52 protein-coding genes and 2 pseudogenes (2 of these 54 cut by a window edge) are annotated in these 57,671 nt (G+C 59.8%); 25 read left to right on the top strand and 29 right to left on the bottom strand.

Translation table 11 applies throughout. The features are described from left to right. From BSK43_RS12935 to BSK43_RS12870, 14 genes and pseudogenes are all read right to left on the bottom strand, one after another. Nucleotides 1-5,502, bottom strand: partial view of a lysozyme inhibitor LprI family protein gene (locus BSK43_RS12935; protein WP_077470587.1) — the 5' portion only. 153 nt of this gene lie to the left of the window's left edge; only the first 5,502 of its 5,655 coding nucleotides appear in the window; the start codon lies at nt 5,500-5,502; the stop codon falls past the left edge of the window. A gap of 356 nt (nt 5,503-5,858) precedes the next feature. After that, entirely contained in the window at nt 5,859-6,182 is a 324-nt protein-coding gene (locus BSK43_RS12930; protein ID WP_136686896.1) for a hypothetical protein, read from the bottom strand. A gap of 236 nt (nt 6,183-6,418) precedes the next feature. Further along, the gene (locus tag BSK43_RS12925; protein WP_077470586.1) at nt 6,419-7,420 is read right to left on the bottom strand and encodes a Gfo/Idh/MocA family oxidoreductase; all 1,002 of its coding nucleotides are present in this window, start codon (nt 7,418-7,420) and stop codon (nt 6,419-6,421) included. A gap of 2 nt (nt 7,421-7,422) precedes the next feature. Further along, a pseudogene (gene uxuA / locus BSK43_RS12920) lies at nt 7,423-8,600 on the bottom strand (mannonate dehydratase). A 4-nt stretch (nt 8,601-8,604) separates the two neighbouring features. Further along, nucleotides 8,605-10,068 carry a mannitol dehydrogenase family protein gene (locus BSK43_RS12915; RefSeq protein ID WP_077470584.1) on the bottom strand — a complete coding sequence of 488 codons (1,464 nt, stop codon included), beginning with the start codon at nt 10,066-10,068 and terminating at the stop codon, nt 8,605-8,607. A 41-nt stretch (nt 10,069-10,109) separates the two neighbouring features. Further along, entirely contained in the window at nt 10,110-11,177 is a 1,068-nt protein-coding gene (gene ugpC, locus BSK43_RS12910; RefSeq protein ID WP_077470583.1) for a sn-glycerol-3-phosphate ABC transporter ATP-binding protein UgpC, read from the bottom strand. A 4-nt stretch (nt 11,178-11,181) separates the two neighbouring features. Next, nucleotides 11,182-12,375, bottom strand: a complete 1,194-nt coding sequence (locus tag BSK43_RS12905; RefSeq protein ID WP_246662559.1) for an AGE family epimerase/isomerase — start codon at nt 12,373-12,375, stop codon at nt 11,182-11,184. A gap of 37 nt (nt 12,376-12,412) precedes the next feature. Further along, on the bottom strand, nt 12,413-13,306 hold the full coding sequence (locus BSK43_RS12900; RefSeq protein WP_077470581.1) for a carbohydrate ABC transporter permease: 894 nt from the start codon (nt 13,304-13,306) through the stop codon (nt 12,413-12,415). Further along, nucleotides 13,303-14,190: a sugar ABC transporter permease gene (locus BSK43_RS12895; protein WP_077470580.1), complete on the bottom strand. Its 888-nt coding sequence runs from the start codon at nt 14,188-14,190 to the stop codon at nt 13,303-13,305. The genes BSK43_RS12900 and BSK43_RS12895 overlap by 4 nt, the downstream gene beginning before the upstream one ends. 117 nt (nt 14,191-14,307) lie before the next feature. Then, nucleotides 14,308-15,612 (bottom strand): extracellular solute-binding protein, encoded by a 1,305-nt coding sequence (locus tag BSK43_RS12890; RefSeq protein WP_077470579.1) that lies wholly within the window; start codon nt 15,610-15,612, stop codon nt 14,308-14,310. Nucleotides 15,613-15,700: 88 nt separating this feature from the next. After that, on the bottom strand, nt 15,701-16,963 hold the full coding sequence (locus BSK43_RS12885; RefSeq protein WP_136686894.1) for a neutral/alkaline non-lysosomal ceramidase N-terminal domain-containing protein: 1,263 nt from the start codon (nt 16,961-16,963) through the stop codon (nt 15,701-15,703). Further along, complete coding sequence (locus BSK43_RS12880; protein WP_077470577.1) at nt 16,960-18,102, bottom strand: amidohydrolase family protein; 1,143 nt, start codon at nt 18,100-18,102, stop codon at nt 16,960-16,962. Before BSK43_RS12880 ends, BSK43_RS12885 begins: the two co-directional genes overlap by 4 nt. Next, the gene (locus BSK43_RS12875) at nt 18,102-18,881 is read right to left on the bottom strand and encodes a sugar isomerase domain-containing protein (protein WP_077470576.1); all 780 of its coding nucleotides are present in this window, start codon (nt 18,879-18,881) and stop codon (nt 18,102-18,104) included. The genes BSK43_RS12880 and BSK43_RS12875 overlap by 1 nt, the downstream gene beginning before the upstream one ends. Next, the gene (locus BSK43_RS12870; RefSeq protein ID WP_136686892.1) at nt 18,874-19,662 is read right to left on the bottom strand and encodes a 6-phosphogluconolactonase; all 789 of its coding nucleotides are present in this window, start codon (nt 19,660-19,662) and stop codon (nt 18,874-18,876) included. The genes BSK43_RS12875 and BSK43_RS12870 overlap by 8 nt, the downstream gene beginning before the upstream one ends. Before the next feature lie 211 nt (nt 19,663-19,873). On the opposite strand from BSK43_RS12870, the gene BSK43_RS12865 reads away from it, so the two are divergent. Beyond that, nucleotides 19,874-20,869, top strand: coding sequence for a LacI family DNA-binding transcriptional regulator (locus BSK43_RS12865; RefSeq protein WP_077470575.1), 996 nt, complete (start codon nt 19,874-19,876; stop codon nt 20,867-20,869). A gap of 89 nt (nt 20,870-20,958) precedes the next feature. Here the strand turns inward: BSK43_RS12865 and BSK43_RS12860 are convergent, their stop codons facing one another. Next, nucleotides 20,959-21,804: a lysozyme inhibitor LprI family protein gene (locus BSK43_RS12860; protein ID WP_169055390.1), complete on the bottom strand. Its 846-nt coding sequence runs from the start codon at nt 21,802-21,804 to the stop codon at nt 20,959-20,961. Nucleotides 21,805-22,058: 254 nt separating this feature from the next. Next, on the bottom strand, nt 22,059-23,117 hold the full coding sequence (locus BSK43_RS12855) for a LacI family DNA-binding transcriptional regulator (RefSeq protein ID WP_068389693.1): 1,059 nt from the start codon (nt 23,115-23,117) through the stop codon (nt 22,059-22,061). Between the two features lie 230 nt (nt 23,118-23,347). Here BSK43_RS12855 and BSK43_RS12850 point away from each other — a divergent pair, with 230 nt between their 5' ends. From BSK43_RS12850 to BSK43_RS12825, 6 genes are all read left to right on the top strand, one after another. Continuing rightward, a complete protein-coding gene (locus tag BSK43_RS12850; protein ID WP_077470573.1) occupies nt 23,348-24,337 on the top strand; it encodes an autoinducer 2 ABC transporter substrate-binding protein in 990 nt (329 codons plus the stop codon). Between the two features lie 90 nt (nt 24,338-24,427). Next, on the top strand, nt 24,428-25,942 hold the full coding sequence (locus tag BSK43_RS12845; protein ID WP_136686890.1) for a sugar ABC transporter ATP-binding protein: 1,515 nt from the start codon (nt 24,428-24,430) through the stop codon (nt 25,940-25,942). Continuing rightward, entirely contained in the window at nt 25,935-26,933 is a 999-nt protein-coding gene (locus BSK43_RS12840; RefSeq protein WP_077470572.1) for an ABC transporter permease, read from the top strand. Before BSK43_RS12845 ends, BSK43_RS12840 begins: the two co-directional genes overlap by 8 nt. After that, on the top strand, nt 26,933-27,928 hold the full coding sequence (locus BSK43_RS12835; protein ID WP_077470571.1) for an ABC transporter permease: 996 nt from the start codon (nt 26,933-26,935) through the stop codon (nt 27,926-27,928). The genes BSK43_RS12840 and BSK43_RS12835 overlap by 1 nt, the downstream gene beginning before the upstream one ends. Nucleotides 27,929-27,933: 5 nt before the next feature. Beyond that, complete coding sequence (locus tag BSK43_RS12830; protein ID WP_077470570.1) at nt 27,934-28,782, top strand: sugar phosphate isomerase/epimerase; 849 nt, start codon at nt 27,934-27,936, stop codon at nt 28,780-28,782. A gap of 365 nt (nt 28,783-29,147) precedes the next feature. Beyond that, on the top strand, nt 29,148-29,528 hold the full coding sequence (locus BSK43_RS12825) for a pore-forming ESAT-6 family protein (protein ID WP_077470569.1): 381 nt from the start codon (nt 29,148-29,150) through the stop codon (nt 29,526-29,528). Between the two features lie 51 nt (nt 29,529-29,579). On the opposite strand, the gene BSK43_RS35665 is transcribed toward BSK43_RS12825, so the two are convergent. Then, a complete protein-coding gene (locus tag BSK43_RS35665; protein WP_246662558.1) occupies nt 29,580-29,762 on the bottom strand; it encodes a hypothetical protein in 183 nt (60 codons plus the stop codon). On the opposite strand from BSK43_RS35665, the gene BSK43_RS35660 reads away from it, so the two are divergent. Further along, nucleotides 29,761-30,024, top strand: coding sequence for a hypothetical protein (locus BSK43_RS35660; RefSeq protein WP_246662557.1), 264 nt, complete (start codon nt 29,761-29,763; stop codon nt 30,022-30,024). The genes BSK43_RS35665 and BSK43_RS35660 overlap by 2 nt on opposite strands. A 51-nt stretch (nt 30,025-30,075) precedes the next feature. On the opposite strand, the gene BSK43_RS12815 is transcribed toward BSK43_RS35660, so the two are convergent. Next, a complete protein-coding gene (locus BSK43_RS12815) occupies nt 30,076-30,942 on the bottom strand; it encodes a helix-turn-helix domain-containing protein (RefSeq protein WP_077470567.1) in 867 nt (288 codons plus the stop codon). Between the two features lie 100 nt (nt 30,943-31,042). Here BSK43_RS12815 and BSK43_RS12810 point away from each other — a divergent pair, with 100 nt between their 5' ends. The 10 genes from BSK43_RS12810 (at nt 31,043) to ftsZ (ending at nt 41,972) form a co-directional block, all read left to right on the top strand. After that, complete coding sequence (locus BSK43_RS12810; RefSeq protein WP_077470566.1) at nt 31,043-32,359, top strand: alpha-glucosidase/alpha-galactosidase; 1,317 nt, start codon at nt 31,043-31,045, stop codon at nt 32,357-32,359. A 201-nt stretch (nt 32,360-32,560) separates the two neighbouring features. Continuing rightward, nucleotides 32,561-33,355, top strand: a complete 795-nt coding sequence (locus tag BSK43_RS12805) for a DeoR/GlpR family DNA-binding transcription regulator (RefSeq protein ID WP_068389317.1) — start codon at nt 32,561-32,563, stop codon at nt 33,353-33,355. Next, entirely contained in the window at nt 33,352-34,311 is a 960-nt protein-coding gene (locus BSK43_RS12800; RefSeq protein WP_077470565.1) for a BadF/BadG/BcrA/BcrD ATPase family protein, read from the top strand. Before BSK43_RS12805 ends, BSK43_RS12800 begins: the two co-directional genes overlap by 4 nt. 31 nt (nt 34,312-34,342) lie before the next feature. Then, nucleotides 34,343-35,599, top strand: coding sequence for a sugar ABC transporter substrate-binding protein (locus BSK43_RS12795; protein ID WP_077470564.1), 1,257 nt, complete (start codon nt 34,343-34,345; stop codon nt 35,597-35,599). Continuing rightward, complete coding sequence (locus BSK43_RS12790; protein WP_077470563.1) at nt 35,596-36,513, top strand: sugar ABC transporter permease; 918 nt, start codon at nt 35,596-35,598, stop codon at nt 36,511-36,513. Before BSK43_RS12795 ends, BSK43_RS12790 begins: the two co-directional genes overlap by 4 nt. Then, nucleotides 36,513-37,370, top strand: a complete 858-nt coding sequence (locus BSK43_RS12785; protein WP_068389306.1) for a carbohydrate ABC transporter permease — start codon at nt 36,513-36,515, stop codon at nt 37,368-37,370. The genes BSK43_RS12790 and BSK43_RS12785 overlap by 1 nt, the downstream gene beginning before the upstream one ends. An 11-nt stretch (nt 37,371-37,381) precedes the next feature. Further along, the gene (locus tag BSK43_RS12780; RefSeq protein ID WP_077470562.1) at nt 37,382-38,335 is read left to right on the top strand and encodes an SIS domain-containing protein; all 954 of its coding nucleotides are present in this window, start codon (nt 37,382-37,384) and stop codon (nt 38,333-38,335) included. After that, complete coding sequence (locus BSK43_RS12775; protein ID WP_077470561.1) at nt 38,332-39,630, top strand: D-tagatose-bisphosphate aldolase, class II, non-catalytic subunit; 1,299 nt, start codon at nt 38,332-38,334, stop codon at nt 39,628-39,630. Before BSK43_RS12780 ends, BSK43_RS12775 begins: the two co-directional genes overlap by 4 nt. A 67-nt stretch (nt 39,631-39,697) precedes the next feature. Further along, the gene (ugpC, locus tag BSK43_RS12770; RefSeq protein ID WP_077470560.1) at nt 39,698-40,768 is read left to right on the top strand and encodes a sn-glycerol-3-phosphate ABC transporter ATP-binding protein UgpC; all 1,071 of its coding nucleotides are present in this window, start codon (nt 39,698-39,700) and stop codon (nt 40,766-40,768) included. A gap of 196 nt (nt 40,769-40,964) precedes the next feature. Then, nucleotides 40,965-41,972: a cell division protein FtsZ gene (gene ftsZ / locus BSK43_RS12765; protein WP_077470559.1), complete on the top strand. Its 1,008-nt coding sequence runs from the start codon at nt 40,965-40,967 to the stop codon at nt 41,970-41,972. Nucleotides 41,973-42,027: 55 nt separating this feature from the next. On the opposite strand, the gene BSK43_RS12760 is transcribed toward ftsZ, so the two are convergent. Then, nucleotides 42,028-42,966 (bottom strand): AraC family transcriptional regulator, encoded by a 939-nt coding sequence (locus tag BSK43_RS12760; protein ID WP_077470558.1) that lies wholly within the window; start codon nt 42,964-42,966, stop codon nt 42,028-42,030. A gap of 137 nt (nt 42,967-43,103) precedes the next feature. Between BSK43_RS12760 and BSK43_RS12755 the strand changes: the two genes are divergently transcribed. Together BSK43_RS12755 and BSK43_RS12750 are read left to right on the top strand one after the other, a co-directional pair. Then, a complete protein-coding gene (locus tag BSK43_RS12755; RefSeq protein ID WP_077470557.1) occupies nt 43,104-43,883 on the top strand; it encodes an SDR family oxidoreductase in 780 nt (259 codons plus the stop codon). Nucleotides 43,884-43,903: 20 nt separating this feature from the next. Then, entirely contained in the window at nt 43,904-44,815 is a 912-nt protein-coding gene (locus BSK43_RS12750; protein WP_077470556.1) for an SDR family NAD(P)-dependent oxidoreductase, read from the top strand. A 590-nt stretch (nt 44,816-45,405) separates the two neighbouring features. On the opposite strand, the gene BSK43_RS12745 is transcribed toward BSK43_RS12750, so the two are convergent. The 6 genes from BSK43_RS12745 to BSK43_RS12720 all read right to left on the bottom strand — a co-directional run bounded on the left by BSK43_RS12745 (nt 45,406) and on the right by BSK43_RS12720 (nt 51,292). Next, nucleotides 45,406-46,110 (bottom strand): hypothetical protein, encoded by a 705-nt coding sequence (locus tag BSK43_RS12745; protein WP_077470554.1) that lies wholly within the window; start codon nt 46,108-46,110, stop codon nt 45,406-45,408. A gap of 139 nt (nt 46,111-46,249) precedes the next feature. After that, nucleotides 46,250-47,281: a LacI family DNA-binding transcriptional regulator gene (locus tag BSK43_RS12740; RefSeq protein WP_077470553.1), complete on the bottom strand. Its 1,032-nt coding sequence runs from the start codon at nt 47,279-47,281 to the stop codon at nt 46,250-46,252. Further along, complete coding sequence (locus tag BSK43_RS12735; protein ID WP_077470552.1) at nt 47,278-48,114, bottom strand: ABC transporter permease subunit; 837 nt, start codon at nt 48,112-48,114, stop codon at nt 47,278-47,280. The genes BSK43_RS12740 and BSK43_RS12735 overlap by 4 nt, the downstream gene beginning before the upstream one ends. After that, entirely contained in the window at nt 48,111-48,935 is an 825-nt protein-coding gene (locus tag BSK43_RS12730) for a sugar ABC transporter permease (RefSeq protein WP_077470551.1), read from the bottom strand. The genes BSK43_RS12735 and BSK43_RS12730 overlap by 4 nt, the downstream gene beginning before the upstream one ends. Before the next feature lie 66 nt (nt 48,936-49,001). Further along, a complete protein-coding gene (locus BSK43_RS12725) occupies nt 49,002-50,135 on the bottom strand; it encodes an extracellular solute-binding protein (protein WP_077470550.1) in 1,134 nt (377 codons plus the stop codon). Between the two features lie 17 nt (nt 50,136-50,152). Next, nucleotides 50,153-51,292 (bottom strand): ABC transporter ATP-binding protein, encoded by a 1,140-nt coding sequence (locus tag BSK43_RS12720; RefSeq protein WP_246662556.1) that lies wholly within the window; start codon nt 51,290-51,292, stop codon nt 50,153-50,155. A gap of 342 nt (nt 51,293-51,634) precedes the next feature. Between BSK43_RS12720 and BSK43_RS12715 the strand changes: the two genes are divergently transcribed. Then, nucleotides 51,635-52,564 (top strand): MYG1 family protein, encoded by a 930-nt coding sequence (locus tag BSK43_RS12715; RefSeq protein WP_077470684.1) that lies wholly within the window; start codon nt 51,635-51,637, stop codon nt 52,562-52,564. Between the two features lie 90 nt (nt 52,565-52,654). Here the strand turns inward: BSK43_RS12715 and BSK43_RS12710 are convergent, their stop codons facing one another. Beyond that, a complete protein-coding gene (locus tag BSK43_RS12710) occupies nt 52,655-53,548 on the bottom strand; it encodes a glyoxalase (RefSeq protein WP_136686888.1) in 894 nt (297 codons plus the stop codon). Between the two features lie 130 nt (nt 53,549-53,678). Between BSK43_RS12710 and BSK43_RS12705 the strand changes: the two genes are divergently transcribed. Beyond that, nucleotides 53,679-54,158 carry a lysozyme inhibitor LprI family protein gene (locus BSK43_RS12705; protein ID WP_077470548.1) on the top strand — a complete coding sequence of 160 codons (480 nt, stop codon included), beginning with the start codon at nt 53,679-53,681 and terminating at the stop codon, nt 54,156-54,158. A gap of 248 nt (nt 54,159-54,406) precedes the next feature. Here BSK43_RS12705 and BSK43_RS35395 read toward each other — a convergent pair. Further along, a pseudogene (locus BSK43_RS35395) lies at nt 54,407-54,703 on the bottom strand (BA14K family protein); the annotation flags it as partial. 167 nt (nt 54,704-54,870) lie between these two features. Next, nucleotides 54,871-55,455, bottom strand: coding sequence for a YigZ family protein (locus BSK43_RS12695; protein WP_136686886.1), 585 nt, complete (start codon nt 55,453-55,455; stop codon nt 54,871-54,873). A gap of 124 nt (nt 55,456-55,579) precedes the next feature. On the opposite strand from BSK43_RS12695, the gene BSK43_RS12690 reads away from it, so the two are divergent. The 3 genes from BSK43_RS12690 (at nt 55,580) to BSK43_RS35650 (ending at nt 57,448) form a co-directional block, all read left to right on the top strand. Further along, the gene (locus BSK43_RS12690; protein WP_077470683.1) at nt 55,580-56,083 is read left to right on the top strand and encodes a hypothetical protein; all 504 of its coding nucleotides are present in this window, start codon (nt 55,580-55,582) and stop codon (nt 56,081-56,083) included. A gap of 301 nt (nt 56,084-56,384) precedes the next feature. After that, nucleotides 56,385-56,930, top strand: coding sequence for a hypothetical protein (locus BSK43_RS35655; protein WP_246662555.1), 546 nt, complete (start codon nt 56,385-56,387; stop codon nt 56,928-56,930). Then, a complete protein-coding gene (locus tag BSK43_RS35650) occupies nt 56,885-57,448 on the top strand; it encodes a CorA family divalent cation transporter (RefSeq protein WP_246662554.1) in 564 nt (187 codons plus the stop codon). The genes BSK43_RS35655 and BSK43_RS35650 overlap by 46 nt, the downstream gene beginning before the upstream one ends. 31 nt (nt 57,449-57,479) lie before the next feature. On the opposite strand, the gene BSK43_RS12680 is transcribed toward BSK43_RS35650, so the two are convergent. Then, nucleotides 57,480-57,671: the final stretch of a LysR substrate-binding domain-containing protein gene (locus BSK43_RS12680; protein ID WP_077470546.1), read on the bottom strand. It continues 720 nt past the right edge of the window; only the last 192 of its 912 coding nucleotides appear in the window; the start codon falls outside the window, past its right edge; its stop codon occupies nt 57,480-57,482.

Raw genomic sequence — 57,671 nt, 5'->3', positions numbered from 1 at the left:
ATAGCCGGCATCAAGCTTCTTGAGCTGGTTGACGCCCTCACCAAGCAATTGGCCCTTGGCATCCAGCAGGCGGCCAATGGCAAGATCCGGATCGGAGCGCAAGCCGGCGCCGATATTGCCGCTGTTCTTGACTTCGAAGCCGAACAGGGCCGTCGTGCCTGGTGCAAGCACCACAGGTGCACCGATGCCATCGCTGACTGGAACGACAGGCGTTGCCATCAGATCCAGGTTGCCCGACAAAGGCCCCTCATGGGTGGAATAGAGCGTCAGCACTGCCTCGCCCGACGCAACATAGCGGTGGAATTCGGCTCCAGTCGGGAATAGCTGCAGGTCTCGGTGGCCATTCTGTTCCAGGCTGACGATGACAGGCGCGTCGCTGCTGACATCCAGCACCATCGGTTGGGCCGGATCGAGGCGGAAGGCCATGGCCTCACCCTCAAGCGTTACGCTTTGCGGCAGGGTAACAGACTTTGGCTCGGGCTTGGGCCAGGGCGATTTGCCGCCACGCTCCAGCCAGAGCGCAGCCAACCCGGCGCCATGGTCGAGGATCAGCTGGCCGGGACCGGACAGAGAAATGCTATTGCCACGCGAGACCCGACCGTCAGCCCCAATGAAGGTGGCAGCGCCGCCGGAGACATTCAGGACATCGCCGTTTTGGGCGTCGACCGCGATCTCTTCCGATCCGACAGTCCCGAAGAACCGACGCTTGATCTGATCGATACCCAGCGTAATCACCTGTCCCGGTGACAGGCTGACGCGTGCCGATGCGGCGGCATCGGTCAGGTTGACGAGCCAGATCTCTTCCGCCGACGTTGCGACATTACGTGAAAGAGGCGTCGTGCCGGACCAAACATTCAACAACTGCGAGGCCGAAGGGGCGGAGACGACGGCGATGCCGGGCGCAAGATCAAGCGTGAGCCGCTTGGCCCCCGCTGCCAGCTTCACCGGCCGCGCGCTGAGGGCGGGTATGGTCGCGGTGTAGCTGCCGTTCAATGCCACTGCTTCGAGTTCGGCGGCATCGACAGGCCGCAGCCGCATCTGCAGGCTCTCATCGCTTCCGGCGTTTCCGGCGTTGCCGATATGCAAATCCTGATGATCGGCCAGGGCAACCGCGCTGTTGAGGCTGACGCCCATGCCACGCCCGGCATTGAGGCCCGGCTGCCCGAAGGCGGAATCCGCGCGCCACAACCGGACTTTGCCCGGCAATGGCACAGTCGCGGGAATAACCGCCTGGTCACCGGGCGCGAGCGTCAGCGCGATCTCGCTATTGGGTTCGGCAGGGCTAACCTGCACATGGCCGTCTTGGCGAGCGACCAGCCACAGTCGATCCGTTTGCGGAGCAAAAAGTCCCGATGCTGCTGTCGCAAGCGGTCGATCACCACTTGCTCCGGCAAGCAGATCCGTGGCGGTATCGAGCTCGACAAGGCCTGCCGATGGTGCGTGCACAAGCGCAACGTTCAGTGATAGACCAAGGCCATCAATGGTTACGGGCTCCAGGGCAATATCGCCGGGCTCCCGAATGGCACTGATAATGCTGCGCGTGGCGATCTTGATGGGTGCAGCCCCGCCGTCGAGTGTCCAGACCGAGGCGCGCCATTGCGCTTCTCCGTCAGATACGGGCCAGGCGATGACCGGCGTACGGCCTCGGGCAAAGGCTTGTGACTTCCAAATGCCATCAGTACCGCGCTTTTCCAGCGAGAGAACCAGTTCGCTGGTGGATTGCGCCGCGATGAGCGCAAGTTGATCCTTCACGCCGGCTGGCAGAGGGAAGGCGAAGACGGAGGCGCCTGTGACGTCAGCGGTGCCGTTGGGGCCAAGCGCCGGCTGCAACACTTCCTGCGGCAAGGCAAACTGAACCTCTATATCCCCGGCACTGGCCTGATCGTCGCCGTCAGACTGCTGGTCGCCATCGGCTGAATCGGTTTCCTGACTGTCCGAATTCTCAGTCTGCTGGCCGTTGGCCGTGCCGGATGTTGCGGCAGCATCAAGGGACAGCGTGTAGGATCCGGCCGGCAGCCGGCTCGACAGCGCGATGTTCCAATCATCGCTGCGGCCGGCAAGCCGTTCGATCACGGTGCCATGGCCGTCCTTCAATACGCCTTTGATTTCACTGCGGCCGAACGTGCCGAGACTGACCACGTGGTCCTTGTCGACATTGAATGAAAGCTCGGCCGGGAGATTGACGAAGCGCGCCTCGCCTGGCTGCAGAGCCTTCGTGTTCAGGGTAATCTGATAGTCCAGCCGGTCGTCATGGGCGAGGCTCACGAGATCAATCCGGTAGTGCCCCGCCTTCAGCACGCCGTTAAACTGGGGAGAGGCGACAAACCGGGCGATCTGGTCCTTGTCGTCACGGAACAAGGTGCCGATCATGCCTTCGGTGAGGTCGACGCTGACGTCGGCGTCGGCGAAAAGGTCGAAAGTCCAGCTATCGGGAACCCGTGGATCGCTTTTGCTCTGAGGCTCGCGCCATTGAAATGCCTGGGCCTCGTTGAAGGCCAATGGATGCGGCCCATGGCCCTGCAACTGCGGCGGGTCGATGAGCGGCCTCAGCCGGGCGACAAAACGCGTATCGACATCGCGAGGCAGGATCACCAGACGATAGTGACCGGGGGTGAAATCCTGACTCAGTGTGGAGAGCGGCCCGGGCGCAGTCAGCGGCCATCCCTCGGAATCCTCCAGGCGGGCGCTAAGATCGCCGCCAAGAGAATAGAGATCAAGTTGATAGGATCCCGCATTCGCTATTTCGATCGGCACGACGGCGCCACGACCACCTGACAGGCTTCCGCGGCTGGTGCCATCGGAAACCAGCGTTGCGGCCGTCAGCAGCGAAGCCGGCATAACGCTGAGACCGAGATGACCGGAGGAATTCTGCGCTGACACGGCAACCTGATAGGTTCCGGCGCGCAGATAGGTCTGCATCAGCGCATTGTGCCCATCGCCATTATCAGACGCTTGTCCGAGTTTCGGCAGGAACGACGTGCCAAGGCTCAATGATGTCTGAAGACGGCCGAGGGTTTCGATGCGGTAAAGTCCGCCTTCAGCAACATCCAGGCGATAGGATTTCTGCATATCCTCGGCGAGATCGAGAAATTGCCGTTGGCCGGCAAACAAGGGTGCTGCGGGGGCAGCCGGCGCGCTCCGTTTCGCTGCAGCGGGATCGGGCTGCCAGCTGACGCCTATGACCCGCGGAGCCGAAGGTGCCGGGAAGCGCAGGCTCAAGGTTCGGCCCGTTGCATCAGCGCGCTCATTGCTGGCAGCAAAAGCGACAGGCGCATTATGGATGTCAAATGCGGTGATCGTCCCACCGCGCGGCACATGCACGTCGATGCGCAAATCCGCCGGCGAGGCGGGCCGTGACAACGCATTCGCATCATCGGCGGCAGCCTTTTGAGCCTGCGGAACCGGCGCCGGCACATTGGACATCGGCTGGCTTTGTGCGGGCTGCGGCTGTGCCGAAGCATCAATCGGCTGCCAAAGAGCCAACGGCCGCGCCTGCAGATCGGCAGGCAGCGCGACGGCGCGCGGCCCGGTCAGCAGTCCGGGGGCAACATTGGTGATTATCTCGTAGCTGGTCGCCTGTTCAGCGTCCCGGATACCAAATGAAATGCTGGTGCGCGCCGGTGCCGCAGGCTGGACCGGCGGCACGACACCCGGCGTGCCAAAGGCGAGGTCGACGATGCCAACCGCATTGTTGTCGGGCATAAGGCGCAGCAGATAATAGCCGGCGTCCAAATCGAAACGATCGGGGATGCGGCCATCGGCGCGCGGCGCATTGCCGACCAGTACCGGGCTGATATCGGCGTGGAGGGCAACGCCCGAGGTTTTGATCGCGATCTGGCCCGCCTGTGTCATCTCGAACAGAAGCGAGGTCGGTCCGCGCAAATTGAAGCGCCGATGCCAGGCCTGGCCGGGGCTCAAATGCGGCGTGTCGGACGCAACAATGGTGGCCTTGCCGCTGCTATCCTGACGCAGCAGCAGAGCCGTAGCCGGGATCTCGTCGCCACCTTCGCCGGCAACATCGAGACTGATGAGATTAGGCACGGAGCCATCGAATTGCGCCTGATTGCTGAACCGCAGTCCCCGAACCTGAAAGCGCTGGCCCTCATAACCCGACACTTCGACAATGCCGGCTTGGCCGTTTGCCGAGAGCGCAAGCGTGGCAACCGGTTCTCGGCTTGATTTAACGATCGAGGCACTTTGAAACGCGGTTGCCGCGCTGGAAATACGGCCGGCGCGAAGCACCGCCGGCGCTGATTGCGGCAACTCAAGTCGGAAGGTGTCTAAATCCGCAGGCGCCTCGAAACGGACCGAACCGAAAGGCCCGATCACGCCTTCAGCAATCCCCGCGGCCAAGGACATTTGCGTGCCGGCGCGGATGTGAAATGGCTCGGCGGCGTCCGAGTTGGTCCAGACAAGCTTCTGGCCGCCATAGGCCGTTACCAGATAGCGGCCCGGTTCGACTGCACCGGCCAGCGTGGCCCGTGTCATGGGGAGGCCCGGCTTCAGCTCGAAGATCGACAGCCTCGGTGAGAGGTCGGCAATATCGGTGCCGTTTCGCCACAAGCGCAAATCCTGAAGCGAGCGCCCGACCGCCTCGATGTCGACGCGTCCGGAATCGGGAATGTCGATCCAATAGGATCTTTGCTGGAGATCGCTCAGCTCGCCATCGACCCCTGTGGTGGTCAAGGCCGCATCGGGACTTTCAAGCTCCTGATAGGCCTGTGCCGTTAGCTTTATAGTCCCGGTGGCTCCCTTCGCTCCGAACACGCGGATCTTGTAGGTGCCCTTGTCGAGCAACGCATCGATGCGGCCATCGCTGACGCCAGGCGCACCCATGCGATCTCCCGGGCCTGCGATCATGTCCACCAATTGGAGTGCTGCGCCCGTGCTGCTCTGGGTGCGGATGGTGATATGGCCGGGGGTATCGACAGTCACCAGGGTGCTGCCGTCCTGACCGGCAGGCAGTTGCTCCAAGGCCAAATGCGGCTGCGCCACGGGTGGGGGCGAGGCTTTGGCGGGCGCGGGTTGAGATGCGACGACGACGGGCGGTGCCGCCGGCTCCTGTATCACGGGCGTCTGCGTTTCGATTGCGGGTGACGCTGCAGGTTTGACCGGCTGACCGGGAGATGCGGAAGTATTGTTGTCTGCCGAAGGGGCCGTTGCTTTGAGGGCCGCAAGTCGTGTCTGGTATGCGGTCGCCAGGCATTTCGAAAGGCCGATTGAGTCCGGTTGGACACAGGATTTGTTCCGGTCTGCCAACCAGCGGCGCTGTTGCTGCCGCAGATCACTCAGCTTTGCCGGATCGCCAGCAAGATCGACCAGGGCCTGCCGATAGGAAGCGGCCAGCGCGGCATCCTGAGAAATCAGGGTTGGCGAGGCACAAATCGCCTTTTCGATAGCAGTCTGGGCCTTGCCGCAATCAAAGGATTGCGCTTGGCAGATCGCCGGAAAAAGACCGAAACCGAGGGCAACAAAGGCGAGCAGGCGAGGGGCGAAAGCCATAGGTAACTCGTTTCTTAAGCAGCCGGTCCGCTACTCAATATGAGCTATCTTCGCGCAAGACAAGAGCTACCTGACAGCCTCGGAAATCGAGGCGCCCTCCGCAAAGCAGATCCTCCTAGATGGAGAACGACCGCTTGCAGGCTCCCGGTTCCAGTCATCTGGAGTCTGCTTTCTGTCATTCTCATAAGATGGCCACGAGAGGCGGAGAGATGCTCGCGCAATGCCGATCAGGTGCGACTACCTACGGAGCCATTGTCCTATTGATCAGCCTATCTGGAAGAGGCCTGTCAGGCCAAATGTCACCAAAGACTTACCGATTGTGACTTTCGGCGCCACCGGCGGCGCGAACATGCCGCTCACAATTGTTCGCCCAGAGCGAACACCACTGCGATCACAGTCGCGACGAGAGTGATCAGCGGAATAGCAAGCTTGATCCAGTTTCCTGTCAGCGCCCCGATTCCGGCGAGCAGCATGAGCGCTGCCAGCAGCAGCACAGCCAGTAGCGCCAGCATCACAAACTTGAACACTCGCCGCCCTCTTCCGGCTGAAGGTGGAGGGCTTTCCGGCCAGAATTGCTGCGGCGGCAGCAAGGATCGTGCCGCAGGATGACGGTGTGTCCTCTTGATAGACATCGACATATCTCGTTGAAAGTGAAGCTTAAGCCATTCGTTTGAGGTCATTGTCTTCTCATATCCGCGCGCTCGCCCACTGGAGTTCGGGACGAAGTGCCATGGTGGATAAGACACCCCGAGTGTTGCGACCTGATCGGCGGTATGTGGAGGTTACGTGGAGACATCAGGCGGTTTGTCCCGGCCAATGATCGGGCGCCATATGTCGATGCCCATCGCTGCGCGCACGGAGATCGAAAATTCGCGCCCTTGGCGCTCGCCGGATAGGATGCAGTGACCGGCTGGTGTTATGCCGGAGTGGATCCTAGCATTTTGTCGATGAATGTATGAGCCCGCAGGGCGTCATCACCGGCAACAACCAGCCGCTCTCCCCTGGTGATGGCACCGACAAAATTCGCGATAAGCTCCCGATGAAGCTCGTGGCCGAAGGCCATGGGGTCGCTTCCGAAACCGGAGGCCATGTTGGCGCCGGCGCTGACCGTGCGGCCATCATGCATCGTGGCCTGCAAGCTGTCGCCCGTCAGGAATGCCGTGCCCTTCGAGCAGATCAGCTCGATCCTCTCGGGATAGCCGGGGTAAGCGCAGGTCGTGGCGTTCAGTGTTCCGGTCGCGCCGTTCTCGAAGGAGAATACCGCATTCACCAGATCCTCGGTTTCCATCCGGTGAATGGGTGTGGTGCGCGCGAAAGCCGACACTTTGGCCGGCACGCCTGCCAGACCGAGGAGCAGATCGATTGCGTGGATGCCCTGCGTGAGCAGGACGCCGCCGCCGTCGCGCGCCAACGTGCCTCTGCCGGGCTGGTCATAATATTGCTGCGGCCGCCAGTTGCGGACGCTCAGCGACGCTTCGAGAATGGTGCCCAGCTGCTCGGTTCGCAGCATATCCTGAAGCGTGGTGAACGAGGACCGGAAACGGTTCTGCAATACGACCGACAAAAGCAAACCGGCCTTGTTCGCAACCGAAACGATCGCCTTTGCGCGATCCAACGATATGTCCAGCGGCTTTTCCAGCAAGATGTGCTGGCCGGCCATTGCGGCCTTCTCGACCAGTTCGAGATGCGTGTTGGGCGGCGTCAGGATGAGAACGGCGTCGGCGAAATTGCGATCAAATATCTCTCCAAGATCACTGACGGCCGGAAAGCCATGCTGAGTGGCGAAGGCGAGGCGGCGCGTTTCCGTCGGGCTGTAGACGCCGACGACCTCGACCTGATCGGCGAGATCGATCAGGCTGCGGGCATGATGTCCGGCCGCCATGCCCAGTCCTACCATCGCCACCCGCAGCCTTGTCATCTCTACCCTCTCAATGCATCGATGGTGCGCATGACCCCGCGCAGTTCGGCAAGGCCCTTGAGCCGGCCGATACAGGAATAGCCGGGATTCACCTGCTTGCCGATATCATCGACGATCGCATGGCCGTGGTCCGGCCGCATCGGGATTTCCCAATCCTTCCTGCCTTCTGCCCGGCGCCGGCGCTCTTCGGCCATCAGTGCGTCAACCACGCCGATCATGTCGGTATCGCCTTCCAGATGTTCGGCCTCATGGAACGAGCCGTCGCCTTCCTTGGTGACGTTGCGCAGATGCGCGAAATGAATGTCCGGAGCAAATTCCTTTGCCATGGCGACCAGGTCGTTTGCGGGATTGGCGCCGTAGGAACCGGTGCACAGGGTAATGCCGTTCGACGGCGAGCGAATGGTCGACAGCAAGGCACGCGCGTCGGATGCCATGCACATCACGCGCGGCAGACCGAACAGCGGGAAGGGGGGATCGTCCGGATGGATCGCCATCCTGACGCCGGCTTCCTCGGCAACGGGCATGATTTCCGCCAGAAACTCAAACAGATTCTGCCGGAAGCCTTCGGTAGACAGCTCGCCGTAAACGTCCAGCATCCGGTTGAGGCTGTCGCGGTCATAGACGAATTCACGGGCCGGAACCCATTCGATCAGGTTGCGCTCCAGTCTGGCAAGATCACTTTCGCTCATCGCCTTCAAGCGGGCCTGCGCCTTCTCGATGCGGTCAGCCGGATGATCGGCCTCCGCCCCGGGACGCCGGAGGATGAATACGTCATAGGCGCAAAACTCGACGACATCGAAACGCAGAGCCGTCCCGCCATGCGGCATTTCATAGTCCAGATCGGTTCTGGTCCAGTCGGTGATCGCCATGAAATTGTAGCACACCGTCTGGATGCCCGCCTTGGCGACCGCCCGGATCGATGCCTTGTAGTTGTCGATCAGCTCGCGATAACGCCCGGTCCGTGTCTTGACATCCTCGTGCACATGATGCTCTCGACCACCGACCACGTCAGACCGGCCGCCTCGATCATTGCCTTGCGCTTGAGGATTTCCTCCTCAGGCCACGCGCGCCCATCATTCAGCTGATGAAGCGCCGTGACGATGCCGGTGGCGCCTGCCTGCTTGACGTGAGAGAGCTTGACCGAGTCGTCCGGTCCGAACCAACGCCATGTCTGTTTCATCTATCTAAGCCTTGCCTGTCAGTTTCTGGAGGGCCCGTTTCGGGCCTATTGTTTGGATCGTTTTCAGCTGGTTGGCAACGAGCGGAATGAGCTTTGACCGATCTTGCGCGGCCTTCGCAAAGCCTGCCGTATCGAAGATGACCTCGACCGTTTGTGTGTGATCGGATGCATCGAAATCGATCTTCGCCAGTTGCGAGTCGAGCGGATCGGAAAAAGCATACTCTGTTGAGCGCGCCTGAAGAGCCGCGATCCAGGCGGCAACAACGAACGACAGATACTCAGCGGACGCTCCGGCCGACAACCGCCCGCAAGCGGCTTCGATGATCCGCTGCGGCAGCTTCTGCGAGCCGTCATTGGCGATCTGCGCCGTGAGATGATTCAGTGACGTATTCGAAAACCGCGAAACGAGTTTCGTGGTATAGAGCTGCGGTTCAAGTCCCTTGTCTTGCGGAAGAGTGGGGATCAGCTCGCTCCACAATCCATCGATGAACTGTCTGACATCGACAGCGGCCATGGCGTCGGAGACGGTCTTGAGGCCAAGCAATTGCCCGATATAGGCAATGGCGGAGTGCGCACCGTTCAGCAGCCGCAGCTTTCTGATTTCGAACGGTGCGACATCTTCGACCATGGTGACGCCGAACCGCTCCCAATCGGGCCTGCCTTGCGGGAAACGATCCTCGATCACCCAATCGCTGAAGGGCTCGGTGACAACAGGCCACGCATCCGTCATGCCGATTGCATCTGCAATACGCGCTCTATCCTGCTCCATCGTCGCTGGCACGATCCGATCGACCATGGTGGACGGGCAGGAGACTTCCCGAGCCACGAATTCCGCGAGTTCGCGGGAACGTTGCCCTGCGAATTCCGTCAGCAGGCGATGCAAGGTCTTGCCGTTGGCGGGGAGATTGTCGCAGCTGAGGACCGTGAGGGGCGCGTGTCCGGCTGCCCGGCGTCGCACCAGCGCCTCGATGATGAATCCGTAAATTGTGCGGGGATTTTCCGGATCGGACAGATCGTTGCGAATGTCCGGATCATCGAGATCGAGATGGCCGTCGGCATTGCGCAGATAGGCCTTTTCGGTCACCGTCAGGGAGATGATGCGGATCGCCGGATCAACCATGGCCGCAGTCAGGGCCGCCGGATTTTCCGGTGCAACGAGGAGGTCAAGGATCGAGCCGACCACATGCAGACGTTCCTCTGCTCCATCCCGTACGGCAAGCGTGTAAAGGCCGTCTTGAGGCCGAAGCGCATCGCGTGTCTGCGGGTTGCGCAAGGAGGCCGCGATGATACCCCAGTCCGTCTGCCCGGCGGACAAGCATTGATCGACATACATCGCCTGATGGGCGCGATGAAATGCGCCGACGCCAAGATGCACGATGCCAGGCGTTAAGGCGCTTCTGTCGACGTCTGGATGGCGGACTTTGGCTGGAAGCCGGCCGATTGTATCGTCTGCAAGGCGCGTGCCCATCTATCCTCCCGATCTTCTATGCTGACTGATCGCACCGCCGATCAGGCGAAGCGCATACCGGTACCTGCATCGAAAAGATGACTGTTTGCCGGTTGCAGCTTCAGATGCAAGACATCGCCGACCCTGGTGGACATGCGCTCATGCAGCTGCGCCGACAGCTTTTGTCCGTCGACCGTACCCTGAATGAAAGTCTCGGATCCTGTCGGCTCGACATTGGAGACCATCATTGCGATGCCGTCGCCATCGGTCGAGATCGCCAGATGTTCCGGCCGGATGCCGTAGGTTACAGCGGTGCCGGGCGCGGCAGCCGCGGCACCGGCAAGAGGCAGGCGAACACCATTTTCGGTCACGACGGACGTGCGATCATCTGTGACCCTCGCCGAGAGAAAATTCATGGAGGGTGAGCCAATGAAGCTGGCAACAAAAGTATTGGCCGGCTTGTCGTAGAGGTCGAGGGGAGCCCCGACCTGTTCCACGATGCCATCGCGCATGACAACGATACGATCTGCCATGGTCATGGCCTCGATCTGGTCGTGGGTCACATAGACGGTTGTCGTCTTGATGCGGGCGTGAATATCCTTCAATTCGGCACGCATCTGCACGCGCAGCTTCGCATCCAGGTTGGATAATGGTTCATCGAAGAGGAAGACCTTGGGATTGCGGACGATGGCTCGGCCCATGGCGACACGTTGGCGCTGGCCGCCGGATAGTTGCTTGGGATAGCGCGTCAGGTAATCGGAAAGGCCGAGAATGCGTGCGGCATCGGCGACACGCGAGGCGATCTCCTGCTTGGACTTTTTCGCCAGCTTCAACGAGAAACCCATGTTCTCGGCGATCGTCATATGTGGATAAAGCGCATAGTTCTGGAACACCATGGCAATGTCACGGTTCTTCGGCTCGACATCGTTGATGACACGGCCGTCGATGCGGATCGTGCCACCGCTGATCTCCTCAAGCCCGGCGAGCATGCGAAGCAGCGTGGACTTGCCGCAACCCGATGGGCCGACGAGCACGACAAAGGCACCGTCGGGCACCTCGACCGAAACGCCCTTGATGGTTTCGTGCGCGCCATAGGCCTTGCGGACGTTCTGGATTTCAACGGAAGCCATGGATCTATCCTGAGATTGGTTGATTTTGCAGCATCAGATGGTCGGCGGCGCGAATGGCAGCGAGCAGGCTGAGGCCGGTGTGATAGGCGGGATCGAGGTCGGGGGTGGCCGGAACGAAATCCACCGGCCCTTCCTTCGTCATGGTCTGGTAGGCAATCGGCGGCGTGCCACGCCAGTAATTTTCGAAGAAAGCCGCATGCGCCGTCTCCCATATGCGCAGGCTTGCCGCGCTGCCGGTGCGTTGGTGAACAAGTGCTGCGGCGCGGATCGCTTCCGGCAGTGACCACCAGGGGCAATAGGGACTTTGCGGCTCACCTGAGGCAATCGAAATCGCCGTTGCGATACCCGGGCCAACGAAGCCCTTGTCGAAAGAGGAGATGAGAATGCGCTCCAGCGCCTCGATCAGCGCCGGATCGGCTTCGGCATCGAGGTAGTCAAGCGCAAAGCCAACGAATTCGATGCCATGGCCGGCGTTGCAATCATCCTCACCTGGCACATTGCGGAGCAAGCCGGTTGCCGCATCGAGATGCCGGTCGATGACATGGGAGATGAAACGGTCGGCATAGACAAGATGCGCCGTGTGGCCGAAGCGTTTCAGCATGCCGGCGGCGCCGAGCAGGATCATGCGCGGGCCGAAATCCTCTGCCTGCACGGCGAGACTGTCGAGCGAGAGCGGCCGGCGCTCATCCATCTGGAAGCGTCCTATCTCGGCCGATGCGACGACCCGGTCGAGATAGGCGAGATGGTCGGCGAGAGCAGGCAGGCGATAACGGCTGGCGGCAGCGACAAGCCCTTTGGCGACGAAAGCATCCGAGTAGGAATAGATCAGCTCCGGCTTCTGCTGGCCACGGACGCTGCCGGCAGCATCCGCATAGACCGGTGTCATATCGCGATCATAGCAAAAATAGGCGTGTTCATCTGGCTTCTGCAGGGCCGCCAGAAGGCCATAGAGTTGGCGACCAGCAGCATCCAGCTTTTCGGCTAGCGGCGGCAATTCCCGTTCGAAGAATTCCGCATGGTCGACCAGCGCCTCCAACCCGCGACCCTGGATCCATCCATAGGTATAATCCGGACCGCGGACGCCATCCTCGCGGTCGTAGTCCTTCAGCGTCAGGCTGTTCTGCTTGGTGTTGAGGAACCCGCCGCCGAGCGTCGGCCGCTGAAGCATCCAGTAGAGCGTGCCGGCATTGGCCGCCACGTAGGTCTGCGTGCCTCCTCGAGGAATTGCATCGACATCACTCCTTGAGCCCGGTGCTGGCGACGCCCTGCACGAAGTTGCGGCGAAGAATAACGAAGAGCAGAATGGATGGGATCAGAACTGTCGCGGAAGCAGCACTCAGACGCCCGAGATCGACGGTGAAGCCGGTCTGGAAGAGCGCCAGCCCCACCTCGATCGTGTAGCTGGAGCGCGTTGTCGCGACGATCATCGGCCAGGCGAAGGCCGTCCAGGCCTGGAAGAAGGCGAGCACCGCGAGAGCGCCGAGCGCACCGCGCAATAGCGGCAGAACGATACGAAAAAAGATCCAGAATTCACCAGCGCCATCGATGCGCGCCGCCTCGAGAAGCTCGTCCGGGATCGAGTGGATAACGTTCTGGCGGATCAGGAAGATGCCGAAACTCATCACCAGATAACCGAGCAGCAGTCCCCAGACGGAATTCAGGATGCCGAGGCTCTTGGCCTGGAAATAGAGCGGGATCATATAGACTTCAAACGGCACGATGGCCGTCGCCAGAAACAGGGCAAAGAGGAGGCTCATCGTCCGGGAGCGAAACTTGCCGAACACGTAGCCCGCAATCGCCGAGGTAGCGACGATGGCGATGGTCGACATGACGGCGAAGGCGATGCTGTTGCCGATCCATCGCAGAAGCGGCGTCTCGCCGAGCACTGCCGAGAAATTCGCAAGCGTCGGGTCGTGCGGGATGATGGTCGGCGGCCATGCAAGCATCTCCGTCGGTGTTTTGAAGGCATTCGCGACCAGAAAGAGCAGCGGCAGCAGCATGAGGATCGAGACGATCGCCAGGAAGATGTCTATCGCAAGGTTGGTCAGCCGCCGCTTGCGGCGCAGGCGCACGCCATCTGCCAGTTCTTCTGATGTGAGTTCGCTATCGCGCATGGTCTCGGCCCTCATGCCTTGCCCCTTTCCCGCAGCATCGAAAACTGGATGAGCGTCAGCCCCAGCACGATGACCAGAAGCACGACGGCTTCGGACGCCGCATAACCAACGCGATAGTTGCGAAAACTATTTTCCAGCATGTCGAGGACGAGGACGCGCACCTGACGTCCGGGCGCGCCCTGCGCATCGGAGGCCAGCACGAAGGCCTGGGCGTAGACATTGAAGCCGGAGACCAGCGTCACTACGGAGACGTAGAGCGTAATCGGCTTCAGCATCGGGATGGAGAGATACCAGAAGCTTTGCGGACCCGAGGCGCCATCGAGCTTGGCCGCCTCGTAGAGCGAGACCGGCAGGTTCTTGAAGCCGACGATGTAGATCAGCACGGCATAGCCGAGCGCCTGCCAGGAGCAGAGAACGATGATGCAGATGACCGATAGAACGGGGTCGAACAGCCAGTTCTGAGCCGGGATGCCAAAAAACTCCAGAAGCGCGTTGAGCGGCCCCAGGCGCGCGTCGAAAATCCATTTCCAGGCCATGGCCGCCGGCACCAGCGAGACGACATGCGGAATGAAGACGGCGGTTTCATAAAACCCGGCCATCCTTGAGCGCGTGCGGTGAAAGATCAGCGCTGCAATGACAAGCGCAGTCGGGATCGTCACTATAAGAACACCAAAGGCAATGATCGTCGTGTTGACCAGCGCGTCGAGGAAGAGATGGTCTCCCATCAACTCGCGAAAATTGGCAAGCCCGATGAAGGGCTTGTTCTTCGACAGGATATTCCACTGGTAAAGGCTGAGCCTCAACGTATCGACGATCGGATAAAGGCGGACATAGGCGAAGATCGCCAATGTCGGCAGGATCGCGAGGATCGCAAAGAGGAATCGTCTGCGCTTCAGCATTCGGTCATGGCCTGTAGACAAGTGGGTTCGGCCGCAGGGCGGATGGGAACCACTATCTTCGAGAATGCCCGGAACCATGATGTCCCGGGCGGTGGTGTCGGCAAGAGCGCAGGGCCCTTATTTTGCCAGCAGGCCTTCGCGATCGAGGATGGTGTTCACTTCGTCGCTGCTGCCCTTCAGGAAAGCGTCGATCTTGGCATCGTCGCCGGCGAGCGACGGATCACCAAAGGCAACGACGAGCTGGGCCGCGACGCGGGTCAGGATTTCCTCGATCGGGCCGATCGACGGCAGGGTGAAGAACTCATAGTTCTTCGGGTAGTCGACGAAAGCGGCAAAGGCCGGCTGTTTCGAGGTGACGCTTGAATAGTCGAGGCCGGCGCGGTTCGGCAGCCAGCCGACACTCTGAAGCAGCCAGACCAGATTTTCCGGAGAATTGGCAGCCTTGGCGAACTCCCAGCCGATCGCCGAGTTATCACCAGCGACGTAGAGATTTGTCGGCAGCGCGATCGAGCCCCTCGGCAGCGGCGCAGTCGCATATTTCAGGTCCGACGCCTTCTTGGCGATGTCACCGATCACCCAGGATTCCCGCATGAACATGGCCGTCTGACCGCGCTCGAAGGCGTCGGCATCGGCAGGCATTTCAGGCGTCACGGTCTTGGTGGTGAAGATGTTGGCCAGATACTGCTTCAGTGCCTTGCGGCCGGCTTCATTGGCGAAATCGGTCTTCCATTTGCCGTCACCGGCTGGAACCAGTATGGCGCCGCCAAATTGATGCAGGTTGAGCCAGAATTTTTCGGCAATGCCCTGGCCGCCGCCGGAAAGGCGCAGGCTCCAGCCCGAGACGGTCGCCTTGCCCGAAGCATCACGCTTGGTGAGCTTCTCGGCATAGGTCGAGAACTCCTCCATGGTCTTCGGCGGCGCGGTGAGGCCGGCAGCCTTGAACATGTCGGTGTTATAGTAAAGCGCGCCCTGGCCGCGGAAAAGCGGCACGCCATAGACCGTACCGTCATAGCTGGCGCTATCGATGAAGAACTTGTCGAAGTTCTTGCTGTCCTTGACGAAAGCCGAGATATCGTCCGGAGCCTTCGGAAGAAGATCGTTTTCGAGGTAGCGGGTTGCCGTCGAGCCGGAAAGCTCGATGACGGTCACGCCTTCCTGGCCGCCGCCGGTAAGACCAAGCGCCACACGCTTTTCATGTTCGCGCAGCGCAATCGCCTCGACCTTTACCTGCAAGTCGGGATGAGACGCCTTCATGCCTTCGGCGACATGTTGGTAGAACGGCTCCATTTCCGGATAACCGCTCCACACGGTCAGGGTTTCGGCGGAGGCCGAGGCCATGCCGGAGAGAAGTGCGCCCGCAAATGCCGCACTCATAAGCAGAGCGCGCGTCGAGATCTTCAATTTCACTGATGCGTTTTTCACGTTTCTGTTCCCTTATTCTTGTTAGTAAAAAGCTCTCATGCAACCGGTTGCGTGTCAAGTATCGGATAGTCCCCAAGGAGGCTGCGGATCATGCGGATCGCTCCTTCTCGGTCGCCAATCTGATGGCGCAAGCAGCCAGCGCTTCGGCCGAACCGGGCGCAAATGCCATCGGCTGGCCGTAATAGCGATGAGCCTCGTCAACCTCGTAGCCGCCGTGCTGAAACTCGCTCGCCGGCGGGATGTAGCCGGGATTATCATCGGCAAAACCGACGACGAAAGCCGGCTTGTCCTCGCCGAGTGCCGCGCGGATCGAAAGCGCCGTCGAGGCCAAGATTTCGCCGGGCAGGGCCACCACCCGCACGCCACCCCAATCCAGCACCGTCACGCGGGCGGCAAGCGGTGCTGGCACAGTCGGCGCGACATGCTTCGCCCAATCGATCCAGTAGCCAAGCAGGCTCTTGCGCGCTAGCTCGGCGGTCAAAGCTTCGTTGCGCCAGCCTTCCTCCAGAACTTCGGCGGGCTCGATTTCACGACGCTCGAAGTTGAGCATGACGATGCCATTGCGAGCAGAGATATCGTCCCTGACCGGCTGTTCGCCGGCTACAAGGGCGGCTCGGGCGATCTTGCCACCGATGCGTTGCGCGGCTTCATAGCTTCGCTTGGGATCAGCGACCAACGTGATCGAGGCATGCGCCGAGTGTCCGGTATTCGCGTCGCCGGCGCAGCCGGTCATGAACAGCGCGATCGCGCCGGGATAGGTTTCTTCCAGCGACTGTCGAACAAAATGCGGATAGTCCGCAGTCCAGAGCAAGTTGTCGGCGCCCAGCACCACCGGATGACAGGCATAGGCCGTCACCACGGCGATCATCGCCCCGGCTTCGCCGCGGATCCGCAAAAGCGTCAATGAGGTGTCGACCGGCCCGTCGGAATGGCGACGGTTGCGCGCTATGTCCGGGTCGCTTCCCTGACTCACCACTATCCTTGCCGGCCGGCGTGCCGCCACTGCCTTGTCCATCGCCGCAACGCAGGCGTCCTCCAGCCGTTCGAGATAGGCCGGATCGGCTGTAAGGCTGAGCCTTCTCGCCATGGATGCCGGCCCGCCGTGATTGTGAAGGGCTGCAACCACGATATTGTCGGCCGGCAGGGCGCAGCGTTGCCGTATCCTGGCACTCATGCCAGCATCGATGCCGATGACATCAGCCACGACCACCGCGGTGTCGCCGATCACCACCGCCCGCGCCGTCAATGGGTCATGCGCGCCCTTGGCCGGCAGGCTGCGGGCCGCAAAGCCGGACATCGAAAGCCCGGGCGTCGGTGTGATATCGATGATGGCGGCGCCGGCTTCGATCATTTGCAGAACGCCCTTTCGCCACCGATCCAGGTCTCGCGAACCTTGATCTCGCGCTCGCCTTGCGACCACTCGAAACGAATGAGATCGGCCCGCGCACCCACTTCCAATCGCCCGCGCCCGCCAACAAAACGGCCGGGATTCTGCGTGGCAAGCACAAGGGCTTCGGCGAGGGGAATTCCGGCCATTTCCGCGGCAATCGCAACGTTGGCAGATAGCGGCAGGCTGGCTCCGGCGAGATAAGGCGTGCCGGCGACTCCGATGCGGCCTTCCGGAGAAACCTCGACGCTACCGCCGACCGGTTGCTGATAGAGCCCGGCCGGCATTCCCGCCAGTGCCACCATGTCCGAAACCAGGATGGCTCGTTCCATGTCCTTGGCGCGCAGCATCGCCTTGAACGTATCGGCCGGCAGATGCCAGCCGTCAGCGATAAAGCTTGCCGTCAACCGATCGTCTGCGAGCTGTGCCCAGATGACGTTCGGGTGCCGCGGCAACATCGATGCCGCACCATTGCCGAGATGGGTGGATAGCGTGGCGCCTGCTTCCGCCGCCGCGTGCACTTCTTCCGGCGTGGCCGCCGTATGGCCGAGGGCAACGAACACGCCTCGCGCGGTAAGTGCGCGAATATAATCCATCGAACCATCGTGCTCAGGCGCGAGCGTCACCATGGAAATGAGGTTGCCGGAAGCCTCTTGCCAGCGTTCGAATTCCGCAAGCGACGGCGGCCGGACATGTGCCAGAGGATGTGCACCACGTGGACCGTCCGTTTCGGAAATCGACGGGCCCTCGATATGGACGCCCGGCACCATTGCGGCAACCATTGGATGGTCAGCACGGCTCCTGGCAATCGCCTGCAATGCCTGGAGTATCGACGCTTCGGATGCGGTAATGACGGTCGGAAGCCAGGTCGTCACGCCGACGCTCAGGAGCTCTTCGCAGAGCGACAGCAGAATGTCCGGCGTTACCGCACCGGCATTGAGGTCGAAGCCGCGGAAGCCGTTGACCTGCAGATCGATCAGGCCGGCCGAAAGATAGGTGGTGGCGGTGGTTTCCACCGGCCGGATGGCGGCGATCATCCCGTCGGCGATCTCGATCGCCATGCCTTTGCCTGTGCGGGGATCGATGCCGTCGACAACAATCATCAGAGCGCCTTTACCCGACCTTGGAAATTGGCAATGAAACGGCCATTTGCTTCGTCGCCACCCGGTGCATTGCCGCTGCGCCAGACGGGCGGCTCGATGCCGCGCTCGAGAAGCTTGGCAACCGTGCGGATCACCAGGCAGTTCAGCGTGAATGCGTTGGCGAAAGTCGAAATCGCCGCAATGTTTTCGCCCATGCCGGGAACACTGACAACGGCATCGCCGATCGGCACCTTGCAGTCGATAGCGATGTCGACGATGTCGTGCAGGTTCTGCCTGGTCGGGTGACGGGCAGGGTGATCCGGCGAGGTGTTGGCAGCATGCTCACGCGAGCTGACGCCGATGAGAAATGCGCCGCGATTGCGTGCTTCCAGCGCGGCATCGATCAGTGCTGCGTTGATGCCATAGGCGTTGACCAGGATCAGAAGATCATCCGCGCCGAGCCGCTGGTTGGCGATGACGACCTTGCCGTAACCCGGCGTGCGCTCGATTGCCATGGAACGCAACGCGCCATTGGAAAGAAGCGTACCCTCGTCAAGAACGGCACTGATATGCATCAACCCGCCAGCGCGGAAAAACACCTCCTGCGAGGCAAGATTGGAATGGCCGCCGGGACCGAAAATATGGACCAGCCGGTCGACGGCGATCTGGTCGGCAAGTCTGGATGCCGCGAGATCCAATGGTGCTTTTTCTTCCTCCAGAACCCGGCGCATCAGCGCCTGGGTGGTGGCGAAATAGCTTTCGCAAAGTGCGTCGGCATCGATGACGGTTTTCTCAGGCATCGGGATCGGAATCCTTGTCGATGTAAAGGGTACAGGCGGCATGTGTTCGCAGGATGCTTGCCGGGCACTCTACGCTCAACGGCGCATAAAGCGTATTCGACACCGCAGCGCGCTTGATGGCGCCCGGCACGACGCAGAACAGACGGTCGGCGCGCATCAGCCTCGGTACGGTGAGCGTAATCGCATGATGCGGTACGGATCCTAGGTCAGGAAAGCAATCATCGTCCACCTGCTGCTGGCGGCAGATATCGTCCAGCTCGACGACCTTGACATCGGCCGGATCGTTGAAATCGGCGACCGGCGGATCATTGAAGGCGATGTGGCCGTTGACGCCGATGCCAAGGCAGACAAAATCGATCGGCGCTCGGTCCAGCAACGCAGCATAGCGGGCGACTTCCGCGTCGGCAGCCGGCTCCGGTGTTATACGATGCACGGCGGCAAAGGGCAGCCGCGTGAAAACATGCGCATCGAGCCAGTTCGCGAAACGCGCCGGGGAGGAGGCGTCCAACCCGATATATTCGTCCATATGGAAGGCGGTGACGCGGCTCCAGTCGATACCGGGTATGCGAGCGAGTACGCCAAGCATATCCGCCTGGCTGGGGGCGGCGGCGAAGACCATCCGCACATTCGGCTGGGTGGAAAGCCGCTCTGCAATGGCCCTCGCGATATCCGCTGCTGCGGCAGCGCCCATATCGCTCCGCGTTGCAAAGCTTTCGACCACAAGCTGATCAAAGATGCGCCGCGAGTTCGGCGAGGGGCGAAGGACGGCGGCGAGAGTCAATGCTGTCTCCAGGTTCAGGCATGCGGAAACCTGCGGCGCGAGGCCATGCTTCCTGGCCACATCCGTTGCAGTTCCCCGTGTTCTTGTTGGCTAGAGACTTTCATGCAACCGGTTGCATGTCAAGTGGATGAATGGCAGTCTGTCTGCGTCGATTGATGAGGCTGTGAACTTTATGGTAAGCGGGTCCAGAACGGGCGAGTTTCAAGACACAATGATCAAGCGGACCAAGGGCGTCACGATTAGCCAAGTCGCGGATGCGGCCGGCGTGGCGCGTTCCAGCGTGTCACGCGCCTTTACCCGACCGGACATGCTCTCGCCGGAAACGGTGGAGCGGATCATGAAGGCGGCGGAAGCACTCGGTTATGTGCCGAACCATACCGCCCGCGCGCTCAGCACTGGGCGGCACGGCAATATCGGGCTCATCGTGCCTGACATCGCCAACCCTTTCTTCCCACCACTGATACAGGCGGCTCAACTCGAAGCCGATCGCTCTGACTTCTGCATCTTCCTCGGCAATACGGAGGAAAATCCCAAGCAGGAAGACAAGCTGGTCGGGCGTTTTGCCGGTCAGGTGGAGGGTCTCGTGCTCGCCTCCTCGCGCCTCACCGACGAGCGCATTCGCGCGCACGCGGCCCAGCTGCCCCTGGTACTCATCAATCGCGATATCGAGGGCATACCGCGCGTGCTGATCGACAGCGGCTCCGGCGTCCGCCAAGCCGTGGAGCACCTCGCAAAACTCGGCCACCGCAGGATCGTTTACGTGAGCGGCCCGTCGAACTCCTGGTCGAACAAGCAGCGACGCACGGCGATCCGCACCGCCGCGTCAAAATTCAACATGGAAATCGAGATCGTGCCGGCCGTGCTGGCGAGCTATAATTCCGGCCGTAATGCCGTCGGTGCGATCCTTGCATCCGGCGCGACCGCTGCAATCGCCTTCGACGACCTGACGGCACAGGGCGTTCTGGCCGGACTGTCGGAACAGAATGTCTCTGTGCCCGTGTCTTTCAGCCTGATCGGCTGTGACGACGTGCTCGGCGCCGTCACCTATCCGGGGCTTACCTCCGTGTCCAATCGCTCTAACGAAGCCGGCAAGCTGGCCGTCTCGTTGCTGCTGGAAATGCTGGACAACCGCAGCATCCGCGACGTCCGTTATGTGCTGGAGACCCATCTGGTGATCAGGGGCACGACAACCTCCGCGCTTGGCTAGAGCCCCCGTGCCTGGCGATGCATGCGAGAGATCGTGCGCCTGTCTGGTGCGGATGATCGTGGCCACCCGCGCCGGCGGCGAACACCCTGCTATTGTGCCGGCGGATAGGTTGGGCTGGTCAGGCACTGGTCGAACCAGGTGGCATCGGCCTCCTCGAGAGGCCAGAGGCCTTCGACGTCAAGCTTGGGGAGATTCGGATTTGCCGATGAGAAGTGCTCATCCTTGTCAGGATTGAGCTTCCAGCTCGAATCTTCGCCTTTGTCGTTGCCCGCAGCGCAGATATCGCCGGACTGATCGCTGCACACGGCCGAAAGCTTCGCGGTATCGCCCTGGACGGTGCTGACCCCATAATATTCGTAGAGGGACCACGTGGCCCATTCCGTCTGTGCACTGCAGAGCCGGTCCCTGTTTTGAACATGCATGGCGCCGTAGCACTGATAGGAGAAACTCGTCATGCTCTTGTCGTTCGGAATAAATTCGCAGCCGGCGTCAAATCCGGAAAAAGTGCCGCCGCTGTATTTTGCCAGGAAGCGACGCTGCGCTGCGGCCTCTGCCACAAACCCCTTGTCCGAACGATCGTTGAGGCGGCTGGTCCGATCGGCAATCGCCTTTCGCAGCTCGCTGACCGGCAATGGCTTGCCTTGCGAATCTTCACCCAAAGTAGCGTTGCGCGCTGCGATCCATCGGCGCTGACTACTGATGAGCATTGCCCGGACATCCGCATCCGGCGCTGTCTTCAGAAGCGCATTATAGGCCTGCCCCATAGCTGCGTCGGCCGCCTTGAGGGTTGCATTGCCGCATATCCTGACATCGATGGGATCCGTTGCCTTGCTGCAATCGATGGCCCAGGCCGGCGTCGTGGCACCTATCGCGAGGAGTGTTAGCAGCACCATCATCACACGGTTAAGCTTGGCTTTGGATCGATTGGCGAACATGAAACTATCTGCTCCGTGATTTCTGCAGTCGACACGAATCATGCCCGACCGTGAGGCTGAGGACTCGATCGCGCGCATGCGTCCTAGCTTTCGAATGAGCCGGTTGTAGACGCTTTCCGAACTTGGAACGAGCGCGCATTTGTTATGGATGATTTCATGGAGGTTCGAACACCGTCAGGCAATGTGACGGGCCTGCACTTCGTCACGCTGCTGCATTCACGCCTGGATCGATCGCTGGGAAATGGTCGCCGCTTTCAAACGATGTCTTTCAGGCCATCCAACGGTCCGGACAGCGCGGTGCGGGGGGCAACAAGTTCCGGACGAAGAAAATAGACCTTCGGTGTCGACAATGGCTCCTTGATGAGTTCAAACGCCTTGGTGATCATGCCTTCGACGTCCTGCCGTATCATCAGCACCGGGAAGGGCAGAAAAGACGCGAACGGATCATAGTCAAAGCAGCCGACGACCAGATCGGCGAAAAGCTCGCGCGGATGGTTTGACATGAATCGCAAAAGTCCCTCGAAATTGATGGACGAATTGACAAACAATGCGCGGGGCAGGCGTTGCCGCTCATTGAAGAATTTCTCGAATGCGACGCGCGCCGTGTTTGGCGAGTAGTTCGTCGGCTGAATTGACGCTTCGAAATCGCTTCCAAGCAGCTCACGCTTGACGTCTCTGAAGCCGCGGATGCGCTCGCGGCTAGCCTCGTCGTTTCGGCCGCCAAACAGAAACAGCTCATCCGAGCTCAAGGGGTTGTCGGCGGGAAATTGCCGAATAATCGCTTCCGTAAGGATGCGGCTACCTTCGTAGTTATCACTGACGACCGAATGCACCTTGGTGCCGGGCAAGTCGATGTTTATGTGCTTCAATCCGGCCGCTTCGCATATTTCATGCACGCTGTCCGGATCGGTCGCTCCGCAGATGAAAAGCTCGTCAATCGAGTAGGAAACAAGGGTTTCGGCGGTCTGTCGCTCCTCTTCCGGATCACGGCTTGAGCTTACGACGATCGGGCACTGCCCTCTCTTGCGTACATGCGCCTCGAATGTCTGCGCCATCGAAGAAAAATATCGGTTGTCATGGACCGGCAGCATCAGCCCGATAAGGCCGGAGCGGGAGCTGCGAAGACCTCTTGCTTGCTGGTTCGTCGTATATTGCTGCTCTTCCGCCAGATTGCGTATCAGATCCGCGGTGCTTTCCTTGATCCGGCGCTTGCGCCAGGTGCCGTTCAAAACCGCACTCACGGTGGACGCTGAGCTGCCCGATAGGACCGAAAGGTCGTAGATCGTCGCCTTTTTCCTGCTGTCTTTCTTCATGCGCATCTCCTTGAATTCTTCTTAGCCTTCAAACCCCCTTGACGGAAAGGCAATTATGATCGATGTTTTCTGCACCATCGATTGTGCACACAAGAAATATCGATTGTGCATGTGATGGGTTGTTCAATAAAGGTGATCGCCGGGAGCGAGCGTCGCAGGCCATTTCACGCCCTGGAGGAGGGCGCCTGACGAGGTTGATTTTCCTGGTCAACAACAGTGGAGGAGAAATCATGAAGATATTCGCTTTGGCTGCGCTTGCAGCAACGCTTTCGCTTGCCACCGCCATGTCGGCCTATGCCGCCGACACCGGAAAAGTTGGCGTCGTCGTCAAGATCGGCGGCATCCCGTGGTTCAACGCCATGGAAGCCGGCATCAAGGAGCAGGGCAAGAAACTCGGTGTCGATGCATCGATGATCGGCCCGACAAGTGCCGACCCGGCGCTTCAGGTGCGCGCGATCGAGGACCTCATCGCGCAAGGCGTCAAGGTGATCGGCGTCGTCCCGAATGATGCCAAGGTGCTCGAACCGGTTCTGAGCAAGGCGAGAGAAAAGGGTATCATTGTCATCACCCATGAATCGCCGAGCCAGAAGGGTGCCGACTGGGATTTCGAGCTGGCCTCCTCGACTGGCTTCGGTGAAGCCTATGGCAAGCTGCTGGCCGAGAAGATGGGCGGCAAGGGCGAATATGCCGTGTTCGTCGGTTCGCTGACGGTACCGCTCCACAATGCCTGGGCCGATGCTGCCATCGCTTACCTGAAGAAGAACTATCCCGACATGAAGCTCGTCGGCGACCGCTATGGCGTTGCCGAGGATGTCGATAAGAGCCGCAGCACCGCGCTCGACCTGATTTCCGCGCATCCCGATATCAAGGGCTTCCTTGCCTTCGGCAGCCAGGGACCGATCGGCGCCGGCCGTGCCGTTGAGGAGCGCCGCAAGATCGGCAAGATCTTCGTGCTTGGGCCTTTCTCTCCAGGCCAGGGCCAGAAGCTGCTGAAGTCCGATGCGATATCGGGCGGGTTCATGTGGAATCCCAAGCAGGCCGGTGAAGTCTTCGTGACGCTCGCGCAGAAACTGATGAAGGGTGAGGAGATCAAGGATGGCGAAACCATCGAGGGTCTCGGCGTAATCCACCCCGACTTCAAGAACCACAATATCATTGTCGATCAGCTGGTTCAGATCAACAAAGAGACCGTGGGCGACCTGGCCGCAATGGGCCTTTAATTCCGGGACGATTTCCTCCCGGCAGGCTGGGCTGGCTTCGGCTGGCCCGGCCAGTTCACCAATCAAATTTGCATCGAACGGATTATCTGGATGTCTCAGATCGATAGCGCGATTGCGAGCGGCAAGCCGCTGCTCTCGCTGCGCGACATCAATATCACCTTCGGTGGCGTCAAGGCTCTGAAGAACGTGGCCTTCGAGGTTCGCCCGGGCGAGGTTCATTGCCTTGCCGGTGAAAATGGCTCCGGCAAGAGCACTCTGATCAAGATCATCACGGGTGTCTATCAGCCAGCGCCAGGCGCCGTCATCGAATATGACGGTCAGGTCTATGGCCACATGTCGCCGGTTACCGCGCAGGCCAAGGGAATTCAGGTGATCTGGCAGGATCTTGCCTTGTTTCCCGAGATGAGCGTTGCGGAAAATATCGCGTTTCAGACCGTGCTTGGCCGCTGGCCGCGCCTCGTCGATTACCGTCAGATGCGACGGCTGGCGGTCAATGCGCTCAACCGGCTGGGTGTCACGCTTGATGTCAATCTGCCCCTCAAGGAGTTTGCGATCGCTCAACGGCAGATCGTCGCTATCGCCCGTGCTCTGGTTGGCGAAGCGAAGATCGTCTTCATGGACGAGCCGACGGCATCGCTCACGCAATCGGAAACCGACCATCTTCTTCAGATCGTGCGCAATCTTTCCGCCTCCGGCGTGGCCGTCGTCTTCGTCAGCCATCGGCTTGCGGAAGTATTGGATATATCGAGCAGGCTGACGGTGCTTCGGGACGGCGCTCTGGTCGGCGTCTATCCGACCGCGGGCATGACACAGTCGCGCATTACCGAATTGATGACAGGCAAGACGTTCGACAATCAGGTGCGCGCCACACCAAAGGATCAGCAGCCCGTTGTCCTCGATGTCAAGGCGCTCAGCCGGCGCGGCCAGTTCGACGATATTTCCCTGACGGTGCGGCGCGGCGAGACACTCGGCATCACCGGCCTGCTCGGGGCCGGGCGAACGGAATTCGCTCTGGCGCTATTCGGCATGGCGAAACCCGATTCCGGAACGATCACGCTGGATGGCAAGCCTGTAGAATTTTCGTCCAATCGCGACGCGATAAAGGCCGGCATTGCCTATCTCTCGGAGGACCGCCTGTCGCTTGGGCTCATCCAGCCGCAATCGATCGCCGATAATCTGGTGATTTCGTCCTTACGCAAAATTCTTGCCGGCGGCTTTCTATCCGATGCAAAGAAGGAGAGCCTCGTCAGCCACTGGATCCAAGAACTCGGGGTCAAGATCGGCCGGCAGCAGGATGCGATCTCGACATTGTCAGGCGGCAATCAACAACGTGTTGCCATCGCCAAATGGCTGGCGACCGATCCGAAGCTGCTGATCCTCGATGCGCCCACGGTCGGCGTCGACGTCGGGGCACGCGCAGGCATCTTCGACATCGTCGCCGAACTTGCCAAGAGCGGTCTCGCGATCATCCTGATTTCCGACGAGGTGCCGGAAGTCTACTTCAATGCGGATCGCGTTCTGCACATGGCACAGGGCCGGATCGTCGGCTCCTTCGATCCACGGCAATGCTCCCTTCACGATATCGAGGCTGCCGTCTATGCGTAATTTCATCAGCACCCACGCGACGGAAAGCTCCCTGCTGGCGGTGACAATCGTCATCTGCGTGTTCCTGTCCTTCGCAACCGACACTTTCTTCTCGCTCGGCAACAGCTTCGACCTGCTGAACACCAGTGCGGTCAACATCATCTTCGCGGTCGGCCTCCTCGTGGTCCTGATTGCCGGCGGGATCGATATCTCCTTTGCAGTCGCCGCCTCCGTCGTCCAATATCTGACCGTGATCGCGCTCGGCTGGATCGGCGGGGGAGGTTGGGTTTCGGGCCTGCTGATCGCAGCGTCGATCGGCATCCTGCTCGGAGCGATCAACGCCTTTCTCATTCACCGCTTTCGCATCATTTCCATCGTCGCGACGATCTCGACGTTCAACATCTACTTCGGGCTCCTGATGTTCTTCACCAAGGGCGTTTCGATCTATGATCTGCCGGATTGGTTGACGACCAAGGTGGTCCTGTTCGAGCATGAAATGCCTGACGGCAGCTGGATCGAAATCACACTTCCGGTCCTCGTCATGGTGGCCTGCGTCGTCGCCACCTGGATACTCATCACCCGCACCACAATCGGTCGGCAACTCTATGCCTTTGGCGACAATCCGGAAGGCGCACGTCGTTTCGGCATCAATATCGGCGCCATGCAGTTCATCGCCTTCGGATGGCTGGGATTGATGGCCGGGATCGGCGGCCTCGTGCAGGCTCACTATGCACAGGAGGTCGTTCCGAACGCGCTCTATGGCCGCGAGCTCGATGTTCTTGCTGCGGTCGTCCTTGGCGGCGCACGCCTCGGCGGCGGCAGGGGATCGGTGTTCGGCTGTGTTCTCGGCGTGCTCCTGATTTCCATCACGCAAAACGGGCTGAACCTGATGGGTGTCTCTCCCTTCGCCTTCAAAATGATCATCGGCGCCATCATTCTGGTTGCCATCACGCTGTCGAATACACGGATCGAGCGCCTCATGCCGTTCATGCGCAAAGGAGGAGACGCGTGATGACCGCATTCATGCAGAGTTTCCAGAAGCGCTTTGGCGCCGAAATGGCCGGTCCGTCGCTCGCTTTCCTTGCGGTCATGGTGTTCTTCGGGATCGCGTCGCCGCAATTCCTGAGTGCTGCGACCTTCGGTTCTGTTGCCTTCCAGCTACCGGAGCTTGGTCTGCTGACGCTTGCCATGCTGCTGCCCATCCTGACAGGCGGGCTCAATCTCGCCATCACCTTTACGGCCAACATCGCCGGCCTGACCGTCGCCTGGGTCTTGCAGGCAAACGGCGGAGCCGATGCCGGCCCGCTTGCCTTCGCGCTCGGTTGCCTCCTGGCGGTTGCGGTGGGAACGGCCAGCGGCGTGGTGATGGGCTTCGTTGTCGCCTATACCCGCGCCCACCCGATCCTCGTCTCCCTGTCGATGATGATCTTCCTGCGCGGTCTTGGCGAATTCCTGACGCGCGGCGGCGACGTCTCGGGCTTTCCGGCCTTCATCCAGCCTCTCGGCCAAGGAACGCTGCTCGGCATACCCGTGCCGCTTATCGTTTTCATTGTCTGCGTGGTGGTGTGGCATCTGCTGCTGACGCGCACGAAGCTTGGCTTCAACACCTATATGATCGGCTCGAATATCGAAGCCGCCCGCTATTCCGGCGTCAATACGCGGAGGGTCGTCGTGCTCGTCTACGCCCTTTCGGGCGCCATGTGCGCGGTGGCAGGCATCATCATGCTGGCCCGTTTCAACTCCGTGCGCGTCGGTCATGGCGAATCCTATCTGCTGATAACAGTGCTTGCCTGCTTCCTCGGCGGCATCAATCCATTCGGCGGCTTTGGGCGTGTCATACCGGTGTTCGTGGCGCTCGTCGTCCTGCAGCTCCTGTCATCGGGCTTGAACCTTATGGGTGCCAATCAGCACCTTGCAACGGCAGTTTGGGGCCTGCTCCTCGTCGGCGTGATGATCCTGCGCTGGGTCGCATCGCATTACAAATTCCCCACCAATAGAAAAGGATGAAAGCTATGGAAGGCTTTGGTGTTCACACCAGCATGTGGACGATGAATTGGGATCGGTCGGGCGCGGAGCGGGCCGTGGCCGCCGCTGTCAAATACAAGGTCGACTTCATCGAAATCCCGATGCTCAATCCTCCGGCTGTCGACACGGCTCACACAAAGGCATTGCTTGAAAAACACGGGCTGCGGGCTGTGTGCTCCCTGGGCCTTCCCGAGCCCGCCTGGGCATCGGTTCGCCCGGAGGCTGCTATCGAGCATCTGACCGTCGCAATCGACAAGACCGCCGAGCTTGGCGGCGAGGCGCTCTCCGGCGTCATCTATGGCGGCATCGGCGAGCGCACCGGCGTTCCTCCGACGCAAAAGGAATATGACAATGTCGCCCGGGTTCTGACGGCCGCCGCCAAGCATGCCAAGGGTCTTGGCATCGAGCTTGGGGTCGAGGCGGTTAACCGCTACGAAAATCATCTGATCAACACCGGCTGGCAGGCGGTCGAGATGATCGAGCGCGTCGGCGCCGACAATGTCTTCGTTCACCTCGATACCTATCACATGAACATTGAGGAGAAGGGCGCCGCCAATGGCATCCTGGCGGCGCGCGACCACCTCAAATACATCCACCTGTCGGAGAGCGATCGCGGCACGCCTGGTTACGGCACCTGTGACTGGGATGAAATCTTCGCGACCCTTGCGGCGATCGGCTTCAAGGGCGGGCTTGCGATGGAAAGCTTCATCAACATGCCGCCGGAACTGGCCTACGGATTGTCGGTCTGGCGGCCGGTCGCCAAGGATGAAGAAGAGGTCATGGGCAACGGCCTGCCGTTCCTGCGCAACAAGGCTCAGCAGTATGGCCTGATATAGGGTCATCGACTGCATCGATCTCGTTTGATTGCATTGGGCTGGAGGACTATCCAGCCCAACTGCATTTCACTTCTCTTAACCGTGATGGCGCAGGGCGAGAGAGCCTTCAGATGATCTGCGCCAACCACGATTTTCCACCGCTGGACGGACGCCACATTCCACGGATGTCCTCCTCGTAAACGATCTGGATATATCGCAGATCCGCGTCGCCCTGACCTCTACGCCGCTCAACTTAGAAGACGAGGTGGATTAACCGCAATCGACATATGGTTTTCTTGAAAGACGACCATCGAAATGTTTCTGAGTATTGCCTTGTGCCCGATTGAGGATACATCGCAACATGTGGAAACAATCGGGAGTTTCATATGAGGAAAACTATCCTAACAAGCATCGTAGCTTTGGCATTCGCCGCACCGGCCTTTGCGCAGGCAACAACCGATCAGATGGAAATGGCTTACAATTCGGCGCGCAATCAGCTTGGCATCCTGAAATATTGCCAGACCTCGGGCCACATAGACGGCGCAGCCGTTGATGTGCAGCAGAAAATGCTGACCCTCATCCCGCCGCCGTCAGACAAGGCAAAGGGAGATGCCGCGGAAGAAGAGGGCCAGAAAGGCACGATTTCCGCGATGGGCATCACTCAGAATCTTGCAGCCTCTGCAAAGGCGCAGAACGTCACCGAGAAGCAGTTCTGCGAAACCATTGCAAATGCGGTGGTGCAGGCCGGGGCGCAGCTCCCGAAGTAACCAAGCTGGTCGTGGCGGCGAAAGCCGCCACATTCCCTCAGCCTTTTCAAATCATTTCCCGAGCCAATGGTATTCGGCAATCGAAGCCTTGCCGGTTTTTTTGTCGTATAGGCACATGAGGTTCACGGTCTGGGCGCGCCCCTTGGCCTTTCCGAGCGACCCGCGCAGCAGGAGCGCAACCTTGCCGGTTGCGTCATCGAAGACGATCGGGGCGGAAACTTCAGGCGTGTTCATGCGTGACATGCCGATACACGTCCCATTCACCTTCGCGAAAAGCGCATTCCAGGCATCATCGCTCGAAGCGAAAGATTGTGCAGTCGTGGCCAACAAGACCAGCGCGGCGGCCGCCAATTTTACGAACATTTCTTTGCCTTTCACTTTCAGGATCGAATCGCTGCATACGCAGCCATTGTGCCTGACGCAATGCGAGGGCAAAATAAGGGCGTGCAATGCCAAGTGGAATATAGAGCGTAGCGATATCAAGCTAGGTGTTTAAAATTGAGCTGCCGCGCTTGCCGAAAATTGGTTGCCCGACGCTCGAACTTTCTCAAAGTGAGGTAGGTCTGACCGAACCGATCGACTCTCGAAAATGACGAGGCGTCATCCCCGTTCGTTCCTTGAAGATTTCGTAGAAGCGGCTGCTGGAGCCGAAGCCGCAGTCAAAGCCGATCTGCAGCACCGGATCGTTGGTATCCGTCAGCCGCTGCATTGCCCTCGCGATCCGATAGCGCATAAGGTAATCATTCACCGATATGCCAAGAACACTTCGGAACGCCTTGTTGGCGGTGCTTGCGTGTATACCCGCACGCTTTGCGAGATCCGTTACACTTATCGGGTTTGCATATTGAGAATTGATCAAATTGGTAAGCGTCTCCACATAACGAACCGTCTGCCCGCCCGACGAGACCGGCGAGATGGATATGGCGGAATCGGCGCTTTCTGAATTATCCAGGATAAGGCGTCGCATTCGCAGCCTCACTTCGTCGACGATCAGTCTCTGCCTGACAGCATTGCCCGTGCGCCATTCCGTTTCCCATCGGGGGATCATGACTGTGTCTGGCGCCTCTCGATTTCCTTCACGCAGAAACCGACCCTGCATGATCGCTTGCCGGGCCTCTCCATCGATCGGCAAGGCAAGGAAATCGACGAGGGGAAGATAGGCGCACACAAGCGGTGCGTTCGCGGTGACCGCGATGGTCTGATGCGGAATGGCGGCCCAGAACAGGACCAATCGCCCGGCCTCTACCCGTTCCTGCCTGCCGTTGAAGAGATAGGTCATCTCGCCCTCCAGGAGCAGATTGACCTCGACGTGATCGTGCCAATGCGCCGCCGCCATCGCATCCGCCGTGTGACGTTCGATCAGGAACTGGCCTCTGGATCCGATCCATTCTCCGCGCTCGTGATTGCTTCTCATTGTGGTTCAGACTCGGATTCCGGAATTAATAGGCCAATAGCAGGAAGAAACTCTGATTTGGAAGGCGCATTAGCATTGGATGACCTGATGGGAGATTGCAATGCCGAAGATTTGTCTCGTGGGTGCGGGCAGCACCGTTTTTGCGCAGAATATTCTGGGCGACGTCCTATCGTCGCAGGACGGCGGTGATTATGTCATCAGCCTGTTCGATATCGATCCGGAGCGCCTGAAGACGTCGGAGATCGTCGCCCGGCGGATTTGCGCGTCGCTTCAGCTTGCAAATGTCAGGGTCGAAGCAACGCTTGACCGGCGCGAGGCGCTGCGCGGCTCCGACTTCGTGATCCTGATGATGCAGGTCGGCGGCTACAAGCCTGCGACGGTGACCGACTTTGACGTGCCGAAGAGATATGGCCTGCGGCAGACGATCGCCGACACGCTTGGAATCGGCGGTATTTTCCGCGGGCTGCGAACCATCCCGATACTGGAGGCGATCTGCCGCGACATGCAGGAGGTCTGCCCGCAGGCGCTCCTCATGCAATACGTCAACCCGATGGCGATCAATTGCTGGGCCATCAAGGAACTGGCCCCGGAGATCCGGACGGTCGGTCTCTGCCACAGCGTGCAGCACACGGCCGCCCACCTCGCTCAATGCCTCGGCGAGCCTATTGCCGACGTGAACTATGTTTCGGCCGGCATCAACCACGTCGCCTTTTTCCTGAAATATGAGAAGGTGCATGGCGACGGGCGGCGGGAGGACCTTTATCCGCGCCTCAAGGCGCTGGCCGCCGAAGGACGCATTCCGCCGGATGATCGGGTGCGGTTCGATGTGCTTAAAAGACTTGGCCATTTTGTGACCGAATCCAGCGAGCATTTTTCCGAATACACCTCCTGGTACATCAAGGAGGGGCGCGGAGATCTTGTCGACCAGTTCAACATCCCTTTGGACGAATACATCCGCCGCTGCGAAGTGCAGATCGAGGAATGGCACGCTCTGCGGAAGGAGCTGGAAGGCGACAAGCCGATCGAGGTCTGCCGCAGCAACGAATATGCCGCCGGCATCATCCATGCTGCAGTCACCGGCAACCCGGCTTTGATCTATGGCAATGTGCCGAACAATGGGCTGATCGAGAATCTGCCGGACGAATGTATCGTCGAAGTGCCTTGCCATGTCGATCGAAACGGCATTCAGCCGATCCGGATCGGACGCATCCCCTCGCAGCTCGCCGCCGTCATGAACTTGAGCGTTTCCGTCCAACAGCTGACGGTCGAGGCAGCTTTGACAGGAAAACGAGACCGCATCTACCAGGCGGCACTCCTCGATCCGCATACCTCTGCGGAGCTATCTCCGGACCAGATCTGGAACCTCGTGGACGATCTGATCGAGGCACATGGCGACCTCCTGCCCAGCTATCATTGACGCGGGGCCGCCTGGAGAACGGGCGGCAAGGCAATGCATAATCAAGTGCGATCCTGTCACAGAGCGCGCCGTCGATTTGACGGCGCGTTTTTGTTTTAACGCATCGTCAATAGATCATAAAAAATCAGAAATCTGATTGACAATGATCTTTTTGGATGAAAATGTGATTGAAAATAAGGCTAAGACCGTGGGAGTTCTTCGTTGAGCCAGGCAGTTGGAGTAAAGGTCGATCGTCTCGATGCCATTCGCAGCCATCTTTATGCGAACGGCTTTTCGACCATCCAGGCGCTCGCCGATGCGATCGGGGCTTCGCTTGCCACAGTTCGAAGAGACCTGCAGATTCTGGAGCAGGAAGGCGCGATCGACCGGGTTCACGGCGGCGCGCGGATTGCCGAAGGATCATCGGTCGAAGTTGCGTTTCAGGAGCGGGAAAAGCGCCATTTGTCGGCCAAGCGGGCGATCGCTACCGCGGCCTATGAGCTGCTGCATCCGCGCACGGCCATCTTTCTCGATGCGGGAACAACCGTCCTGCAGCTTGCCCGCCTCATTCGCATCAACCCCATGCCGCTCAGGATCTTCACCAACGGGCTGACGGTTGCGCAGGAATTCCTGAATATTCCGAACCTCGAAGTCGTGCTGCTCGGCGGCCAGCTGCGCAGCGAGAATGCATCATTCGTCGGGCCGTTGGCCGAGGCGATGCTCGAGACCATCTGGTTCGATCAGCTTTTTCTCGGCGCAAGCGCAATCAGCACCGATGGCGCGATCTACAGCGTGGATAGCGCGGAGGCGAGCCTCAACCAGCGCATGCTGGCGCGATCGGCCAATCGTTTCGTTCTGGCTGATTCATCAAAGTTCGGGACCATGGCGACCTACAAGGTCGCGCCGTTGAATGCTGCAAAGGTCATCACCGACTCCGGATTGACGCGCCACTGGCGCGACGAACTGGTCAACTTCGGCGTCGATACGACAATCGCCGATGCGGGGGCAAAGGAGTGAGCGACGAGCTGATCCTTGGCATCGATGGTGGTGGAAGCAAGGTGCTGGTTGCCCTTGCAGACCGAACCGGCCGGATCTTGCGGACATCCCGCGGCAGCGGCGTCAACCCGATGGACAATCCGAACTGGCTGCAAGAGCTGGAGCGGCATCTGCAGCCCTTTCGCGATGAACCACGACTAGCGGCTGTTGCCGCTGCCCTGCCTGCCTATGGCGAAGTCGAGCGCCTATCGGCGCTTCAACGCGATGCTATCGAACGGGCATTTCCACATATCCGCCGTCAGGTGCTCAACGACGTTGACGCGGCGCATCTCGGTGCATTTGCCGGCCAACCGGGCATTCTCATTCTATCCGGCACGGGTTCGATGTCATGGGCACGCAATGCCGCCGGCACCTCTGCTCGCACGGGCGGATGGGGTGATGTGATCGGGGACGAAGGCAGCAGCCACTGGATCGGGGGCAAGGCGCTCAACCTCGTCAGTCAGAGCCTGGACGGACGTGCTCCCGCGACCGCGCTGGTGAAAGCCTTGTTCGCCCGGCTTCATATCGATGCGGCGGATCCGATGAACGGGCTTGGCGATTGGGTCAGCGGGCTTGCCAATCCACGAGCGGAGATTGCGGCATTGGCAGTGCTGGTCGATGAGGTTGCCCAAGGTGGCGACGAGGGCTCTCTGGGGCTGCTTGAACAGGCAGCAGAAGAGCTCGCGAAGCATCATCTGGCTATTGCCGCACATTGCGATCCGGGCGCCGAATGGACCTATGCCGGCGGCACTTTTTCAAGCCGCACCCTCCTGAACGCGCTTAAGCGCCGCATTGGCAGGCCGCCGGCTCAGCCGAAACTTCCCCCTATTGGTGGCGCGCTCCTGGCCGCCGCCCAACTTCTCGACTGGCCCCTGGAAGAGGGCTGGTGCGGGCAAATCGCGGCCACGGCCAAAGGCGGTGACCGCGCATCCAAGTGAATTGAGCTCAAGAACAATCAAGGATGGGAACATGCATAAATTCATCTTGCCTCTACTCGCTTCAGCGGCGCTGGCGATCGCCATGCCTGCTTTCGCTCAGAACGCCAAGCCGCTGGCCGGCCAATCGATCACCGTGCTGATGCCATCGCCGCAAGGCGCGAATATCGCAGCCGATTTTGAAGCCGAAACCGGCATCCATGTCGACCTGCAGACGCTATCCTGGGACGATATCCGCCCCAAGCTGATCACCGCCCTCGTAGCCGGAACCGCACCGGCCGACGTTACCGAGTTCGATTGGTCGTGGACCGGCCAGTTCAGCGCGGCCGGCTGGTATCTGCCGCTAAACGATGTAATCGATGCGGACACCGTCAAGGATATCGGCGTTTCGAATATCTTCACGGTTGACGGCAAGCTGCTCGGCGTTCCCTACAGCAACGACTTCCGCGTCATGCTGGTCAACAAGAAGCATTTTGCGGATGCGGGCATCACCGAGATGCCGAAGACGCTGGATGCGCTGGTCGCCGACGCCAAGAAGATCAAGGAAAAGGGCATTACCCAGTATCCGATCGGCCTGCCGGTTTCGGCCACGGAAGGTGCGTCGACGAGCTGGTACCTGCTGACCAAGGCCTTCGGCGGTGAGCTCTTCGACAAGGACTTCAATCCGCTTTTCACCTCACCGGATTCAGCGGGTTACAAGGCGCTCGCTTTCGAGCTGATGCTGCTCAAGGAAGGCCTCGTCGATCCGGCCTCGACCGGCCTGAAGGACAGCCAGATCAATGAGAGCATGTTTGCGCAGGGCATCGCCAGTATCATGATCTCGGGCGAGCCGGGGCGCCTCAGCCAGATGAATGACCCCAAGCAATCTAAGGTCGCTGGCCAGGTCGAAGCTATCCTTGTACCGACGGCGAGCGGCGACACGCGCAGTTTCGGCCTGCCGGAAGCCCTTGCCATTCCAAATGTCTCCCCCAACAAGGAGGCGGCGATCGCCTTCGTGAAGTGGTTTACAAGCAAGGATTTCCAGAAAAAGAACGCCGCCAACGGCTTCCTGCCGACACGCACCTCGGCGCTATCCGAACTGAACCAGGCCGGAAAGCTGATCAGCGGCAATGCCCTCGTCGCGCAGTCCAAGACGGTCGAACCGCTGTTCCCGCAGGGCACTCCGCCTTGGTATCCGCAATTCTCCAGCGGCGTGAACACGGCGATCAACAGCGCCGCCAAGGGCCAGATGACCGTCGACCAGGCGATGCAGGCTATCGCTGATGCTGCCAAGCAGGCAATGTCGCAATGACAGCCGTTACGTCAGAAGGTGTTACGAGCAAGCGTGGGGTCGGCGTCAGCGCCGACACCATACTCGGCCTGCTGCTGGTGTCGCCCATCGTCATCACCATGGCCGCCCTGGTCTTCTATCCAATGGGTCGAACTCTTTGGGACAGCTTGCACAGGGTCAATCCCATGCAGGCGGGCACTCCATTTGTCGGCCTGGAAAACTACGGCCGGATGCTGACCGACGGCCAGCTTGCGACGACCTGGGTCAACACGCTCATCTACGTCGTTCTGGCCGTGGCCGCGGAAACCATCTTCGGCGTCCTTGCGGCTGCGCTCATCAACCAGATCAAGATCGGGCGGCAATGGGTGCTTGCGGCAGTAATTCTGCCCTGGGCTCTTCCCGGCGTCGTCAATTCGGTGATCTGGCTCTGGATCTATCAGCCAGGCGCCGGCCTGTTGAACGGCATTCTCTCGGCACTCGGGCTGCCCTTCGAAAACCACGTCTGGTTCAACGATCGAACCAGCGCGATCATAGCCGTCACCGTTGTTCATGTTTGGCGGATGATGCCGTTGACGATCGTCATTGTTCTGGCGGCGATGCAGAGCATTCCGGCGCATCTCTACGAGGCCGCCCGCATCGACGGAGCCACGCGCTTTCAGATGTTCGGATTGGTCACTCTTCCGCTCGTTCGAAGCGCCATCGCCGTCGCCATGACGAATGCGACCGTGAATGCCTTCAATCTCTTCGACGAAGCCTGGGTCCTTGCGGGTGCAAGCCTGGAGACGCGGCCCGTGCTGGTGCAAATCTACCTTGAGACGTTCCAGAACCTGCGCTTTTCCTATGGCATGGCGCTCTCGGTGGTCATCACGCTCGTATCTCTGCTCATCTCGCTCGTCTACGTCCTTCGCGTTTATCGCAACACACGGTTCGACTGATGAAGACCACCATTCCATACAGAATCATGGTTTGGACCGGCGTTGCCGTCCTGTTGATCTGGTCCCTGGGGCCGATCTACTGGACCATCGCAAGCTCGGTCACACCCACCGACGATTTCTCTACGCGGCCGATCAACTTCTTCCCGAAGCACTTCACGCTGGATCATTATTCCCGACTGCTTGGCATCGACATTGCCCGGATCGGTGGCGTGGAAGTGTTCAAGCAATTCCAGGCAGCCCTGATCAACAGCGTGGTTACCTCGGTAGCGGCGACGCTGCTTTGTGTCGCGGTCTCCGCGCTCGGTGCCTATGCATTTACGCGGCTTCAATTTCCTGGCCGAAAGACACTCTTCATCGCCGTCGTGGCGACGCTGGCGATCCCGGCCTATGCCGTATTGATCCCGCTCTACCAGATCATGATCAAGCTGCATCTGGTCGATACCTATGTCGGCGTCGCGCTGATCTATGTTTCGGCCTATCTGCCGCTGTCGCTGTGGCTGCTTAGAAGCGTCTTCGAAGCCCTTCCGATCGCTCTGGAGGAGGCTGCGCAGCTCGATGGCGCGGGCAAGCTCTACATCTTCTTCAATATCGTGCTGCCACTCGCCGGACCCGGGCTGACGGCAGCCGCGATCCTGACCTTCCTGGGTGCCTGGGGACAATATCTCGTTCCGCTCATCTTCTCGCCGCAGGCGACGAAACCCCTGACTGTTCTGATCCCCGAATTCGTCACCAAGAATTTCATCGACTATGGCCTGATCACGGCAAGCGGCTCGATCGCAATCGTCATTCCCGCCTTGGTCGTCATTTTCCTCAACCGATACCTCGTCAGCGGTCTGCTGGCTGGTTCGGTCAAATAATCGGAGACCCCATGAACACGACCGAAAAGGTTATTTTCGAGCAATATCCCTATTGGGAAAAGGCCATTGGCTCGAATTCAGCCATCGATAGCACCGAGCTGCTCGTCTTTGTCGGCTGCGGCACATCTTTCAATCTTGCGCTCTCGCTGGCCGCCTATGCGAACATGGCCGGATACAAGGCAATCGCGGTCCCTGGCGCGGAATGGCAGAACCGGCCGTCGGCCTTCTGGCCGGAATGGCGAAAGACCCATGTGGTCGCGCTCTCGCGCAGCGGTGAGACGACCGAGACTGTCGCCGCGGCCAAGGCAAGCCGCGCCGCCGGAGCCTTCGTAACGGCCATCACCGTCGAACCGGAAAGCTCGCTCGCGAAAAACTGCGATCGGATGATCGCCGCCGCGACGCACCCGGAAGAAGGCATCGTCATGACGGTGTCGGCGAGCCTTATGGTGCTTCTCGGCTTGCAGATGATCGGGCAGGAAATCCCGCTATCGGCTATCAGCTCCGCCCGCCGGCTTGCCGACGATCTCGATGCTGCACTTCCCCAAATTATCGCCGGCCGCTCGCATTTCGTATTTCTGGGCGGCGGCCCGCTATTCGGCATTGCCTTGGAAGGCGCGCTCAAGCTCATGGAAATGAGCCAGGTGATGACGCAGGCCTTCCACCCGCTGGAATATCGCCACGGGCCCATCAGCCTTGTCGACGGAAAGACTGCCGCAGTGGTGCTCTACACCTCGGATCAGAAAGAGGCCGAGATCAAACTGGTGGACGAGTTGCGGGAAAAGGGCGCGGTTGTCATCGGAATTGGTGGCCCGGGAGATCTCGAACTCGCCACGGATGTCGATCTTTCGCTTGCCGGTCTCGTCGTCCTCCCGGCGTTGCAGATCCTTGGCGAACGCGTTGCCCAGGCCCATCAGATCGATACCGTTTCCCCGCGCCACCTGACCAAGGTTGTGAAACTCGCATGACGTCGATCGAAGAGAACCGCCAGATCGCGCTTCGAAAGCTCTTCGGAGCAAGCAATCTGCCCCTGCCGCGCGGCATCACCTCCGTTTGCTCGGCTCACCCGCTCGTCATCGAGGCGGCGCTTCGCCGCGCAACTGCTGAAGGCCGGGCAGTGCTCATCGAAGCCACCTGCAATCAGGTCAATCAGGAGGGCGGCTATACCGGGATGAGGCCGGCGGACTTTCGCCGGTTCATCGAAGGGATCGCCGCAGAGGTCGGCTATCCCGCCGAGCGCATCATTCTCGGGGGCGATCATCTCGGTCCCAATCCGTGGAGAAAACTGCCCGCCGAAGAAGCGATGACGCGGGCAGAGGCCATGGTCGCAGCCTATGTCGAGGCGGGATTCGAGAAGCTCCATCTCGACACCTCGATGGGCTGCGCCGGCGAGCCCGTTGCGCTTGCTGACGAGTTGACTGCGGCCCGGGCCGCGCGCCTTGCCAAAGTCGCGGAAGATGCAGCGAAGCGCTCTAATCGCCGTCCGCCTGTTTACATCATCGGAACCGAAGTGCCGCCGCCCGGTGGAGCAACGCATGCGCTCGAAGAGATCGAGATCACACGGGCTGACGCAGCCTTGAAAACGCTGGCGGTTCATCGTTCTTCTTTCGCCGCGGCAGGCGTCGCAGCGGCAATGGAGCGCGTCATCGGGATCGTGGTGCAGCCGGGCGTGGAGTTCGGCAACGCGAATGTCGCGCTTTATAGACCCGAGCGAGCCGGCAACCTCGTTTCTGCTCTGGACGACATGCCGGGACTGCTTTTTGAAGCGCATTCCACCGACTACCAACCAACTGAAGCCTTGTCCGCTCTTGTCGATGGTGGCTTTGCCATTCTGAAGGTGGGACCGGGCCTGACCTTTGCCCTGCGGGAAGCTCTATACGGTCTCGATGCGATCGCGGATGTGCTTGCCGGGGCGGCATCGCACACCGGCCTGGCCGCGACCATGGAAGCAATCATGCTCGATCAACCCACACATTGGGCCGGCCATTACAGCGGCAGCCCCGAGGAACAACGGCTGCAGCGACATTTCAGCTATAGCGACCGCATTCGCTATTACTGGCCAGACGCGCGCGCGGCGGCTGCCGTCGATGCAGTGTTCGATCGGCTCCAAGGCGATATCCCGGAGACCCTGATCAGCCAGTATCTGGCCAGGCTCTATCCCGATGTCGTGTCGAAGCGGATCGTCCCACGGGCGAGAGGACTCTGCCTTGCTGCGATCGATACGGTGCTGGCGCCTTATTCCGCTGCCACGGCAGCCCGATAACAGAAGCGCGGCCATCTTCAGCGAACGGCCGCAGACCGAACCTTAAGAATTCCAGCCGGAGAGAGTTATGGCGTCAGTAAACGTGGCGAATGCCCGCAAGAGCTACGGTCACTTCGAAGTTCTGCACGGGGTCAATATCGATATCCAGGACGGCGAGTTCGTCATCCTCGTCGGTCCGTCCGGCTGCGGAAAATCGACCCTGTTGCGGATGATCGCCGGGCTCGAGGAGATTTCAGACGGCAGGATCTCGATCGGCAACAAGGTCGTGAACAATGTCGCGCCTAAAGAGCGCGATATCGCCATGGTCTTTCAGTCCTACGCGCTTTATCCGCATTTGACCGTCGAGGCGAATATGGGCTTTTCGTTGAGGCTGGCGAAAGCACCGAAAGAGCAGACAAGGCAGCGAGTGCTGGAGGCCGCCCAAATTCTCGGGCTTGAACACCTGCTCGACAGATATCCGAGAAACCTCTCCGGCGGCCAGCGCCAACGCGTGGCCATGGGCCGGGCAATCGTGCGGCAGCCGCAAGTCTTCCTGTTTGACGAACCATTGTCGAATCTGGATGCGAAACTGCGCGTTCAGATGCGCTCCGAGATCAAGCAGTTGCACCAGCGGTTGAAGACAACGATCGTCTACGTCACGCATGATCAGATCGAAGCCATGACCATGGCCGACCGGATCGTGGTGATGCGCGATGGATATGTGGAGCAGATCGGCTCACCCCTGGATCTTTATGATCACCCGGCAAACCTCTTTGTTGCCGGCTTCATCGGCTCGCCGGGAATGAACCTCATTCGTGGCAAAGTCAGCACCGCCGGCGCGCCCACCTTCATTGCGGACGGGGGAGGGCAGCTGCCCTTGCCCGATGGGGCAATGCTGGAGCCGGGAGCGGAAATCATTTACGGAATCAGACCGGAGCATCTGACGATCGGGCAAGGTCCTGTTACGGCGGAAGTCGTCCTCATCGAGCCCACCGGTGCTGAAACCCAGGTGACGGCCAAGCTCGACTCGGACCACCTCATTGCGACTGTGCGGGAGCGGCTGGATCTGCGCGCCGGCGATAGTATCGTCATCGCTCCAGACCTCGGCAAGGTGCATCTATTTGATGCGAAAACGGAAAAGCGGCTCGTGTCGATCTAGCATCTGATCGGATTCAGGCGGCGATTGCGATCCTTGTTCCGCCAAACTCATTATCTTGTGGAGAGTCGCCGGCTCCTGCCGTAATGCGCACACGTTCCTCACTAGGATCTCTATGCTTCCGCGAATCGCTACGGTGTCCGCCCGATAGTGGCACGCGAACGCGAGTGACATTGAAATTGATCCATTGGAGTCCTTCATGGCCGACATCCGCGCACCGCTTTCCGGGGTGATACCGAAGATTTCCGTCGTAGGCGTCGGCGGCGGCGGCGGCAACGCAATCAACAACATGATTGCCGAAGAGCTTCAGGGTGTCGAATTCATCGCCGCCAACACGGACGCGCAAGCGCTCGCGACCTCGAAGGCCGCCAAGCGCATTCAGCTGGGTGCACAAGTAACCGAAGGTCTCGGCGCGGGTTCCTTGCCGGATATCGGGCGCGCTGCCGCCGAAGAATCCATCGATGAGATCATGGATCACCTTCACGGCACCCATATGTGCTTCATTACGGCCGGCATGGGCGGCGGCACCGGCACCGGCGCTGCCCCTGTTATCGCTCAGGTCGCGCGCCAAGCAGGCATCCTCACGGTCGGCGTCGTTACCAAGCCCTTTACCTTCGAAGGCAACCGGCGCATGCGCACGGCCGATGCCGGTATCGAACGGCTTCGCGAATGTGCGGATACCGTCATCGTCATCCCCAATCAGAACCTGTTTCGCATTGCGGATGCCACGACCACCTTCGCGAATGCCTTCGTGACCGCGGACCGGGTGCTCTATGCCGGTGTCAGCTGCATCACCGATCTGATCATCAAGGAAGGCCTCATCAATCTCGATTTCGCCGACGTCAAATCCGTCATGCGTGGCATGGGCCGGGCCATGATGGGAACGGGCGAGGCGAGCGGCCCGGGCCGTGCATTGAAGGCCGCAGACGCCGCCGTTGCCAATCCTCTGCTGGATGACATGAGCATGAAGGGCGCGCGTGGCGTGCTGATCTCCATCTCTGGCGGCACGGACATGACGCTGTTCGAGGTCGACGAGGCCGCCAGCCGCATCCGCGATGAAGTCCTTGACGATGCCGATATCGTTGTCGGAGCGATTTTTGACCGGAACCTTGACGGCGTGTTCAGGGTATCGGTCGTAGCGACGGGTCTCGATGGTTTCGCGGCGGCCGGCAATCAGTTCGGAAGCGTCGGACTGGATCAGCGCTAAAGAGTGGCGCTGAACGGCGCCCAACTCCAGGCAGGTATTAGGATGGGCCGCTCGCCTAGGCGGCTCCCATAAGCATGGCCTTGTGATCCCCTTGGATGATGTCGTCCTGGAGCCTTGACGCCAGGCGCTTCAGGTCCCGCTTTGGCGGCTCGCCAAACATGCGCGCATATTCACGGCTGAACTGGGATGGGCTTTCGTAGCCGACCTGGAATGCGGCAGCTTCGACGTTGACCGCGCGGGAAACCATCAAGCGGCGCGCCTCCAGAAGCCGAAGCTGCTTTTGGTATTGCAGCGGCGAGACGGATGTCAGTGCCTTGAACTGGCGATGGAAGGCGGAGACGCTGATCTGGGCGATTTCCGCCAGCTCGTCGATGCGAACGGGCTCCGCAAAACGTTCGCGCAACCAGCGCATGGCCTCCAGCACCCTCTGCGAAGGACTGTTCGCCAAAGCCATGCGGATGATATCGCCGCCGTGAGGTCCGGTCAGGAGCCAGTAGCAGATCTCGCGCATGATCACCGGGTAAAGCGTCGGGATTGCCTTTGGCGTATCGAGCAAACGAACCAGGCGAAGCGCGCAATCGGCAAGCGGGCCTTGAAAATTGGTGACGAATACGCCGCGCCCTGTATCTCCGCTTGCCTTTGGAGGCTCATCCAGGCTTTCGGCCACGCTTCGCATGATCACAAGGTCAAGCTCGAACGCCAGGACGAGGCATGGCTTATCCGGACTGGCTTCAGTGACGCGTCCGATCGACGGTGCCTCCACCCCGACGACCAGGGCTTCGCCTGCCTTATATTCCAGCTTGTTCTCGCCAAAGCTCGCCCATTTGGCACCCTGAGCCACGATGCACATGGCTGGCTGCGATACCCGGTGGACGGGTGGCTTCGGATGGTCGGAGCGAAGAATGGCCATGCTGTCGATCGGCGTGAAGTAGGGACTCATGCCTTTCTTGCGATCCGTATAGTCCAGCATCGCCGCCGCCAGTTCCTCGAGCATGCTTTTTATCCTCATCGCGCCAAGCTCGCACCATAGATCCATCAGCAGGAATAGGCAAGAAACAGGATGGTTTCGGCATTCAATTGAGGCTCCGCTCCTGCCTATAATCGACCATTGGCCGGATATAGGAGCCCATCATGACATCTGAGAATTCAACAGGATCAACCCAAAAGATCGCCATCATCACCGGCGGCAGCCGCGGGATCGGTCGCAGTACGGTGCTGAACCTCGCAAAACGCGGCGTCCGTTCGATATTCACCTACAAGTCAAATCAGGCAGAAGCCGATAGGGTCGTAGCACTTGCCGCCGAAGCGGGCGCGCCGGCCATCGCCCTGCAGCTGGATGCCGGCAACGCCGCGGAATTCGCAGGCTTCGTCGAGAGCGTTCGGAGCGCTCTCGCAAAAATGGAAGCCGACCGCTTCGACTATCTCGTCAACAATGCCGGCACCTCCTCTGCCGCAACGCTGGCAAACGGCACCGCGGCCGAGATCGACGCGCAGTTCAACATCCACTTCAAAGGGGTCTTCCTGCTCACCCAGGCGCTGCTGCCGCTCATCAATGACGGCGGCAGGATCGTCAACATCTCATCTGGGCTTGCCCGATTTGCTCTGAATGGACGCGCCATCTACGGGCCTATTAAGGCAGCCGTGGAGGCTCTCACCCGTTACATGGCGCTCGAATTGGGTCCTCGCCGGATCACCGTCAATGTCGTCGCGCCGGGGGCTATCGCCACCGACTTCAGCGGCGGCATCGTCCGGGATAATCCGCAGGTCAACCAGATGGTCGCCGATCATACGGCGCTCGGGCGCGTCGGTCTGCCCGACGATGTCGGCCAGGTTATCGCCGGGCTGCTGTCCGAAGAGTTCGGTTGGGTCAACGCGCAGCGCATCGAAGTGGCTGGCGGCGTTCATATCTGACACCTTGAAAAGAGAACATCATGACTTTTCCCAACGACAGGGCCTACATTGTTACCGGGCCGACTTCGGGCATCGGTCGACATACCGCGCTTGAACTTGCCAAGCATGGAATGGTCGTCCTTGTCGGCCGCAACCCCGCAAAGCTGTCGGAGGTAAAAGGGCTCATCGAACAGCGAGGACAACAGGCCGCGTCCGTCGTCTGCGACCTGTCGGAACCTGCCAGCGTCAAACGCGCGGTTCAGGAGATTGTCGCCCTCAATCTTCCGATTCAGGGCCTGCTGAACAATGCAGGTATCATGCAGCTAAAGGCGACGAGGAATACACTCGGCTGGGACACCACCTTCGCCACCAACCATCTTGGCCCGTTTGCACTGACCGAAGCGCTTCTCCCGTATCTGCCCGACGGCTCGAACGTCGTCTTCATCGCGTCCGGCGTGGAAGATCCCGAGCGAAAGCCCGCCAGGGCGGCGGGTTTTCGGGGTGGGCGCTACATTTCCGTTGAGGCGAGCGCGCGGGGAGAGTGGAAACCGGATGGATCGAAGATGCTCGGCGCTGACGCCTACGCCACCTCGAAACAATGCAATCTGGCAACCGCCTATACGCTGGCACGCGAGAACCCGCACCTTTACGTCAATGCTTTGGAGCCAGGCTTTAGCCCGGGCAGCGGACTTGGTCGCGACGCCAACCTCTTCCTGCGTCTTCTGATGAAATACGTCCTCTCGCCTCTCGCGCCGCACATCAAATACTGGAGCACTCCGAAGCTGGCAGCCCGCGAGGCCGTAAAGGTACTCTTGAACGCGGGAAAAGTGACCGGCATCTACTTCGACGAGGTCGGCAAGCCGATGCTGGGGTCGGTGCAAGTGCGGGACATCGCATTTCAGGATCGCGTCGTTGCGGAAACCCGTGATTTCCTAGAGAGCATTCCGGCTTAGAGGTGACGGCCGCAAGGGTCATCTCATGGCCGATTCCGGGCATTTATTGGCTGAACCTTGGGAGCCGATCTTTTGCTGCAGATAATAGAAACGTATCCCGCTCCCCACTGATCTTCCTGCGCGTAAAGCTGGAATCGGAGATGCATGTCACCCGGCAGCTTGACCAGTTCGGCGGAGCGAGACATCGAAGGGGACAAGGCGGCACACCAGAGCCCCTCTGGTGATATAGTGCCATTGAAGCGGACGGCAGCACTGGTCAAGTCACCGCGCGCGCTCGAGCGCAAGCACCTCGTGTGGGCCGTATTCTCTGTTTGGAAAGCGCGCCGCAGCCAACTGCCGGTTCTTCCGGATCGGCCGGAAACCATCTGGAGCGTGTCCGACGAAACCAGCGGGGGGCACGGCCTCGTCGGACGCTGCAGTTGCCGGATCGGGGGTGGCATCCAACCCGGTAGCTCGAATTATATCACTACTTTAGGTATATCTAAGCTACCCAAACGGGTGGTTTAGGTCACGAAGCAAACCACCCAGTTGGGCATGCCAACAAGTTGTGGACTGGAAACGATGCGCCAAGCCATCAATAGATGGCTGGATCAGATAAACAGGGCCGTCGAGCCTGCACTGCCGGCCGGTGGCTGCATCATTGTGTCGTCACCGGAACCCGCCGAGGCAGTTTGGGACGCCGCCTGTTTGTCGGCCTGCATATCGCGTTTGGCCTTGTCGAGAAGCGCCTTGATCTCCGCCAGTATTGCATTGAACTGGTCGACGATCTTCTGATCGTCGGATGAGAAACCGGAGCCTGTGCCACCATCCTCGGCCATGGCATGATAGGCGAGTTTGGCCTGCTTTGCCTCGACGCCATCGGGGCCGTCCGTCTTGCCGTCATTCGTCTGGCCGTCATTCGTCGTGCCGGCATCCTTGGTGGCGTTGGACTCGGTATCGTCCGATGCCACCGTGCCTGCTTCTGCGCTGGCCGCCGCGTCGGCGACGGGGGCACTTGGCGCCGTGGAAGACGCGCCGGCAGCTCCGATCGCCTGGGAGAATTGTTGCGCAGCGGCGCCCACCGAACGCGCGAGTTCCCCCGCGATCCTGGCGATGACTTGCGGCGGGAAACCATAGCGCTTCAGAAAATCAAGTTCCTGCTTCGCATCTTCGATCTTGCTCAGAGCTCGGGATCTGGCATCTGAGCTTGAGCTCAGGAGTATCTGGCTCGGATCCTGGCGCTGCTTCTTGATCTCATCATTCGCCGAAATCAGGCTGTTCGACGTTGGCGACGTCGACACCGATTGGATTTGCATTGCTACCCCCGCTACAATTTGCAGGGGTAGGCCTATATGTTGCGACTTGCCCAGAGCTGTAGGCGGATTGAAATCGCGAACTTCCCGTCCAATGTTGCGCACGGAGTGCGATCAGCCCATTTGCAATCACAGGAGCGTATTAAGTAGCGCTCAGCCTCATCACAAGCTCGGGGACGACGCTCTCCGTAAATGGCGCCGCGTCCGGATTTGCAAATCTTCGGTCGATGAGATCAACCGCCTGCCGGGCCATCAGGACCGGATCCTGGCGAAAGGTCGTCAGGCGATAGCTCAGCCAGCTGGCTTCCGGCACGTCATCGAACCCGATCACCGCCAGATCGTTCGGGATGCTCAATCCCAGTTCGCTCCGCGCAAAATCCATCAGCCCAAATGCGATCTGGTCATTGACGCAGAACACCGCCTCCGGGCGATCGCCGTTGCACAGCAATTGGCGTGCCGCCTCAAGTCCGCCCGCATAGTCCGTATTTTGCCCCTTGGCGACGACGACAGTCGCTCCCAGCGCTTTTCCCGCTTGCACGAAGCCCGCCTCGCGCTCGGTGATGCTCGGCGTGCCGGAATGCGACCCGGCTATCCCAAGAAGGCGATGACCGCGCCGCACAAACATCTCCGCCGCCGTAGCCGCTGCAGCCGTATTGCCGACGCGCACCTGATCCGCTCCCGGCTCTGACCGTCCGATCGCCACGATCGACTGGCCGTTGCGATGGGCAAGGTCGACGAAGTTCTTCGGCGTCGATCCCGAGAGGATGATCGTCGCCTCGGCGCGATGGCCGATCAAGGTTTTCTGTGCCGCGAGCAGCTCTTCTTCCGTCTGACCCGTGTTGATCAGGATCGGGATGCTGCCTCGCTGAATGAGGGCCTTGGCGAGCGCCGCGGCAAGGTGGGCGCGAAAGCCGAGTTCCGGATTGGTGGCGACGATCCCGACCAGCCGGCTGTGGTTGTTGAGCACCGCTCTCGCCAGGTCGTTCACCTGATATCCGAGATGCTCGGCCGCGCGCATGACTTTGTCACGGGTCAACGGGGCCACGCTGGCGCCGGGGGTGAAGGTTCTGGAGACTGCCGATCGGGACACGCCCGCCAATCTGGCCACGTCCTCGGCGCTGACAAAGCGCCGCTCCCTCTGCCGTTCTTCGCTTTCGCTACTGCCCAATATCAATGACCCACTCGTGAAAGGACGTCCGACTTGAGGAACCTCTCTACCATCAGCATGAACAGCAAGGAAGGAACGAGCAGCAACAAGGCTGTGATCGACGCGATCTGATAATTCCCGCCTGATGCGGCCGTATAGAGGAGCAATGGCAGCATGTTGACGTCGGGGGCGCCGACGAAATAGCTGCCGGTAAACTCGTCCAGACTTTCCAGAAACACGAATATGGCGCTGGCCATCAGACCCGGTGCGGCAAGGGGCAGGGTGATATCCCAGAATGCCCTCAATGCACCTGCGCCGACGGAGCGGGCCGCCTGTTCGAGCTCGATCTCGATCGCAGAGAAAGAGGCCGTGGCGATCCAGACGGCGTAGACCAGTCCATGGGAGACATGAACCAACACCACGCCGGGAATGGTCCCGTTCAGGCGAAGCTCGTAGAAAATCCGCGCGACGTTGACATAGATCGTCAGATTGGGAAAGGCCTGCGGAATGAGGAAGGCAAGCAGGATCAGCCCTCGCAGTGGCAGCTTCAGGCGCGCCAGCGCGTAGCCTGCAGGGATTGCCAGCAACAGGGAGACGATCACGGTCAGGACCGCCACAACAAGCGAGTTGACCAGCGACTCCGTCGCACCACCACGCGGCGCGAAGACGCGAACCCACGAGCTGAAACCGTATTGGAGGGGGAGCGCGTGGGGGAAATACCACTTCTCCGCCACAGTCCACAGCAGCAGGTTTGCAATCGGTCCGAAAATCAGGAAAGCGATCAGACCGAAGATGATGCCACGCGGCACCCACCAAAGAAGGCTTAGTCGAGCCTGGATATTTGGGCTGATGAGGGTCATGCGCGTGCCTTCAGATTTTGGCGCAGGTAAATCCATGCGACCGAGCATGCGAGCACCAGCGAAATGATCCCGAGCGCATTGGCGACGCCATAGTCGCCATAGGCATTGACGCGAAAGGCAATGTCAGCCGTGAGCATTGTCGGCGACTGGGCATTGATCATCATCGGCACCGAAAGTACGGACATCATCGTCACGAAGGAAAGAACAAGCCCGACCGTCAGCGTGACGGCGACCTGCGGCACGAGAATCTCGACTAGGATACGCAGCCGTCCCGCGCCAAGATTGCGCGCCGCCTCGATATTGTCGCGACTGATCGAGGCCATGGCGCCAGCGACCAGCATGGCGACGAAGGGCGTCTGTTTCCAAACGAATGCGAAGACGATACCCCGCCAGTCGAGAAAGCTCGTTGTATCGATCGGCGAGATCAATCCAAGACTGACGGCCGTGCTGTTCATCAACCCGCTCTTCGACAAAAAGGTCCGAAGTATTTGCCCCACGACGATGAATGGAATGAACAGGGGCCACCGATAGAGCCAGCGCAGGATGGCTATCGCCAAGGGATTGCCGCCAAGCGTCAGATAGCCGCCGATGGCAACAGAAATAATCCCGACCAATGCCGATGAAAGGCTGACGATCACGACTGTGAACAGGATGTCCTTGGCGTAGAGATCGAATGCCTTTTGGAAATTGCCAAGACCATAGTTGCCGCCTTCAAGCTGAAAGGCGCCGATGCCGGACATGACCATGGGCAGGATGAAGAGAAGCGCGATCACCGTCAGCGCCGGCAGCACAAGCAGCAATCCAATCATATAGTTTCGCATCGGCAGCTCGTCTGACTAGTGTGGAGCTCCCCGCCATCTAGGCGGGGAGCAGGCATGCAACGTCGGTTACTTCACCGAGTTCTCGTAGGCTTCGAGAATGGCGTTGTTGTACTTGGCGATCGGAAAGGGCTTGCCCTTGGTTGCCAGATCTTCCGGCGAGATGTCCACGAACAGCTTGTTCCAGGTGGCCTCGTCCAGCTCAGCCTTTACGCGGGTCGCATCGATGCCCGGATACCAGTTGAAGCGCTTGACGATGCCATCGGCCTGGACCTTCGGGCTCGTCGCGAGCGCCACGAACTTTTCAGCCAGTTCCTTGTGGCCGGTCTTTGCCGGGATGACGTAGTGCATCGGCTGACCGGGCATACCGGGCGAGGGCAGGAAGAGTTTCAGATCCGGCGGCAGCTGGCCGCTGGCCTGCCAGCTGTAGAACATGTCGACCCATACCGGGCCCATGGCGATTTCGCCACGGCTCAGGAGATCGAGCGTTCCGGCGTTGCCCGGCGTCAGCGTCGCATTCTTCGTGAAGTCGGCGAGGCTCTTGAAGGCGCCGCCCCACTTCTTGGTCTCTTCTTCCTTGTAGGGACCGACCATGAGGTTCTGGGCATCGCCGTCACCGAAGGCGTAGACCCAGCCCATGACGAAGCTTACGCCCGAAGCGCCACCCTTGATGCCGTTATAGCCAAACTGCTTCGGATGCGCCTTTACCCAGTCTGCCAATTCCGAATAGGTCTTTGGCGGGTTCGGCACCATTGCCGGGTTGTAGGCAATTGCCGTCTGGCTGTTGAACATCGGCATGACATAGCCGTCGACATTGGCGCCGAGTGCATTCTTGGCGTTGTCGCGGGTGACGAACGTGCCAGTGTCGATGCTGCCGCGATACTTCTCGAGATAGCCCTTTTCGACCAGCGGGCCGGCGAACTTCTCATGAACGACAGCGACGTCAACGTCCCAGACAGGGCTTTTGGCGGCTGCCTGAGCATCGAAACGCTCGAGTATCTTCTGCGAGCCGGCATCACCAGGGCCAGTGCCGACGGCGCGAACCGTGTTGCCGGGGTAGGTCTTCTCAAACAACGGGCCGAGGTACTGGTTGATGTAATCAACCATGTTCTGGTCGCCTGCGGTCGCGACCGTCAGCTCCTCAGCTTTGACGGGGATGCTTGCAAGCGCCAGCGCGAACGCTGCATAAGCCAATCTTTTCATGAACACTTCTCCATTGTTCAGGTTAAGGCCGTGGGGGTCGATATTCCCATCTGCTGCTGGTGATCGGCCGGCTTTGGCCGATCACGGCTTGGGAAAAGAAAAAGCGCTTGTGGCGCCACATGCACGATGACTTGTTCGCCAGGTTCGAAAGCGCGATGTCCGTCTGCCAGAATTTCGTGCTCGCCGACGCGGACCGAATGGCGCCAGTAGCCGCCGGGATAGGTCGCGGTGGCGACGGTGCCCCTGAAGCGGATACCGTCATCGGGGCAGGATTCCGTGATCGAGAACAGACGCGCGGCCTCAGGGCGAAAACGCGCTTCCACCTCTCCATCCGAAAGCGGCGAGCACCGCATTGGAATCTGAGCCGTCTCGTTGATCTTACTCTCGGCGATGACGAACGTATCCGCCTTTACCACACCGCTAAGCGGCAGTGAGTTCTCCGCACCCATGAAGGCGGCAACGAAGGCAGAGCCAGGCTGGTTGTATACCTGTTCCGGCGTGCCGTTCTGAGCGATGCGACCGGCATCGAGAATGATGATCCGATCGGCGAGCACCATCGCTTCTTCGCGATCATGTGTGACATGGATTGCCGTGATACCGAGGCGCTTCTGCAGCACGCGCAGTTCATGCCGAACCGTCAGACGAATTCTTGCGTCCAGATTGGAGAGCGGCTCGTCGAGCAAAAGTATTTCCGGATCGACCGCAAGCGCGCGCCCGAGTGCCACGCGCTGCCGCTGACCGCCGGAAAGCGCTATCGGCTTCCTCGCTCCCAGGCCCTGAAGACCCAGAAGGGTCTCCATCGCAGCAACTTTCTCGGCAATCCCGGCTTTTGACACACCCTTGAGCTTCAGCCCATAACCGATGTTCTGATCGACCGTCATATGCGGCCATAAGGCGTAGGACTGGAAAACCAGCGCCATGCCGCGCTTGTCTGGTGCAAGGCCGGTCACATCGCGATGACGCACAACCACACGTCCGGCAGACGGGTTGACGAAGCCTGCGAGTACCCGCAGCAATGTCGTCTTTCCGCATCCAGAAGAGCCCAGAAGAGCGACGAACTCACCGCGTTCAATACGCAGGTTTATGTCCGACAGGACGGACGTCGAACCATACTTGCTCGCAATACCGTCAAGCTCCAAAAACGCGCCCTGATCCAAGAAAACCCCCATTGCACAGCCGTGCATTGCCTTCTGAGGGTTCAATATAGGAGCTCCTTAACAGGCAAATGACATCGAATGGAAAATGGCGGCGTCGGCCGTAAAGGCTTCTACGGCGGCAAATCGGGGCCGGTTACTCCTCGAAGCCTATGCCTGCTGGAGGTGAGGCCAAAGAGCGCTCCCTCATGCCGCTCATACCGAGATCACGGCACTCCCCGCCTGATACCAGAAATCGTCTATTGCGCCGAAATGAGTGAATGGTGGGTTGAGCTGGCATCCGGCAGCGGTTATCTGGTGCCAACCCCACGAGGGCTCTCCGCGAACAACAAGGTGCATTCCGGCATGAATCCATATTTCCTCGTCACCCATTCCGGTGGCTTCCATGCCGATGAACTGCTGTCGAGTGTCATCTTGACCCGGCTTTTCCCGCAGGCTCGCATCGTTCGCAGCAGGTCGCCGGAATGGATTACGCCCGGTGCAGACCGCATCATCTACGACGTCGGCGGAAAATATGACGCAGCCGAACGTATCTTCGACCACCATCAGCGTGGAGCGCCGCTCCGCGACGACGGTCAGCCCTTCAGTTCGTTCGGATTGATCTGGAAGCACTTTGGGCGGGATTATCTTGCCGCCTATGGCCTTCCCGCAAGCGATATCGAATTGGTACACGCTTCTTTCGATACGAAGTTCGTGCTGCCCGTCGATCTGGTCGACAATGGCGCGCTTAGCCCCGCCGTTGCAGGGCCATTGGCCGGGCTGACGCTGCCCGCCCTGCTTGAAACCTTAAAGCCTGTTTTCGACGAGACCGATCCTGAGGCCGAGGATCGCAGCTTCCGCGACGCGCTGGCCATCGCCCGCCATTTCGTCGAGGCGAGGATCGGACAAAGCGCCGCAAAATTGCGGGCCGAGGCGCTTGTGCACCAGGCCATCGTGAAAACGGGCGAGGGGCGTGTCCTCGAGCTGCCCATGGGAATGCCGTTCCGTCCCGCCATCATGAAGGCTGGTGCCGATCACCTGCTGTTCGTCGTTCACCCGCGGGAAAAAGATTGGTGCCTGACCGGCATTCGCCGCGCCGAAGAGGGGTTTGAGCTGCGGGCTGATCTGCCCGCCGCCTGGGCTGGCCTCACCGGCGGCGACCTGGAGGCTGCCTGCGGGGTGGAGGGCGCAACCTTCTGCCACAATGGCCGGTTTATCGCCGCGGCGAAAACTCGTGAGGCAGCGCTCACCATGGCCGAACTGGCGGTGAGGGAAGCAAGAGAGGCTGCGGAATAAGCAATTTCACTCGCAGGGTTTAGCGGCTGCAAGCCTCTTCATGAGGCTGCAGATGACGCCTGGCGCGGCGAAGGGCTGGCGACGGTTCGGTTACCGCACCGAGTTCGCGTGGATCTCGGCAACATAACCGCCGGGGAATTCGACCATCGCAGCCTCACGGTCGTCGGAGCTATAGGCGTCGACGAGGACCTTAGCTCCGTTCACCTTGGCCTTGCCGAGCGTTGCTGCGAGATCCGGTACTTCGTATCCTGTCGTTTCATGGCCGTAGGGGAACGGCAAATGGCCGTCCGTCACCAGCACGGTGATTTTTCCGAAGACAGAGTCGATGCGGATACGGCGGAACGTATCGTTGGGGCGCCCAATTTCGACGCCGGCCGCCTTTTTATCCTCGGAGACGACCTTGCCCTGCGAGAAGGCGAGGAACGCCTTGACGAAATTACCGGCGGCATCCGGCGACACATAGACCCGGTTCTCCGGAATTTTATCGAAAGCCGCATAATCGGGTTTCGCCGTATGCCAGTACAGCTGCATGTTGACGCCACCCGGCCATTGGATGACCGCATCTCGCCCGATCGGATCGGGAAAGGGCTCGACGACAACCGAAGCACCGGCCGCTTGAGCGGTAGCGACGGCTTTATCCATATCGGTAACGAGATATCCGGTTCGCTCGGCACCAAACGGATAGGGGATCGGAGTCTTGAAGCCGAAGAGCGAGACGCTGCCAACCGGTGTCTGCAGGAGTTGCGAGGTCGTGCTGCTGGATGTCGGCGTCACCGTGACGACCACCTGCTTGGTGCTGGTGCCGCCGAAGGTGCCGAGAAAGCTGCTGACGAAGCTGTCCACCTTGTCCGGATCGACATAGACATGGGAGGTGTCATATTGCGAACCGACACCGACCTGCAGATGTGCGGTCCGGGCGAGTGCCGCATTAGCCGGCATCAAGGCAAGAGCGGACAGAAGTCCGATTGTGTAAGTGTAACGCATTCGCATGTCCTAAGCCCCCATCGTCCTTGAAACATTGTGATCGAGATCGCGCGAGGCTACCAGCGGGAAGTCGCCGATGAGACAGACATATTTCAGCTTGTGGGAAAGCGGTTACATTTCGAGATTTAAAATGGCATTCAAGGGCAGCGCGGTCTCGATCAACGGGGTTATACCTACCATGAACTCCATGCTCAGATGTTTGACCATACTGGTAGCATCGCAACTCGTTTTTCTGCCCGTAAAGGCCGAACAACTGAAGGATGTAACCGGTCAAAGCCTTGATGCTTGTCTGCAAGACCCCAAAAATGGTTCGACCGGTGACCAGACCGCGTGCGAGACAAAAGCGCTTGCCTCTTATGACAAGCGGATGAACCTAGCCTACTCGAAGCTTCTGAACGAGCTGCCAAGCCGGGCCGGGCAAGATCTAAGGGCCGCTCAGCGCGGCTGGATTGCATATCGAGACATGGAGGCACGTGCTCGAGAAAGCCTTTTTGCCACCACGCAAGGAAGTATGTACGCCCCCATGGAGGCCGACGCCGCGACCGATCTGACCAGAGACAGGGCTTTGCTGCTCGAAAGTTATGTGCGCGTTCTGGATATCGATAAATGAACATGCCGGGGCAAGCTCCCAATCGCATTACTCGGCTCTTGCTGCTTGCCGCTATCGCGCCGACTCTGTGAAAAGGAGGCTGGATATGGTGATAGCGGTGGGACGGGCCTACCGCTATCGCTTTCTATGCTATTTTGACACCGACAGCCTCTTGCAATCGGTGGTCGCACCTCCTCTTACGGAAGCCTTGATTTGAGGGAAACGTTGTCCCTCTTTGCTTCCGTCCGGGGATGCCATGATTAGTTATTCAGCGCGCCGCCGATGATCGCGCCAAGCGCGAAGGCGGCTGCCGGGTACCAAAGGCCGTCCTTGTTACGACGGTAGCCCGGACGCCGATCGCGATAACCCCGATAGCCGTGATAATAGCCGGGGCCATCATTGCCGCGATGCGGACCCCATCCGCGGCGACCCGCGTCGCGCGGAGGCAAGTTGCGATGAGCCTCGCCGGACCTGTGATCACGATGATTGCGTGGCCATTCCTGGGCATTTGCAAAGGGTGCGGAGAGCATCGTGCCGGCAATGGCGACTATGAAAAATTTCTTCATTGATTCGTTTCCTTGTCATTAGCAAGGAAACCTTATTATTCAAAAGATGAACACAACGTGAAGTATAAGACTATCCTGCGCCCGGCAATCTGACGATGGCCTTTGCAACATCCAGCGCTGCTGGGAAGTTGGTATAGCCGACAGGTTGGATGTTCGCAGTGCCTTTTTCAGCCTGCATCTATCGTCGCCCGCCCGCTCGTCAGATCCCTTATATTGCCAATAACCTGCTCGGCAACAGACGTTGCTACCGTCACACCAAGAATGGCTCCCGAGCCTGTAAAACTCTCATCGCTAATCTGAACGCCTGATTGCGCGAGAAGTCTTGCCTTTAACAGGGCAAGGTCCGAAAACGACACGCTGATCGTCATCGCTACTGTCGGAACAATTTCCCTCGTCTCTGCTGCCTGAAGGCAGATAGTGGCAGTCCCTCCATAGGCGCGGATCAATCCGCCGCTTCCCAAGAGCGTACCGCCAAACCAGCGCGTCACGACCACTGCAACCATGTCCAGTTCCAGGCCATCGATGGCCTGGAGAATAGGTTTGCCTGCCGTGCCGCTCGGCTCGCCATCGTCACTGAACCGATAGCTCTGTCCGATACGCCACGCCCAGCAGTTGTGATTTGCATCGGTAGCCGAGTATTGGGCGACAAATTCCTTCGCTGCCTCCGTGCTCACGACAGGGGCCGCGGTCGCAACGAACCGGCTTCGCTTGATTTCCTGGTTAGCGGTTGTGATCGAAACGATCGCAAACATGAGACTTCCTAGCTAATTTCAATGAGCGTTGGAAAGCAGGTTAGCAGTTCCATGGGTGTCGTGCTAACGGTGGCTGCCGACGGTACTGCTACACGTGAGAAGCCGTCCTATGGAGAATGAGACAGTGACAGATTTTCTTGAAAAATGGTCTTCAAAGAAGGCTGATAAACCCAAAGCAGGAACAAAGACCGTTATTGATACCTTCCGCTCCAGGGTGGCGGAACAGAAGGCATATCTGGAAGAATACGAGCGGGATGCCGCCGGCTTCAAAAAATGGCGTTCCACTTGGTTCCAGCGTGTACCGGGCGGCTTCGGTGTCAGCATCGGACGCGACTCGGTCAATGCCGGAAAGGGCTTGAGCTATGTCGTGGTAGAAACCCTCAAGGATGTAGCAGAGTTCCTCGACGATCTCGCGCACCATGCAGAGAATGATGCCGGCTTTCAGCAGGCGCTCGAAGAAAATCGCAAGCGCCGCGCCACATTGTTGAATGCGGCAAAGACGGCAGGGAAGGGTATTGCTCCGAAGACGGCTGTAGCAAAAGCGTCCCGGGCGAAGTCTCCTGCAACAGCTGAAAGCGATGCAAAGCCGAAAAGAGGCCGCAAGCCGAAGGCAGAAAACATAGCTTAGTAACCTTCGACGAGGCTTAAGCGGGTTAATACGGATGAGAGGCCGAAGTTTCTAAAATGATGCTTCGGCCTCAAGCATGTTTGGCCGAGCGTGATATTGAAGATGCAGCTCGGCCGCGAAAACACTTTCTGCCAAGGCATCCGCCCGCGAATACAACTACGGATATGCGCAACTCAACAGATGCTGCACAGCGACATCATCATGGACGGACAAAAGAAAGATCTCACTGGTTCTTGAATAGACAAGTGCACGCCCAGCTTCTGAAGTGCGTCCCTGATGTGGATGCGATTTCCCGGTAGTCGTGCTTCGCGTCGCCACTGATACCGACGAGTTAAGCACCACTTCTAAGCAATATCAACTTCTGAGTTCAATCAAGGGATCATCACAAGCGATGCTGAATACATTTCCTATCCAGGCTAGTCATCCGACCGGAAAGGCCGGCGATATCGCGAGCAATGCGCTGTGGATCGATCTCGTTAATCCCTCCGTTGAGGAAGTAGCAAACGTCGAAAAGCTCGTCGGCGCAAAGTTGCCATCCTTGGGTGCGCTCAGCGAGATCGAAGCATCCAGCCGTCTCAAGAACAAGGATGGTATCCTTTACATGAGCACGCCGTCTGCGGCACGGCGCCCTGAAGGCGCGCAAGCTACTCCGCCGCTGGGATTCGTATTGTCAACCGACAGGCTCGTCACCGTCCGATTCATGCAATTGCCGACCTTTGATGCGGTTGCGGGCAAATTTGCGCCGGCCAGGACGCTCCCAAGTCGAGCATTGAAGTGTTTGCCATGCTTTGCGAAGAGATCGTGGATCATGTCGCCGACATTCTTGAACATCTGGCCGCGGAATTGAATGGACTGTCGATAGATGCCTTTCGCGCCGATGATCCCCGTGGCCGCCATCCTGCGCGAGCCAATCGGGTTCTGCGCGGCCAATTGCGTCAGGTGGGGCGCCTCGGCGATCGGCTCTCGGAGTTGCGCGATGGTCTTCTGGGGCTTGCGCGTGTCATTGCATACGCGGAGCAGAATGCCTGCGATTGGGCGGGTGGGGCGCTCAGGCCACGCGTCGTCAACCTGCGCCAGGACATCCATTCGCTATCGGATTATGAAGAGCAGCTGGCCAACAAGGTACAATTCGTTCTCGACGCTCTTGTGGGCCTGATCGGCATAGCGCAGAACGACGTCTTCAAGGTTTTGACGATCGTCTCGATTGTCGGCATTCCGCCGACTTTGATGGCCGGTGTCTATGGCATGAACTTCAAGAACATGCCGGAATATGATTGGGCCTGGGGCTACCAATACGGTTGGGCGGTGATCATCCTCAGCGCCATCATCCCGCTGGTTTGGTTCAAAATAAAGGGCTGGTTCTAGAGCTGGAATTCTGTCCCCTTCGATGGACGACCTACATGAGCACGACTTTGGGAAACTCTGCGGCCAGATGATCGATGAAGGCGCGCACAGAAGGCAGCAGGCCTTGTCGATAGGGGATCAGCGCCGTGAGTGTGGAGTCGCCGGCAAGCCAGTCGGGGAGAACACGGTGCAATTGGCCTGAGCGCAGCTCGTCGCGGCAGATGTAGCCGGGCAGGGCGACGAT

The organism is Rhizobium sp. P44RR-XXIV, assembly GCF_001999485.2.
Classification (GTDB): Bacteria; Pseudomonadota; Alphaproteobacteria; order Rhizobiales; family Rhizobiaceae; genus Rhizobium.
The sequence above is the reverse complement of the archived record's forward strand: the minus strand, read 5'-3'. Positions and strand labels throughout refer to the sequence as shown.

Coding starts and splice junctions, on each gene's coding strand:
- BSK43_RS12895 (WP_077470580.1), bottom strand. CDS start 14,190: ATGCTGAAGCGCAGACGATTCCTCTTTGCGATCCTCGCGATCCTGCCG.
- BSK43_RS12775 (WP_077470561.1), top strand. CDS start 38,332: ATGACGTCGATCGAAGAGAACCGCCAGATCGCGCTTCGAAAGCTCTTC.
- ugpC (WP_077470560.1), top strand. CDS start 39,698: ATGGCGTCAGTAAACGTGGCGAATGCCCGCAAGAGCTACGGTCACTTC.
- BSK43_RS12780 (WP_077470562.1), top strand. CDS start 37,382: ATGAACACGACCGAAAAGGTTATTTTCGAGCAATATCCCTATTGGGAA.
- ftsZ (WP_077470559.1), top strand. CDS start 40,965: ATGGCCGACATCCGCGCACCGCTTTCCGGGGTGATACCGAAGATTTCC.
- BSK43_RS12725 (WP_077470550.1), bottom strand. CDS start 50,135: ATGAAAAGATTGGCTTATGCAGCGTTCGCGCTGGCGCTTGCAAGCATC.
- BSK43_RS12855 (WP_068389693.1), bottom strand. CDS start 23,117: ATGAAGAAAGACAGCAGGAAAAAGGCGACGATCTACGACCTTTCGGTC.
- BSK43_RS12880 (WP_077470577.1), bottom strand. CDS start 18,102: ATGATTGTTGTCGACGGCATCGATCCCCGCACAGGCAAAGGCATGGCG.
- BSK43_RS12885 (WP_136686894.1), bottom strand. CDS start 16,963: ATGATCGAAGCCGGCGCCGCCATCATCGATATCACACCGACGCCCGGG.
- BSK43_RS12735 (WP_077470552.1), bottom strand. CDS start 48,114: ATGACCCTCATCAGCCCAAATATCCAGGCTCGACTAAGCCTTCTTTGG.
- BSK43_RS12825 (WP_077470569.1), top strand. CDS start 29,148: ATGAGGAAAACTATCCTAACAAGCATCGTAGCTTTGGCATTCGCCGCA.
- BSK43_RS12745 (WP_077470554.1), bottom strand. CDS start 46,110: ATGCAAATCCAATCGGTGTCGACGTCGCCAACGTCGAACAGCCTGATT.
- BSK43_RS12845 (WP_136686890.1), top strand. CDS start 24,428: ATGTCTCAGATCGATAGCGCGATTGCGAGCGGCAAGCCGCTGCTCTCG.
- ugpC (WP_077470583.1), bottom strand. CDS start 11,177: ATGGCTTCCGTTGAAATCCAGAACGTCCGCAAGGCCTATGGCGCGCAC.
- BSK43_RS12785 (WP_068389306.1), top strand. CDS start 36,513: ATGAAGACCACCATTCCATACAGAATCATGGTTTGGACCGGCGTTGCC.
- BSK43_RS35660 (WP_246662557.1), top strand. CDS start 29,761: ATGCGTGACATGCCGATACACGTCCCATTCACCTTCGCGAAAAGCGCA.
- BSK43_RS12835 (WP_077470571.1), top strand. CDS start 26,933: ATGACCGCATTCATGCAGAGTTTCCAGAAGCGCTTTGGCGCCGAAATG.
- BSK43_RS12860 (WP_169055390.1), bottom strand. CDS start 21,804: ATGTTCGCCAATCGATCCAAAGCCAAGCTTAACCGTGTGATGATGGTG.
- BSK43_RS12875 (WP_077470576.1), bottom strand. CDS start 18,881: ATGCCTGAGAAAACCGTCATCGATGCCGACGCACTTTGCGAAAGCTAT.
- BSK43_RS35665 (WP_246662558.1), bottom strand. CDS start 29,762: ATGAACACGCCTGAAGTTTCCGCCCCGATCGTCTTCGATGACGCAACC.
- BSK43_RS12810 (WP_077470566.1), top strand. CDS start 31,043: ATGCCGAAGATTTGTCTCGTGGGTGCGGGCAGCACCGTTTTTGCGCAG.
- BSK43_RS12755 (WP_077470557.1), top strand. CDS start 43,104: ATGACATCTGAGAATTCAACAGGATCAACCCAAAAGATCGCCATCATC.
- BSK43_RS12710 (WP_136686888.1), bottom strand. CDS start 53,548: ATGCGTTACACTTACACAATCGGACTTCTGTCCGCTCTTGCCTTGATG.
- BSK43_RS12715 (WP_077470684.1), top strand. CDS start 51,635: ATGAATCCATATTTCCTCGTCACCCATTCCGGTGGCTTCCATGCCGAT.
- BSK43_RS12695 (WP_136686886.1), bottom strand. CDS start 55,455: ATGTTTGCGATCGTTTCGATCACAACCGCTAACCAGGAAATCAAGCGA.
- BSK43_RS12930 (WP_136686896.1), bottom strand. CDS start 6,182: ATGACCTCAAACGAATGGCTTAAGCTTCACTTTCAACGAGATATGTCG.
- BSK43_RS12760 (WP_077470558.1), bottom strand. CDS start 42,966: ATGCTCGAGGAACTGGCGGCGGCGATGCTGGACTATACGGATCGCAAG.
- BSK43_RS12815 (WP_077470567.1), bottom strand. CDS start 30,942: ATGAGAAGCAATCACGAGCGCGGAGAATGGATCGGATCCAGAGGCCAG.
- BSK43_RS12915 (WP_077470584.1), bottom strand. CDS start 10,068: ATGGGCACGCGCCTTGCAGACGATACAATCGGCCGGCTTCCAGCCAAA.
- BSK43_RS12925 (WP_077470586.1), bottom strand. CDS start 7,420: ATGACAAGGCTGCGGGTGGCGATGGTAGGACTGGGCATGGCGGCCGGA.
- BSK43_RS12795 (WP_077470564.1), top strand. CDS start 34,343: ATGCATAAATTCATCTTGCCTCTACTCGCTTCAGCGGCGCTGGCGATC.
- BSK43_RS12840 (WP_077470572.1), top strand. CDS start 25,935: ATGCGTAATTTCATCAGCACCCACGCGACGGAAAGCTCCCTGCTGGCG.
- BSK43_RS12750 (WP_077470556.1), top strand. CDS start 43,904: ATGACTTTTCCCAACGACAGGGCCTACATTGTTACCGGGCCGACTTCG.
- BSK43_RS12850 (WP_077470573.1), top strand. CDS start 23,348: ATGAAGATATTCGCTTTGGCTGCGCTTGCAGCAACGCTTTCGCTTGCC.
- BSK43_RS12900 (WP_077470581.1), bottom strand. CDS start 13,306: ATGAGGGCCGAGACCATGCGCGATAGCGAACTCACATCAGAAGAACTG.
- BSK43_RS12830 (WP_077470570.1), top strand. CDS start 27,934: ATGGAAGGCTTTGGTGTTCACACCAGCATGTGGACGATGAATTGGGAT.
- BSK43_RS12790 (WP_077470563.1), top strand. CDS start 35,596: ATGACAGCCGTTACGTCAGAAGGTGTTACGAGCAAGCGTGGGGTCGGC.
- BSK43_RS12865 (WP_077470575.1), top strand. CDS start 19,874: ATGATCAAGCGGACCAAGGGCGTCACGATTAGCCAAGTCGCGGATGCG.
- BSK43_RS12705 (WP_077470548.1), top strand. CDS start 53,679: ATGGCATTCAAGGGCAGCGCGGTCTCGATCAACGGGGTTATACCTACC.
- BSK43_RS12730 (WP_077470551.1), bottom strand. CDS start 48,935: ATGCGAAACTATATGATTGGATTGCTGCTTGTGCTGCCGGCGCTGACG.